The following is a 57,671-nucleotide window of genomic DNA, read 5'->3' as shown; positions in this document are numbered from 1 at the left end:
TGGAACGTCTGGGTTACGTCACCCTTGTGGAGTGTATTCTCGAAACGGGACGTACCCATCAGATACGTGTACACATGAAGCACATCGGCCACGTACTCTTTAATGATGAGCGCTATGGCGGACACGAAATTCTGAAAGGTACTCATTTTAGTAAATACAAACAGTTTGTAAACAATTGCTTCGATACTTGTCCACGGCAGGCATTACACGCAATGACGTTGGGCTTTGTACATCCCGCCACCGGTGAGGAAATGTACTTCACTTCTGAAATGCCCGACGACATGACCCAGCTGATAGACAAATGGAGAGGCTATATCAGTAACAGAGATTTAGAATGAAACGCACGATTGCTATCGTTTGCGGAGGTGATACCTCCGAATTCCAGGTTTCCCTGCGCAGTGCGCAAGGAATCTATTCCTTTATCGATAAGGAGAAGTATACATTATATATCGTCGAAATGCACGGACTCGACTGGCACGTGCAACTTCCTGACGGCAACAAAGCTCCCATCGACCGGAACGATTTCAGTTTTCAGGTAGATGGCAAGAAGGTGACATTTGACTTTGCCTATATCACCATTCATGGAACTCCGGGTGAAGACGGACGTTTGCAAGGTTATTTCGACCTTCTTCATATCCCTTATTCCTGTTGTGGTGTATTGGCAGCCGCACTTACTTACGATAAGTTTGCGTGCAACCAATATCTAAAAGTATTCGGTGTGCGCATTGCAGAGTCTTTAGTACTCCGTCAGGGACAGTCTATTTCCGATGAAGATGTAATAGAGAAGATTGGTTTGCCTTGTTTCATCAAGCCCAGCCTGGGTGGTTCCAGCTTTGGCGTAACCAAGGTGAAGACCAAAGAACAAATACAGCCTGCCATTGTTAAGGCATTTGGTGAAGCACAGGAAGTCCTGGTGGAAGCCTTTATGGAAGGTACGGAAGTAACCTGCGGTTGCTATAAGACAAAAAAGAATTCAGTAGTATTCCCTATTACGGAAGTAGTAACAGAGAATGAATTCTTCGACTACGACGCCAAGTATAACGGACAGGTTTCTGAAATTACTCCCGCCCGTATCTCCAACGATCTGACTCACCGGATACAGACTTTGACTTCAGCCATCTATGATATCCTGGGAGCTTCCGGCATCATCCGCGTAGATTATATTATCACTGCCGGAGATAAAATCAACCTGCTGGAAGTGAACACTACACCCGGAATGACGGCCACCAGTTTTATACCCCAACAGGTACGTGCTGCAGGTTTAGACATTAAAGATGTAATGACTGATATAATTGAGAACCAGTTTTAGTGACTAAGGGTTAATGATCAGTGATTGGCACTCAGCAGCTTCACTATTCACAACCAACTAAACGTTAATCATTATGAATATGGAATTTGATGAAATCCGCCCTTATCATGACGAGGAACTCCCTCAGATTTACGAGGAATTGATTGCCGATCCGGCTTTCCAGCAGGTGGCGTCTGCTGTCTTTCCAGAAGTTCCTTTTGAGGCGCTTGCGCAGAAAATGCGTGCTTGCAAGACAAAATTAGAGTTTCAGAAAGCATTCTGTTACGTTATTCTGAGAAAGTTTTCCCGAGATACGACTCAGGGAGTGACTTTAGACCATACAGCACAGCCGGAGCATGAATCTGCTTACACTTACATCTCTAACCATCGCGACATCATTCTTGATTCTGGTTTCCTGTCAGTAGAATTGATAGACAAAGGCATGGACACAGTAGAAATCGCCATCGGTGATAATCTACTGATCTATCCTTGGATTAAGAAGTTCGTACGTGTCAACAAATCCTTCATAGTACAACGCACCCTGACCATGCGCCAGATGTTGGAATCCTCTGGACGTATGTCACGCTATATGCATCACACCATTAAGGATAAGAATCAATCCATCTGGATTGCCCAGCGTGAAGGACGCGCCAAAGACTCCAATGACCGCACCCAGGAAAGTGTGCTCAAAATGCTTGCCATGGGCGGAGAAGGCGATATTATTGATCGTCTGACTGAAATGAATATTGTCCCATTGGCCATTTCATATGAATACGATCCCTGTGATTACCTGAAAGCACAGGAATTTCAGTTGAAACGGGATATACCGGATTACAAAAAGACGCAAGCTGATGACTTAAAGAATATGCAAACCGGACTGTTCGGTGCAAAGGGACATGTACACTTCCAGGTGGCTCCCTGCATCAATGGAGAACTGGCTAAATTAGATCGTTCTCTTCCCAAACCGGAGTTATTCTCAGAAATTGCTGCACTCATAGACCGGAATATTCATACGAATTATCGTTTGTATCCCGGTAATTACATAGCCCATGATTCTTTATCGGGTACTGGCACCTTCGCTGGTCAGTACACAGCCGAAGAGAAGAAGCATTTCATGGACTACATCGACCAACAACTTGCCCGCATCGAACTGCCCAATAAGGATATGCCGTTCTTGCATGAAAAGATATTGCTGATGTATGCCAATCCGTTGACGAATTATTTGGCTACCCAAACTGATAATCCAAAATAGAATAAACAATGAAAGATAAGTTACAATTTCCGGTTTCTTTATCCTGGCTTTTGCCTATGCTGTTATGTGTACTGGTTTCCTGTAGCGATGATGACGACTACTATTATCCATCTGTGAAACTGGACTTCCTGACTGCCCAAGCAGGTGCCGACGGTAGTTTGCAGTCCATATTGACAGATGAAGGTGAGGCGCTTGCAGTAGTGGAAGATGCATCAAACACACGTATAGATGCCAATTCTTCCCTCCGCATTGTCAGCAACTATGGCAAGGCAGCAACTGCCAATGGAGAGTCCGGAGCAAAATTGTATGCGGTACTAAAAGCAATATCTCCTGTTCCACAACCCGAGGATAAATTTGAAGATGGAATAAAACGTGATCCGGTAAATGTATTAAGCATCTGGATGGGCATTGATTACCTGAATTTAATGTTGGAAATCAAATCACAAAATAAAAGCCATGCATTCCACTTTATAGAAGATGAAATCATCACGGACATAGAAGCAGGAACCCGGATCGTACGCCTATCCCTCTATCATGATGATGGCGGAGATGTACAGGCTTATACCAAACGTGCTTATGCATCCGTCCCATTACGGCAGTATGCAGAGGATGGAATTAATAAAATAACGGTTTATCTCAGCATCAACACGTATTCTGGCAAAGAAGCGACTTACGAATTTGAATATAATCCTCAATAAGATGAAAATGAATTCTTTTATTGCAGGCATTTGCCTGTTTTTCTCATCACTTTTCTCCTGTCAGCAGAAAGGAGACTTTAAGTCCGTCTCTGTGGAAGATTTCTCCACACTGATTGCCAATCCTGAAATGCAACGTCTGGATGTACGTACCTTAGCCGAATATTCGGAATCTCACATTCCAAAGAGCATCAACATTAATGTGCTTGATAAGACTTTTGCCGAAATTGCAGATTCAACCCTGCAAAAAGATAGACCTGTTGCCTTATATTGCCGTAGTGGCAAACGCAGTAAGAAAGCTGCTGCCATCCTCAGCGAGAAAGGTTATGTGGTTTATGACCTTGATAAAGGTTTCGAAGAATGGAAGAAGGCAGGAAAAGAAATAGAAGAAAATATAGAGTAAGAAACCAATTGGTTCAAATAGAAAAGCCGCAAAGCACTTTATCAGTCCTTTGCGGCTTTCTTATTCTTTATTACAAAGAGTTCGCTTATGCTTTTACTCCGTTGTATTCGTCAGAAACAGTCAGTTTCTTGCGGCCTTTAGCACGACGTGCAGCTAATACTCTGCGACCGTTAGCGGAAGCCATTCTCTCACGGAAACCGTGTTTGTTTTTTCTCTTTCTGTTAGAGGGTTGAAATGTTCTTTTCATTACTGTATATTGTTTTATGTTATTATTTCACGTAATCGGGCTGCAAAAATAGGGACTTTTTTCAAAATAACCAAGAGTTAAGTCTTTTTCTCTCAAAACTTTTTGCGATTTTTACTGATTTCCATTACTTTTGCACCCGCAAAGCTCACTGAAGACAATTATATAACATCTAAAATAAAAAATATTAGTATGATTAATGCCCAAGACATTAAAATCGGAACTTGCATCCGTATGGACAACAAGTTGTATTTCTGTATTGACTTCCTGCATGTAAAGCCGGGAAAAGGTAACACTTTCATGCGTGTTAAACTGAAAGACGTAGTAAATGGCTATGTGCTGGAACGTCGTTTTAATATCGGTGAAAAACTGGAAGATGTACGCGTAGAGCGTCGTCCTTATCAGTTCTTATATAAAGAAGGTGAAGATTATATCTTCATGAACCAGGAAACTTTTGACCAACATCCTATTGCTCACGACCTGATCAACGGTGTTGACTTCCTGCTGGAAGGAAGTGTACTGGACGTAGTATCGGACGCTTCCACTGAAACTGTTCTTTATGCTGATATGCCCATAAAAGTTCAGATGAAGATTACTTATACAGAACCAGGTGTAAAAGGTGACACTGCAACAAACACATTGAAACCTGCCACTGTAGAGTCTGGTGCGACTGTACGCGTTCCGTTGTTTATCAACGAAGGCGAAATGATTGAAATCGATACTCGCGACGGTTCTTATGTAAGCCGTGTGAAGGCATAAGCCGTTTCCCGAGTACATTGTACGATTATACAAGCTGCCTGTCAGAAGAATTAAACACTTCTGGCAGGCAGCTTTTTTCTATAGGGGAGCAAAAGAATATACGATTGGGAAGATTATCGGAAAAGAATGGTTTATCTTTGTAAGCAATAAGCAATAGAATTGCACCATGAGTAAACTGATAAAGACAGACAACGAATATAAAGAGTGGATAGGCGAACTGAAACAGCGTATTCGCCAGAGCCAGATTAAGGCAGCGGTAAAAGTAAATACGGAGTTATTACGATTATACTGGAGTATAGGAAGGGATATAGTCCGGTTGAAAGCGGAAGCAAAATGGGGAACTAACATAATGTCCCAAATTAGTTTAGACCTCAAAGAGGAATTCTCTAACTTAGGAGGATTTTCTGAAACGAACCTACGCTACATAAAAAGGTTCTATTTATTTTATGGACAGAATCAGCCCCAAGTTGGGGCTAAAATAAAGTCAAAAAAGCAAGAAGTAATTCAGCCCCAAGTTGAGGCAGAAATTCTTGAAGCTATATTTAGTATTCCTTGGGGACATCAAAAGCATATTATTACCAAGGCTAAATCTACTAATGAAGCCCTGTTTTATGTCCAAAAAACCATCAAACAGGGTTGGAGTCGTAATATCCTAATCAACTATATGAGTGCTAATCTTTTTGAAACTGAAGGAAAGGCAATCAGTAATTTCAAGAACACATTACCTGCCCTCCAAAGCGATTTAGCACAACAAACATTGAAAGACCCTTATAATTTCGACTTCCTCACCCTGCGTGATGGCTATCTTGAACGGGAGTTGGAAGATGCCCTAACTGACAATATCACCAAATTTCTCATTGAATTAGGAAATGTTTTTGCCTATGTAGGACGGCAAGTCCGCCTTGAAATCGGTGGTGATGAATTCTTTATTGATCTGCTATTTTATCATCTCAAACTACGCAGTTATGTAGTGATAGAATTAAAAACGGGAGACTTCCAGCCCGAATATATCGGTAAGTTAGGTTTCTATGTCTCTGCCATCAATAATGAGATGAAACTGCCACAAGACAATCCAACAATAGGATTGCTAATTTGCAAAAGCAAGAACAACATAGTGGCACGATATACGCTGGATACAGCCAACCTGCCCATCGGTATATCAGAATATGACTTAAATCACCTCTTTCCCAAAGATTTCAAGAGTACCCTACCCAGTATTGAAGAAATAGAAAACGAACTAAAAGATTAACACCTATGAGATACTCCGTCATCGTTCCTGTATATAATCGTCCCGATGAAGTGGACGAACTCTTGCAAAGTCTGACTGAACAAAGTTTCAAAGACTTTGAAGTCGTGATTGTGGAAGACGGTTCCTCCATCCCCTGCAAGGAAGTAGTGGACAGGTACCAGAAGCAACTGGACATACACTATTATAACAAACCCAATTCCGGTCCCGGACAAACCCGCAACTACGGTGCCGAACGGAGTACCGGAGAGTATCTGATCATTTTAGATTCTGACTGTATCCTGCCCAAAGGCTATCTTGCCGCCATCGAGAAAGAACTGCAGATTAACCCTGCCGATGCCTTCGGCGGACCGGACCGGGCACATGAGTCTTTTACGGATATACAAAAAGCTATCAACTACTCCATGACTTCCTTCTTCACTACCGGAGGCATCCGGGGAGGAAAAAAGAAAATGGATAAATTCTATCCACGCAGCTTCAATATGGGTGTCAAGCGAGATGTATATGCCGCATTGGGGGGATTCTCTAAAATGCGTTTCGGAGAAGATATAGACTTCAGTATCCGCATATTCAAAGGCGGTTATCGCTGCCGGCTGTTTCCTGACGCATGGGTGTATCATAAACGCCGCACAGACTTAAAGAAGTTCTTCAAACAAGTGCACAATTCAGGGATTGCACGGATCAATCTGTATAAGAAATATCCGGAGTCTTTGAAAGTTGTTCATCTCTTGCCCGCCGCATTCACATTGGGAGTAGCTATACTATTACTTGGTAGTCCTTTCTGCCTTTACAGCCTGACGCCCATCGTTTTATATGCGCTACTGGTATGTGCGGATTCTTCTATCCAGAACCGAAGCCTGCGCATCGGCATCTATTCCATTGCCGCCTCCTTTATCCAACTTATCGGATATGGCACAGGATTCTGGAGAGCCTGGTGGAACCGCTGTATACTCGGCAAAGATGAATTCGAAGCTTTCAAAAAGAACTTTTATAAGTGATTAGCAATTCACAATTAACATGAAAAAACTAACTATCAACCAATGGGCCGAAGAAGACCGCCCGCGGGAAAAGATGATGCTGAAAGGTGCAGAAGCCTTAAGCGATGCCGAATTGCTTGCCATCCTTATCGGTTCGGGAAACACAGAAGAAAGCGCAGTATCACTTATGCAACGAGTACTTTCCACCTGCAGTAACGACCTGAACCAATTGGGTAAATGGGAAGTACAGGACTTCTCCCGCTTCAAAGGCTTCGGTCCTGCCAAAAGTATCACCATCATGGCAGCACTGGAACTGGGCAAACGTCGCAAACTACAAGAGCGTCCGGAACGCACCACCATCCGCTCTTCCAAAGACATCTACGAAATCTTCCATCCGCTTCTCTGCGACCTGGCACACGAAGAGTTCTGGGTTCTGCTCCTCAACCAAGCCTCCCGCGTCATCGACAAATCCCGCATCAGCCGAGGTGGTATTGACCAGACCACTGCTGATGTACGCAGTATCTTGCGTGAAGCTTTAATGCAGCGTGCCACACAAATAGCCCTGATACACAACCATCCTTCGGGCAGCTCCCGCCCAAGCACAGACGACCAACGTCTGACGCAACTTGTCCAGAAAGGAGCTCAAACCATGAACATCCGCCTCATCGACCATGTTATTGTAACAGACGGAGTATATTATAGTTTTAACGATGAAGGAATGATTTGAGAGAAAGGATTAAAAGAAGTCGCCCGCATCTCCCTTAGCACCATTGCAAAAGATAGCATCTTTTGCTACAAAAGGTGGCATCTTTCACATCAAAAGATGGCATGTTTTGCTGCTAAAGATGGCATCTTTTACATCAGAACAATAAAGGATGCAAATGAAAGGGAGTAATGTTTGATGGGAGAGGCTTTAATAATCTGTTTGCTGAGTATCTATAACAGGCTTTTTCAAAACCCGTTCCTTTGTAGTTTCAATTTATTTCTTTAGCTTTGCTTTAAGAAGATAGTCTGTGCTCAGCATAATGCAAATAAATTTGCTTCTGTTTTCGGTTTCAACTATCTTTGCCTAACTAAAATAATACGAATATGACCAAGTTTGAAATAGAAGAAAAAATAGTGGAGATGCTTAAGACCGTATTCGATCCGGAAATTCCGGTAAACGTGTACGACCTGGGACTTATCTACAAAATAGATGTCTCCGACAACGGAGAAGTTAACATTGACATGACCCTGACAGCTCCCAACTGCCCGGCAGCCGACTTTATTATGGAAGACGTGCGCCAGAAAGTGGAATCAGTGGACGGTGTCACTGCTGCCACCATCAATCTGGTATTCGAACCGGAATGGGACAAGGATATGATGAGTGAAGAAGCCAAGTTGGAATTGGGTTTCTTATAAGTAACGCAAGTAGTAAGCAGTTAGTAACAAGCTGAATAGCACGGTTATGAAGAACGTATATTTCCTTTCGGATGCACACCTCGGCTCACGTGCCATCGAACACGGGCGCACACAAGAACGACGCCTCGTCAACTTCCTCGACAGTATCAAGTACAAAGCATCTGCTGTGTATTTGCTGGGCGATATGTTCGACTTTTGGTATGAATTCAAGACCGTTGTGCCGAAAGGCTATACCCGTTTCCTGGGCAAACTGTCCGAACTGACGGATATAGGAGTGGAAGTGCACTTCTTCACAGGAAACCATGACATTTGGTGCGGAGACTATCTGACTAAAGAGTGCGGTGTCATCATGCATCGCGAACCGCTTACAACGGAAATATACGGTAAGGAGTTCTACCTTGCCCACGGTGATGGTTTGGGTGATCCTGACAAGAAATTCAAGTTCCTGCGTTCCATGTTTCACAACGAGTTTCTACAAGTTCTTTTTTCTGCCATACATCCCCGTTGGAGTATGGAATTGGGACTGAACTGGGCCAAGCAGAGCCGCTTGAAACGTATTGACGGCAAAGAGCCTGACTATATGGGTGAAGACAAAGAATTCCTGATACTCTACACCAAAGAGTATCTGAAAAGCCATCCGAATATTAATTACTTTATCTACGGACACCGCCACATCGAACTGGATTTGATGCTGAGCGCTACCGCCCGTATCACCATACTGGGAGACTGGATCAATTATTTCTCTTATGCCGTTTTCGATGGTGAGAACCTTTTCCTTGAGAACTTTATCGAAGGAGAAACCAAACTATGAATTTAATCTGCTACCGGCACTGTAAACAGATGCTTCGTCTATTTAATCTTCTGTAAATATCCCCGAGAAAAAGGAAATAAACGAAACCTTTTCATTTTAATCTTGTAATATATCCATAAACCATTAAAAATATATAGTTATGGATGATTTGATTTATAGGAATAATGCGATTGCCGAAGAGAATATCGACCCGCATGGTCGTCCGGCAAAGGATGAATTTGAGGAATTCAGTGAAGAGGTTTCTGAGCGTACAGATCTTGGGTACAAGGATCAGAAAGTAAAGTCTGCAAAAGAGCGAAAGAAACGTCTCGAAGAAATAGACGAAATAGTCAAGGAAGAAATACAGTAGTTACAAATTACGAGCTACAAGCTACAAGTGGGCTACGCAATCATGCCGCATGGTACTTGTAGCTTGTAGCTCATAACTCGTAGCTCGTAACTTACTTATATCCCGCAACCTTTGCTATACGCTTCGGGATTTCCGTATTATCATATTTGCCAGCAAATTCCTTAGAACCTGCACCCACCGCATATACAGGTACATATCCTGCTGTATGGCTGCCGCTTGTCCAACCTACCATAGCAATCTGGCTCATTACTTTTCTTGCAGAAGCAGCCAACGGTTCAGTCTTTGAGTAAAGAGTTTCTTCGAACACGACCTTGTTCTTTACAAACGACTGTTCAAACTCATCACGCAATATCTTTTCCTGTTCCCAAGTCAAAGGCAACTCTTTCCAAAAGCCCATCTTTTCTGTTAACAGTGCTTTGGCATCTTCCCAAGTTACATCATGTCCTTTTGCCTTACGCAAATCAGTGATAGCAACAGAAAGTAAATCCTGAGATTGTTTTTGATTCTTCAAGGCTTTCAGATGCAATTCATACTTGCCTGTACCCAATCCTAAACCACCAGTTTCATGATCCGCCGTTACTACAATCAAAGTTTCTTTGGGATGCTTCTTATAAAACTCATACGCAACTTTGATAGCATTGTCCATATCTATCACTTCTTCAAAAGTAGTAGCAGGGTCATTTGAATGGCAAGACCAGTCTATCTTTCCACCTTCTACCATCAGGAAGAAACCTTTATTCTTACCCTTAGTCAAAAAAGAAATAGCGCTTTCAGTTATCTCTGCAAGAGTCAAGTCTCCATCTTTGCGGTCAATAGAATAAGGCAGGCAAGAAGGGTTGGCATCATCTTTCTGAATCAGCACCATCTTATCAGCCTGAGCAGCTTTAGCTTTAAAATCGTCTACACCTTTTGCAATCGTATAACCGGCTTCCTCAATGATGGGGAAAATGCTTGGAGCTTCTTTCTTGTCAGCCGTAGTAGTTGGCTTCAAGAAACCACCACCTGCATAGAAATCAAAGTTAGCCTTCGGCAAGTCAAGAGCAATCTCGTAATACATATTACGATTAGGCTGATGCGCATAGAAAGCAGCAGGGGTAGCATGATCCACACTGACACTGGTAGTTACACCAACTTTCTTCCCGGCTTTCTTAGCTTTCTCGGCAACAGTCTGAATCACATTCTTCTGGTCATCCATACCGATAGCACCGTTATACGTCTTCACTCCGGTAGCCAGAGCTGTTCCGGCAGCAGAAGAGTCCGTTACAGAGTTGGTTGCAGAGAAAGTAGTAGCAACACCCACAGCCGGGAACTGAGTAAACAACAACGGTTTCACACCAATGCGTCCTTCCTGTTCGGCCAGATACATTTCCGTACCGTTCACCTGGTTCACTCCCATTCCATCACCGATGAAATAAAATACATACTTTGCCTGTTGGGCATACGTCACACCTGCCAACAGGACAAAGAACAATAAATACATGAATCTTTTCATAAATTGGTATATTTAAAGTAGTTTGAATAAATGTCGCTTTCTCTTAAGAGACAAGCAAAGATAAGGATTTTAAGCCAGTGCTTGGAGCAGATACTGTTAAAAAATAAAGCCGGAAGGCAATCTGCATTGCTTCCGGCTTCATTGTTACATCGCGATTGCGAGATTATTAACTTTTCAAGGATTATTTCTTATTTAAGATAGCCATAGTATCCGAGGCAATCATCAGTTCTTCGTCAGTCGGGATAACTACAACTTTCACTTTAGAGTCGTCAGCAGAAATCACCGCTTCTTCTCCACGAACCTTATTCTTTTCCAGATCCAGTTTCACACCCATGTATTCCAGACCTTCGCATGCACCTGAACGACAAGAAGCCTGATTTTCGCCTACACCACCTGTAAACACTATAATGTCCACGCCACCCAAAGCAGCAGCATAAGCACCGATATACTTCTTAATACGGTAAAAATACATATTTTCAGTCAGGTCGGCCATTTTATTGTTACCGGCAGCAACAGCAGCTTCCAACTCGCGCATATCACTGGATACTCCAAAGATACCTTTTACACCACTCTTCTTGTTCAACAGGTCAGATACACCGGCAGCAGTCAGGTTCTCCTTTTCCATAATGAAAGTTACGGCACCAGCATCAATGTCACCGCTACGTGTACCCATCATCAAGCCTTCCAACGGAGTCAAGCCCATACTGGTATCAATACTCTTACCATCTTTTACAGCAGTGATAGAACCACCATTGCCAATATGACAAGTAATAATCTTCTTTCCTTCAGGGTTTACACCCAGAAATTCACACACACGTTGTGAAACGTAACGGTGAGAAGTTCCGTGGAAACCATAACGACGTACGCCATACTTCTTATACAATTCGTAAGGAATAGCATACAAATAAGCATAGTCAGGCATAGTCTGGTGGAATGCTGTATCGAATACACCAATTTGCGGTACGTTGGGCAATATAGCAGAGATAGCGTTTACACCTTTCAGGTTAGCAGGATTGTGAAGCGGAGCCAAATCGTTGCAAGCGGTAAAAGCATCCAGTACTTCCTGCGTCAGTAATACAGATTCACTGAATTTCTCCCCCCCATGCACCATACGGTGACCTACTGCGTTAATTTCATTCAAAGACTTGATAGCACCATATTCAGGACTGGTCAATGTATCCAGAATAAATTCTACCCCTACGGTATGTTCGGGAATATCTTTTTCCAGAACTTTCTTTTCACCGTTAGGCAAAGTAAATTTCAGGAAAGAACCTTGCAGGCCAATTTTTTCGATACCACCCTGTGCGATCACTTCTTTATGATCCATATCAAACAATTTATATTTGATGGACGAACTACCGCAGTTTAATACTAAGACTTTCATTTTATATATTCAGATTTAATAATTATTTTATTCTTTGGCTCCAATAGCCTGGTTGGCAGTGATGGCAATCATGCGATAAATATCTTCGATGGAGCAACCGCGTGACAAGTCGTTCACCGGACGGGCAATACCTTGCAAAATCGGCCCTACTGCATCTGCATGACCTAAACGTTGTACCAATTTATAAGAAATATTACCTACTTCGAGGCTCGGCACAATCAGCACATTTGCGTTTCCTGCAATCGGAGAGCCCGGAGCTTTGCTGGCACCTACTTCAGGAACCAATGCAGCATCAGCCTGCAACTCACCGTCTAGAGCCAAGTCAGGAGCCATTTCATGAGCAATTTTCACAGCTTCAATTACTTTATCCACAACCTCATGTTTAGCAGAACCTTTAGTTGAAAAGCTCAACATCGCTACTTTAGGTTCCATACCTACCACTGACTTAGCAGTGCGAGCGGTACAAACCGCAATCTGCGCCAGTTGTTCCGCATCCGGAACCGGTGTAACAGCTACATCACCCATCACCAAAATACCGTTCTTTCCATATTCGGGAGCGTGCGTCAGCAACAACATTGCACCAGATACACAAGTGATGCCCGGAGTTGTCTTAATGATTTGCAATGCCGGACGCAATACATCGCCCGTCGTATTGCGTGCACCTGCCAATTGACCGTCAGCATCACCATTCTTAATAATCAGACAGCCCAAATAAAGTGGGTTAAGTACCAACTTACGAGCCTCTTCGATAGTCATACCTTTTTTCTTGCGAAGTTCACACAACAATTGTGCATACTCTTCTTTCTTCGGATGATTCTCCGGATCAATAATAGTAGCCTTACTGATGTTTCCAAGTCCCCATTCTGTTGCACAAGCGTTAATTTCGTCCGGATTACCCAGAAGAATCAAGTCAGCAACTCCATCTGTCAAAATTTGATTGGCAGCTTTCAAAGTACGTTCTTCCGTTCCTTCAGGAAGAACAATACGTTGGCGGTCGGCTTTCGCGCGCTCAACGATTTCATTAATTAATCTCTGCATATATATAAATTGTGTATAAAAATTCGGTAGATGTGTTATTCACGCCGCAAAAATACACAATTTTGCAATATCAACATTGCAATTCGGGGCATTTTTGTGGCCCAAAGCGTAATTATTATAATATTTAACACTAATCTGGCACAAAATGTACAAATAGAAAGAAATATCGCAGGAAACTGTGACAGCCAATTTGCAAAACACCTAACTTTGCAGCGTTTTCAGTAAACAATTCAACTTTTGGTCAGTTATTAAGAAGGTTATTGCCCAAAGAGAGTTGAATTTAATAATAATAAATAGGTAATAGTAGTATGATTCGTCAATGCGCCATCCTTTTCGGATGCCTGGCTTTGGGTGAATTGGTTGTTTTTCTTACGGATATCAAGCTTCCGTCCAGCATCATAGGTATGCTGTTGCTCACCCTTTTCCTGAAATTGGGTTGGATTAAACTGCAATGGGTGCAGGGTTTGTCCGACTTTCTGGTTGCTAATTTGGGATTCTTCTTTGTTCCTCCCGGTGTAGCTCTCATGCTATATTTTGATATTATCGCTGCCCAATTCTGGCCGATAGTGATTGCTTCTTTAGTTAGTACCCTGTTGGTTTTAATCGTTACAGGGTGGGTTCATCAATTAGCACGCAAAATCAAATGAGTTACTTAGACAACGAATTCTTCTTGTTAGCCGTTACTTTCGGCGTGTTTTTCTTTTCAAAACTGTTGCAAAAGAAAACTGGTATTTTATTGCTTAACCCCATTTTGTTGACTATCGCCATCCTGATTATCTTTCTGAAAATGGCGCATATCAACTACGAAACCTACAACAAAGGCGGATACCTCATTGAGTTCTGGCTGAAACCGGCAGTAGTAGCTCTTGGCGTACCCCTATATCTACAATTGGAGGCCATAAAGAAACAATTGGTCCCGATCCTGCTTTCACAATTGGCGGGTTGTATCATCGGGGTAGTTTCCGTAGTGGTGATTGCCAAACTGATGGGAGCACCGCAGGAGATTATTTATTCATTGGCACCTAAATCTGTTACTACCCCTATTGCCATGGAAGTAGCAGATACATTAGGAGGTATTCCGGCACTGACGGCTGCCGTAGTGGTTTGCGTCGGTTTACTGGGTAGTATTGTCGGAATAAAAACCCTAAAACTAACGCGTATCAAGAGCCCTATTGCCCAAGGATTATCCTTGGGAGCTGCCGCCCATGCCGTGGGAACTTCCACCGCCATGGATATCAGCAGCAAATACGGAGCTTACGCCAGTCTTGGACTTACACTGAATGGAATTTTCACCGCTCTACTTACGCCGACTATTTTGCGATTATTAGGGTTGCTATAACAATTTCTCCTTATCTTTGTTATTCTTTATATTCAAACTAACGAAAACGACGATATGATATCATTTAAAGACATCGAACTTAAAGATAAAGAGCTCATTACATCTTATACACAGCATAGTCCTCGACGCAACTGTGACCTTTCATTCTCCAATCTCTGTAGTTGGCGTTTCCTTTACGACACCAAGTTTGCAGTACAGGACGGTTTCCTGATACTGAAATTCTGGGCAGGAGAAAAATTGGTATATATGATGCCAGTCGGGAACGGAGACTTAAAGAAAGTGCTGGAGGATATGATAGAAGATGCCAACCGTGAAGGTGAACGCTTCTGTATGCTCGGAGTATGCGCAGGCATGCGCGCTGACTTGGAAGCCATAATGCCTGATAAGTTTCATTTCGAAGCGGACAGAGATTATGCCGATTACCTGTATCTTCGGACCGATCTTGCCACATTGGCGGGTAAGAAATTCCAAGCCAAACGGAACCACCTCAATAAATTCCGCCGGACCTATACTAATTATGAATATGTTCCTCTCACTTCCAACCGTATACAGGAATGTCTCGATCTGGAAGCCGAATGGTGCAAAGTGAACAACTGCGACCAGCACGAAGGTACGGGTAACGAACGTCGCGCCCTTATCTATGCACTGCATAACTTCGATGCCCTTGGCCTGACAGGAGGTATTCTTCATGTAGATGGTAAAATTGTAGCTTTCACTTTCGGTATGCCCATCAACCAGGATACTTTCGGCGTACATGTAGAAAAAGCAGACACTACGATTGATGGTGCCTACACCATGATAAATTATGAATTCGCCAACCATATCCCCGAGCAATATACTTATATCAACCGGGAAGAAGATTTGGGCATCGAAGGTCTGCGCAAAGCCAAACTATCCTACCAGCCAGTGATTGTCCTGGAGAAATATATGGCTTGCCTGAAAGATACCCCTGTAGATCCGGTGAAATGGTAAGATTCTTTTAAGTAGTTAATAGCAAGTAATAAATAATCAATAAAGATAGTAAGCATCTGAATAGGAGATAGAAATAATGCGTGAAAAGGTAAAGAAGCTGTGGAAGCTTTGTTTTAACGACAATGACGAGTTTGTGAATATGTACTTTAACCTTCGCTACAACAGCGAAGTGAATGTTGCCATCGAAAGTGGTGATGAAGTCATTGCCACCTTACAGATGCTTCCCTATCCGATCACTTTTCATGGTAATAGTATACCGACTGCATATATTTCGGGAGCTTGCACTCACCCCGACTACCGTAGCCGGGGCGTTATGCGAGAATTGCTATCGCAAGCATTCGGGCGCATGTATCGTAATGATATCGCATTTACTACCCTTATTCCTGCCGAACCCTGGTTATTCGGTTACTATGCACGCGTAGGTTATGCAACGGCTTTCCGTTACGGTAAACGTATTTTTCATCTACCAACCGATGAAACAGATACTCCTGCTCGCACTTCATCTGCCGTGACAGGCTGGTGTTTCCAGACTTACACAAACTATGACGAAGATGTCTATCAGTATCTGAATAGCAAAATGCAGGAACGCCCTTGCTGCCTGCAACATACAAAGACAGACTTCTACGTCATACTGGCAGACCTCAATCTGAGCAGTGGATGTATTTTCACCCTTTCGGATGAATCTGGAATTGCCGCTCTTGCCATTGTCTATCCCGATGAAGAAGCTTCCAAGCTCTATATAAAGGAATTACTTGCAGATACTCCCGAAGCAGAACATTCGTTACTTACTCGCATTTGCCAGAACATGCATACCGAAACCCTCGATATCATCATGCCTCCCATAAAAGATCAATCCTCTTTTGATCTGGGTATGATACGCATCATTCAGGCCAAACCTGTACTGCAACTTTATGCAGCCGCACATCCCGAGGAAGAAATGAACATTGATCTCATTGACAACGAACTTTCAGCCAACAATGGTTATTATTACCTGAATAAAGGGAAATGTATGTATAGTCACAGACGGCTTCCGGGCGCACATGAGCAATTAACAATCGGGCAATTAACAGAAAAAGTATTTGCTTCGGAACAAGCATACATGAGTTTAATGCTAAACTGACATTACCCCAAATGGTAACTTTGTTAACCCCACACAGTAACTCCATTTACATGCTGAGGTAAAGGTCGTTACATGCCGAGGTAAAGAGCGTTACAATAAGCGGTAAAGGTCGTTACATACGGCGGTAAATGCTTTTACATCGCAAGGGAAATAGCTTGTAAATACTATCTATTGATAATCAAACAATTATCTAAAGCCATTGGTAGTACTAATTCATTTCCGAAAAGAAAGGAAGAAAATGATAAATCCCCATTTAACTCATAACCGCACGGTTATAAACTAATCCCGCCAACCGGTAAAAACAGTAATTTAGTTACTTTTATCTGTAATCTGTATACAACGTTTACGGAATATCCTCGGTAATTTTGCATTGTAAATGAAGCGAATGCAGAATCCCATAAATATTGATTTAATAAACAATAGAATCTATCATCATAAAAACAAAATATTATGAATCTGAAAAGAATAATCATTGCCATGGCGGTTGTTTTAACTGGTACAGGCAATATAAACGCACAAGAAATGAAAACAGAAGTTCCCAAAATCAGTGATTTCCCGGTAGGGGAAGAGAATACTGGCTACGCACAGTATTTCACAGGTAAATCCTGGCTGGCACCTTTGACTACCAGCAAAGAACTAAATGTACCGATGTCCAACGTTACGTTTGAGCCCGGTTGCCGCAACAACTGGCATAGTCACACAGGCGGGCAACTACTAATTGCCGTAGGTGGTATAGGCTATTATCAGGAACGCGGAAAGGCTGCACGCCGTCTGTTGCCCGGTGATGTAGTAGAAATCGCTTCCAACGTAGAACATTGGCACGGTGCCGCACCCGATAGTTGGTTCTCACACCTTGCCATAGCATGCAATCCGCAAACGAATCAGAATACCTGGCTTGAGGTAGTGAATGATGAAGAATATGCGAAAGCTGTAAAAGACAGAAGCAGTAAGAATGAAAAGGATGAGAATAGAATTGAATTATGTAAAGAGAACTACACCCAACTATTCGGTGGAGAAGCTTTAACCGGAGAAGGTACAGATCCGGAAATGATGGATATACTTCAGAAATATATCTTTGGAGAAGTGTTCCGGACGGGGGATCTGGATATGAAAACGCGTGAGATGATTACTTGCGTATCATTAGCCGCCATGCAGCAACTGCCACAGCTAAAGAGTCATGCCGGAGCTGCACTAAACGTAGGGGTAACTCCTATAGAACTGCGCGAGGCTATCTATCAATGCGCTCCCATTATCGGTTTCCCAAAAGTATTGAATGCATTAAGTGCAATAAACTCCACATTTACGGAAAGAGGCATCAAGTTACCTTTGGAAAAACAGGAGACTGTGACGGAAAAAAATCGTTTGGAAAAAGGCCTTGCTATTCAAAAGCCACTTTACGGAGAGTCCATGAAGGAATTTCTAAAAGATGTTCCGGGCGGCATGGGAGCCGACGTAGCACGTTTCCTGACTGAAGTTCACTTCGGAGATTTCCAAACCCGAAGCGGACTAAATACCCAAACGCGTGAATTGTTAACTTTCTGCGTGCTGACTGTAATTGGTGCAGAGCCCCAACTCCAATCACACCTCCAGGCCAATCTGAAAGTAGGTAACAGTAAGGAAATGCTGACTGCCGCTGTCATACAATGTATGCCTTATATCGGTTTTCCGGCAGCAATAAAGGTACTGGATATTATCAAAGAAGCATGATACTTTCTTCCATAAATTCTTTATTGACACAACCGTTTTAGCAAATCTTCATGATCCGGATAAAGTTTCGATAAACGATCGAACGTACCCAACTCAAAATCATCGAAGGTAAAACCGGGAGCAACGGCACAACTAACCAGTGCATATCCGAAATGCGAAGGCAATTCGGCAGCAAACCAACATCCGGGTTCGATGGCAACCTGCTGTTCGCCCGAAAAGTCTGCAGTCATCACGTGAGTAACCAATCTACCATCGGGATGGATCACATGTAACATCAGGGGATATCCCGCGTGGTAGTACCACACTTCGGGGGAAGTCAGTCTGTGGAAAGCTGATTTGTCTTCATTTTCCAACAGGTAATAAATGGAGGTCATGGCTGATTTATCGTTATCAATCAGTTTTTCGGAACGAAATATTTCTTTGTAGTATCCACCTTCAGGATGGCGACTCATATTCAGATGATTTATCCAGTCAATTGCTTTCATACCTATATTATTATTAATCAATCCCGCTCTTCCGTGACAAACATCATAGAAAAGCGGGATTTCTTTTATTTAGATTCTCTTAAAGTCCACTGAAGTCAACTCCTTCAAACACTAATGAAGGAACCAGCCAGCTACGATCTGTACGGGCATCATTACCGATAGCCGCCAACGAATTCCACAACGTCAGGAAGTTTCCGGTAACATTCATTTCATTGACAGGTTGCGTCAATTTACCGTTCTCTATGAGGAATCCTTCGATACCGTAAGAGAAGTCACCTGTGTTGCTATTGCTGTTACCACCATTCAAACCGGTAACAAGGATACCATTCGCTACATCAGCAATCAAACCATTAAGATCTTTATCACCCGGAGTAAGTACCAGACGTGACGGACCGCTAATAGTAGGAGCTACCCCCATCTTCTTAGCATTATAAGTATCAAAGAAGTAAGTCTTCAACACACCATTCTCAAAGATCGGACGTTTTTCCGTTGCCACACCTTCATTATCGAAATAACGTGAACCATTGGCACCTATCACGTGCGGATCATCCATTACAGTCAACTTATCCGAGAATACTTTCTGATCCAGTTTATCAATCAGGAAAGAGTTCTTTTGCTGCAAAGAGGAACCATAAAGAGCACTCAATACTGGACTCAACATACGTCCCGAATTTATCGGATCAACCACCATTGTGTATTTACCAGACTTAGCTTTCTTCTGTCCCAATTTACGCAATACACGTTCCAGTGCTACTGAACCGATATCTGTTTTAGGCAATTTATCATAGAACAAGGAGCTTCCATACCAATAATCAGACGGACGGGCTTCACCCTCACCTTTGATGGCTACACTGGCAGAAACTGAATACCAGGTTGATTTGGACTCACCCTCAAAGCCATTACTCATCAGACGGTAAGAAGCATTCTCACCATCACTGTATGAGGTCTCTACTGAGATGATACGATCATTCTTACCCATAACTTCTCCAGCGGCAGCACGGGCCAAAGCAACTTTATCATCCGGATTGATACCGAAGATTTTATCATCGAACATCTGCAGATCGGGTTTCCCACCTGTATAATAGCGGGCGGGATCTGCCAATACACGGAATTCATCCGGAGCCAGATAACGGGTGGACTCGATGCCATTCTTGATAAATGTTTCCAGTTCTTTCTTATCCAGACGGTTTGTAGAATAGTTACCGTAACGTCCATCTACATATACATTGATTCCCATACCACTTTCAGAAGCCTGTTGCAGACGATCCATCTTAGCATCACGCAATTCGAAAGAAGTGTTTGAATTGGCATACAATACAACTTTGGCTGCCTGGCAACCATTCTTCAGAGCGAAATCCATCGCCCATTGAGCCAGTTTTTTATTATTATCTGTTATCATCAGTTTTCTCCTCCTACAGTTAATTTACTTACTAAAGCCGAAGGCATACCACAAGTCACCGGACAAGACTGTCCGTCCTTACCGCATGTCCACGTACCGTTATCGATCTGGTCATTGCTTGCCACCATCGTGATATCTGCCAATGCTTTGGGTCCATTACCGATAATGTTGATATCTTTGATAGGCTGCGTCAGCTTACCGTCTTCAATCATATAACCGAATTTTACGAAGAACGTAAAGTCACCTGCACCAATCTGCACCTGTCCATTGGTGAATTGTTGTGCATAAATACCATTCTTTACAGTAGAGATGATATCTTCTTCCTTCATATCTCCGGCTTCCATATACGTAGCACGCATACGAGGAATAGGTACATTACGGAAAGTATCGCGGCGTCCGTTTCCGGTAGGAGCCACACCGTAGTGTTTAGAACTGATACGGTCGTGCAGGTAACTAGTCAATACACCATCCTTCACGATATAAGTCTTCTGTCCTTCTATACCTTCATCATCGAAGTTTACAGAACCACGATTGAAAGGAATCGTACCGTCATCTACCACACTGATATGTTCATTACATACTTTCTTGTTCAACTGATCGGCAAAGATAGAAACATTCTTACGGTTGAAATCAGCTTCAAACGCATGTCCGATAGCTTCGTGCAACAAAATACCCGAACCGCCGGATGCCATCACCACAGGGAGTTCACCACCTTTAGGCTTAATGGCTTTAAACATAATTGCTGTATTGTCTACAACTTCGCGAGCTATCACTTCGATGATATCATCTGTCATAAATTCAAAACCTTTACGATAGGAACGAGTGGCATAGTTATTTTCCATACGTCCGTTCTCTTCCATAATACAGAAAGCCATATAGGATACCATCGGACGATAATCATAGTAAGTCACACCTTCTGAATTACAGAACAGCACATGTGTTGTGTTGTCGCTCAAAGAAGCCTGCACCTTACGTACACGATTGTCCAACGCAAAGACTTTATCATTCAGTTTTTGCAGATAAGGCATTTTCTCTTTCAGGCTCACTTCTTCCCAAGGAGTAACTACAGAATAACGGTCTCTTTCAATCGTCTTCTCCTTAAATGCAACAGGTTTTCCTGCCTTACCGGAAGAAGCAATGCGGGCAGCCGTACGTGCGGCACGCAACATTTCTTCCAACGTCACACCTTCCACATAAGCATAACCGCTTTGGTCACCGGCTAATACACGGACACCCATACCGAAGTCAATATTTGAACTACAATTGTTCACTTTACCGTCCATCAGGGCTACAGCATTATTAAAAGAGTGTTCAAAATAAAGGTCCGCATAATCCCCACCTTTTTCAAGTGCAGCAGTCAGCACCTTCTTTAGGTCTGCCTCCGTTACACCGAAATGGTTCATAGCCGCAGCTACAGCAGATTTGTTATCCGTGCCTCCCAAAGCTCCCCGTACCGTATCAGGCAAGGCAAGCGACGGAGCAGCCAGCGAACCTAATACTGCCAGACTCCCCATCCGTAAGAAATTCCGTCTATCCATCTTTCTTTTTTTTAAGATTGCTAATAATATGTTCTTTATATAAGTTCTGTTTTTCAGTATATAAGACGCTATTTAGTATCATTTTGTCACACCCGAAACTAATTTTCTTTTGTCAACAGGCTTTCCAGTTCTTCCGCATTCAAACGTAAGTGGAATTGCCCTTTATAGGCTACAGAAATGGATCCGGTTTCTTCGGACACAATAATAGCAAGTGCATCAGATTCCTGGGAAATCCCCATCGCTGCACGATGGCGCAGTCCCAGTTCCTTCGGTATGTCCAGATTGTGCGATACCGGAAGAATACATCCTGCCGCCTTTATCCGCCCTTTACTGATCACCATTGCACCGTCATGTAAAGGGCTGTTCTTGAAAAAGATATTCTCTATCAGGCGCTGGTTAATATCAGCATTGATAATTTCACCCGTACGCACCACATCATCCAAAGGAAAGTTATGTTCAATCACAATCAAAGCCCCTACTTTCTGTTTGCCCATACTGATACATGCCATAACTACCGGCATGATTTCATCGTGCTGCATGCTCTCCTTCTTATTCCCAGTAAAGAAGCGTACCAAAGCACTGGCATGCTGGTGTGAACCAAGCGTCAGCAAAAAGCGCCGTATCTCATCCTGGAAGAGGATAATAAGTGCTACTACTCCTACACTCACCAACTTGTCAAAGATGGAACCCAGCAATTTCATCTCCAATACCTGTGACACCACCAACCAGATCAATATGAATATCAGGATACCCGTAAACACATTGATGGAACCGGAAGCTTTCATCAGCTTATACGTATAGTAAAGCAGAAATGCAACCAGAAGAACATCAATAATATCTTTTACTCCAATATCAAAAAACATAAGAATTATGATTTATGAATTATGAATTATGAATTATGAGCTAAGTGACTTTCCTTTATCACTTATCACTCTATCACCTTATCACTATTTTTTCGCATTGCCTCCACAATTTTCACCGTTTCTACGGCTTCGCGTACATCATGTACCCGAAGAATATCAGCTCCTTTCAACAGGCAAATAGTATCAAGTACCGTTGTTCCGTTCAATGCATCCTGCGGAGTGTTACCCAATAAGCGATAAATCATGGACTTACGGGAAACACCTACCAACAAAGGCAATTCAAAAACACGAAACTCTTCAAGATGTGCAAGGAGTTCATAGTTATGCTCCACTGTTTTGCCAAATCCAAACCCCGGGTCAAGAATGATATCCTTCATACCCAAGTCACGTAACTGCTGCACCTTCTGCGCAAAATACAAGAAGACCTCTTTCAAAAGATTATCATAGTGTGGATGTTGCTGCATATTCTGCGGGGTTCCCTGCATGTGCATCATGATATAAGGTACATTCAGCTCGACCACTGTACGAAACATATCCGCATCCATCTCTCCGGCAGCAATATCATTGATTATAGCCACTCCATATTCCTCCACACACATCCGTGCTACATCCGCCCTGAAAGTATCGACAGAAATAACTGCTCCGGGGTGTGTCTTGCGCAAGATTTCCAATCCCATGCGTAAACGTTCCATTTCTTCACGGGGAGAAACGTTTTCTGCATTCGGCCGGGAAGAATATGCACCGATATCTATAATTCCGGCACCTTCATCCAATATCTGTTGCGCCCGTGCAGCTATTTCAGCTTCAGTTTGCATACGTGAACCGGCATAGAAAGAATCAGGAGTAATATTCAATATTCCCATGACGCAGGGAACAGACAGGTCGAGCAAAGAACCGTTGACGTTGATATATTTAGAGGATAATGTTTCCATGGATAATCCTTTTTCGTTTATACTTTGCAAATGTAGCCAAAAAAGATTATCGTAAATACATTAAATACAAAAAAACAAATTAACTTTGCTCAGGATTAACAACCGATCGATAGAAGTAGTAAACTATGGAAGCATGCAGAACAACCGGACTGGTCTCTATTTTCCTACTATTTTTCTGGTTACTTATTCCCGGACATATCCACGGGCAACAGACAAGCGAACAAGAAAAGTATCATGTTGACAGTACATTATTTGTATATTATCAACATTGTAAGGCAGCAATAAAGTCCCCCTCTGTCATATTGATGCTTGATACGCTATTCCTTATGGCGAAAGACAAAGGAGACTTACGCATGCAAGCAGTCGCCATCTCCAGCAAAACAGATCATTTCTATTTTGGCCCATCCTTTGAAGGCCAAGAGGATAGCCTGATATTATATACCAACACCATCAAAGACTTTGCCCGGAAAACCAATCAACCTCAATATTATTATTTTGCTTGGGCCAACCGTCTCATAACTTACTATACTAAACAGAAGAAATTAAACCTAGCCCTCTATGAAGCCAACAAAATGCAACAAGAGTCAGAAAGTCGGGAAGAAATCGATGGCATGCAGAATTGCTATCAAGCACTGTTGCGCATCTATCAGAGTAAAGAACTCTACAAACAAGCCACTGTATATGCACAAAAATTGATAAACCTCACATTAAAATATAATCTGAATAAATATAATCTGACAAACAGATATCTTGAATTGAGTAACTGCTACCTCCGTACCAACGAACCGACAAAGGCCTGGGAAGCTCTTGAAGAAAGTAAATTGTATATTGGCAATGAACTAAACCAGGGAGCTTATCTATGCGGACTACTTCGTTATTATATTCACACCAAAGATATGGTCAAAGCCCGGGAAACACTAAAAGAAACCAAACAACTTTTCAGCAAGAATACAGAACTACGTATTAAACGTACAACAAATCTACTGGAAATTGAAACCAATTATTATATGGAAACCGGTGAATACGAAAAAGCTCTGGATGCATTTCAGCAAGCCTTTGAAAAGCTTAGCCAAAATGGATTTATCACCCCGACTTTATATCGTACACGTGGTTCAATCTATACTGCTAAAAAAGACTATCAGAAAGCAATTGAAAGTTATGAAAAAGCTTTTCAACTCAGCGATTCGCTGAGTAGTGCCCAAGAAGACATATCAGTTGGAGAGTTCGCAACCATTCTGGGTATGGAACATCTTAATTTAGAAAACAAGGAGTTAATACAAAAAAATCAGGAAATACAATTAGAGAAACGCCGGTATCTCATTATTTTATTATGCATCATAGTAGTGATCGTGGGGGTCATGTTCTTCCGCGAAACCCGACTGAATAAAGTTCTGCGGCGTGCCAAAGATGCAGAACAAAGTGCCAGCCGCATGAAAACGGAATTCATACAGAATATGAGCCATGAGATACGCACGCCGCTTAATTCCATAGTAGGTTTTTCGCAAATACTCAGCAGCAAGATTTCTGAAGAGGACGAAGAATCGAAAGAATACACCACTATCATCGAGCAAGGCAGTAATCATTTGCTTCAATTGGTAGACAACGTATTGGAATTATCCAGTCTTGATAGCGGCACACCCATCCTCACCGACATTAAAGTAGAGATAAACGCACTGTGCCGTCAATGGATGGAAAAGGCTAAAAACTCACTCAAATCTGGAGTAGAGCTGGTTTACCAACCGGGACAGGACGAGCTCCACCTGTACACTAATCCCGAGCGCCTTACCCAAGTGGTATCGCACTTGCTTCACAATTCAGCCCGATTCACCGAAAAAGGCAGCATCACACTCAGTTGGCATATCAATCCTAAACAACGGGCATTGGTGATTTCCGTAACAGACACCGGAATCGGTATCCCCCAAGACAAGCAGGACTTTGTATTCGAACGTTTTGCCAAAATAGATACATTCTCCACAGGAACCGGACTGGGATTAGCACTTGGACGCCTCATCATGGAAAAAATGAACGGTAGTCTGATGCTTGATGATAAATATACCGAAGGATGCCGCTTTGTATTGACTTTGCCCATAAAATGACATAAATAAAATGTCACAAAGTCTTTTAGTTTCAAAAAGATAAATTAACTTTGTGGCAAGCGTATTAAGAATCAATTAATGAACACAAGAAAGACATTCCGGCACATCCTTGCCGTTTTGCTCTGCCTCACCACATTATGCAACCTCCCCATGCGAGGGCAGCAAAGAGACACGCAGAAAGAATACAATGTAGATAGCACATTATATGTTTACTATCTGCATTGCAAAGCAGAAGTGAGTTCTCCTACCGTAATACAAATGTCCGATACTCTTTTCCGCATGGCAGGCGAAAAAGGCGACCAGCGCATGCAGGCAGTAGCCTTGTGCAACAAACTGGACTTCTATTATTATCAAAACAAGCAATTGGACAGCATCACCCATTATGTAAATATAGTAAAAGACTTTGCCAGAAAGACCAATCAGCCTAAATACTACTACTTCGCATGGAGTAAACGCCTCATCAACTATTACATCAAGCAACATCAAAACAACATAGCGCTATACGAAGCAAACAAAATGATGCAGGAAGCGGAGCAGGAAAAGTACATGGATGGAATTGCCAATGCCTACAACGTACTAAGCAGCATTTACCAACTCAAGAGACTGTACAGCCTAGCTATCAATAATAAAAAGAAAGAAATAGAAATTACACTGGAATACGACTTGGATAAATATAACTTATCCACCTCTTATTCGATATTGGGAAGTCTTTATGGCATGATAGGCAAAACTGATGAAGCTCTTGAATACCTCAACAAAAGCGCAACCTGCATTTATAGCAGTACACAAGAATTTTATTATTATGCCCGCCTCGCCCAATATTATCTGTCAATCAACGATAATGCCCAGGCATGGGAATACCTGAAAAAAGCCAAAGCCTTATCCAACTCTAAAAAAGAAGTGAAGAAGAATCTGCAAGAATATGACGGAGTCCTGAAACAATACTATGTAGCAACAAAGCAATATGAGAAAGCACTGGAAGTTCAGGACCGCATCATCAGCGCATACCACCCAAATGACAAAAGTTTTATTGAAGACCTTCTCAACCGGGCTTCAATATACTATGAAATGGGCGATTTATCTCAAGCAGCCCGATATTACAACAAATACTACATGCTGAACGACTCAGCCCAAATAAGCAACGAAAATATCACGGCAGGAGAGTTTGCTGCCATGCTGGGTGTAGAGCGGCTGAATCTGGAAAAGAGCGAACTGCAACAACAAATGCAGCAACGCGATTTGGCGAACAAGCAACGCATCATCATTTTCCTGATTGCATTACTAACTCTCGGTTTTATCATCTTTTACCGCGAACACCTCCTCAATGGGCGGCTACGCATATCACAGAAGCAACTCAGCGAAAAAAACGATGAATTGCTCTGCTCTCAGAAAGAACTGAAATACGCCAAAGAGCAGGCAGAAGACGGCAGCCGCATGAAGTCGGAATTCATTCAGAATATGAGCCACGAGATACGTACACCGCTCAATTCCATCGTAGGCTTCTCACAGATTCTCAGCAGTTATTTCAGCGATAGCGACGATACGAAAGAGTATGCCCATATCATTGAGCAGAACAGCACCAACCTTCTGCAACTCGTCAATGACGTGCTCGACCTTTCCTATTTGGACGGTGAACGGGATATACCTGCACAGACCATTGCAGATATCACAGGGGTCTGCCAAACCTGCATAGACCAGGTGCGCTTCAAGCTAAAACCGGATGTACAACTGATATTCACCCCCGAACGGGAGAACTTTACCATGCAAACAAATCCCGACCGTATTTCGCAGATATTAATGAATCTTCTGCAAAATGCGGCAAAATTCACACGGGAAGGCAGTATCACCCTCACCTACCATATCCGCGAAGAGGAGAAGATAATCCTGTTCAGTATAACCGATACGGGTATCGGCATCCCGGCAGATAAGCAAGAAACTGTGTTTGAACGTTTCACCAAACTGGATTCATTTGTTCCCGGCACAGGATTAGGTTTGTCCATCAGTCGCATGATTGCCGAAAAGATGGGAGGCACCCTCATTGTAGACTCAACCTACACAACAGGCTGCCGCTTTATCCTGACTTTACCGTTGAAGGAATAAAAAACATTTTCACTGCAAGCGTACCACCGTAACGGAGAATATCTATCTTTGCAACGTTTTAGACAACAGAATATAACAACGTTTCAAAAAGGAGATAGTTATGGATATCACCACCCTTTACAAGATATATCTGGAATGCACCAGCGTGACAACCGACAGCCGCAACTGTCCTGAAGGTTCTTTATTCATTGCCCTGAAAGGCGATAGTTTCAACGGAAATGCCTTTGCCGCCAAAGCATTGGAATCAGGAAGTGCATACGCAGTAGTAGACGAACCCGAATACGCCCCGGCAGGCGATTCACATTATATACTAGTAGACAATTGCCTGCATACGCTGCAACAACTTGCCAATTACCATCGCCGTCAACTGGGCACACGCCTCATCGGCATCACGGGCACCAATGGGAAAACCACCACCAAAGAATTAATGGCTGCCGTCCTATTGCAGAAATATAATATACTTTATACACTGGGGAATTTGAATAACCATATCGGCGTCCCCCTCACCTTGCTGCGCCTGAAACCGGAACATGAACTCGGCATCATAGAAATGGGCGCCAGCCATCCGGGAGACATCAAAGAATTAGTAGATATAGCCGAACCGAATTATGGTATCATCACCAATGTAGGCAAGGCGCATCTGGAAGGTTTCGGTTCTTTCGAAGGAGTCATCAAAACCAAAGGTGAATTGTATGATTACCTCCGCGAGCGGAAAAACTCTACAGTCTTCATTCATCACGACAACGCATATCTGAAAGAGATTGCCGTAGGATTAAACCTGATTTCTTACGGAAGCGAAGACGGGCTATACATCAGCGGGCACGTGACCGGCAATTCTCCTTATCTCACTTTTGAATGGAAAGCGGGCAAAGACGATGAACACCATGAAGTGAAGACACAACTAATTGGTGAATATAACTTCCCGAATGCGTTGGCTGCTATTACCATCGGTCGTTTCTTTGATGTGGAACCGGGAAAAATAGATATTGCTTTAGCTGAATATGCTCCACAGAATAATCGTTCGCAGTTGAAACAAACCGCAGATAATACGCTGATTATTGATGCATACAACGCCAACCCCACCAGCATGCAGGCTTCCATCAGCAACTTCCGTAATATGGAAGTTGAAAATAAAATGTTGATATTAGGAGATATGAGGGAATTGGGAAAGGATAGTCCGGAAGAACATCAGAAGATTGCAGACTTCCTGACGGAATGTGGTTTCAAGGATGTAATGCTGGTAGGAGACCAGTTCGCTGCCGCAAAGCATAACTTTCCGACCTATCCGGATGCCCCGGCGGTCATCGAAGTTTTACAGAAAAGTAAGCCTCATGGAAAAACAATCCTTATCAAAGGATCGAACGGAATTAAACTAAGTACGGTGATTGATTATTTATAGTCAATCACCATTATTATTTCTTCGCCATTCGCGGACGTAACACAAAGTATCCTATCAGCGAAGCAATCAGTGCTCCAGTTGTATTCGCGGCAAAGTCCAGCCAATCGCCTCCGCGATAAGTTGTGCAATATTCCTGCAATAACTCCACCATTCCACTGAATAATACGGGGCATACAAATGCCCCTACCCATGCATGCCACAAAGGAGAATCATTTCTACGGTGTGCCCGCAGAAATTCCAGCCACAACATACCTGACATACCTAAATACATACAGATATGTACAATTTTATCAACATTCGGTATTCGGTTTAATTCCGTTGTTGGCGGTTTAAAGAACGACAGATAAATCACTGTCAGTATAATTAGCAATGATACCGGATATTTTTTAATATAGTATAGCATATCTCAATTTATGAACGATTTGTGTGCAAAAGTACAGAACATTTTCTATATTTGCATGTTCTAGTAGAGAATAATAACGAAATGAAAGAAAAATCCACTTTTTATGACTAAAAATGACAGAGCCAATTTTGGGAGCAAATTAGGCGTCATACTTGCTTCGGCAGGTTCCGCAGTCGGTCTGGGTAACATCTGGCGGTTTCCCTACGAAACTGGCAATCATGGCGGTGCTGCGTTTATTCTCATTTACTTAGCATGCGTACTTATTTTAGGAATCCCTATCATGGTATCCGAATTCCTTATCGGGCGACACTCACGTGCCAATACAGCAGGAGCTTACCAAAAGCTGGCACCTGGAACACAATGGCGCTGGGTAGGCCGCATGGGTGTATTAGCAGGGTTCCTGATTTTGAGTTATTACTCTGTAGTAGCCGGTTGGACACTGGAATTCATAGGTGAAGCTGTTACCGATAACTTTGCCGGAAAAACGTCAGCCGATTACATCAATACCTTCAATTCATTTTCTTCTAATCCTTGGCGTCCGGTTATCTGGCTGGTACTCTTTCTTCTTGCCACTCATTTTATCATCGTAAAAGGGGTGGAAAAAGGCATCGAGAAGTCTGCCAAAATAATGATGCCAATGCTATTTATCCTGTTGATTATATTGGCAGGCTGTTCTATTGCATTGCCGGGTTCAGGTGCCGGTCTCGAGTTTCTCTTGAAACCGGAATGGGATAAGGTGAATACCAATGTGTTCTTAAGCGCTATGGGGCAGGCTTTCTTCTCACTAAGTTTGGGAATGGGGTGCCTTTGTACCTATGCATCTTATTTCAAAAAAGATACGAATCTGACAAAAACAGCTTTTAGTGTTAGTATCATTGATACATTTGTCGCTATATTGGCAGGACTTATCATCTTCCCCGCTGCATTTTCGGTAGGTATCCAGCCGGATGCAGGTCCGAGCCTTATCTTCATTACACTGCCCAATGTATTTCAACAAGCATTTAGCGGAGTACCTCTATTAGCTTATATATTCTCAGTCATGTTTTATGTTCTTTTGGCAGTTGCGGCGCTGACTTCCACCATCTCTATGCACGAAGTGGTAACAGCCTACCTGCACGAGGAATTCCATCTGAGCCGGAAACGTGCAGCAAGTTTTGTTACAGGCGGTTGCATCTTCTTAGGTATTTTATGTTCACTGTCACTCGGTGTAGGCAAGGGTTATACTATATTTGGCTTGAATTTATTCGACCTGTTCGACTTTGTCACAGCCAAGATCATGTTGCCATTGGGTGGTTTGTGCATTTCCATCTTCACCGGCTGGTACCTGAACAAGAAGATTGTCTGGAAAGAAATAAGCAATAACGGAACACTGAAAGTGACATTTTACAAATTGCTGATATTCATATTGAAGTTTATAGCTCCGATAGCAATTACACTCATTTTCATCAAAGAATTGGGTTTCTTGAAATTGTAGGAGATGCAGAATCTATTTAAAGATTACTTTTACTTTTCTCGGGGAGAAAAACGAGGTATCCTAATGCTCATAGCAGCTATTTGTATCGTTTTTCTCGCCGGGTATCTTATATCTGCCTGGCAACGAAGGGAGTATATCTCTCCGGATGATATGGTCATACAAGCCGATGCCGAACAAGAATATGAAGAATTCATAGCCTCGTTGAAAGAGAAAGAACAGCACCGTGAAAAGCAATACACGACTTATAAGAAACAAGAAGAGAACCCTCCTGTAATCCTGGCTTCTTTCAATCCAAACACTGCGGATTCCATCACATTCCGACGCTTAGGATTGCCAGCCTGGATGGCTAAGAATATCCTGCACTATCGGGCAAAAGGTGGAAAATTCCGTAAACCGGAAGATTTTAAAAAGGTATATGGGATGACAGAAGAACAATATTCTGCTCTTTTACCTTACATACATATTCCACCGGAAGATACAGTACATCACATCCCACAATTGTACATTGCCCAAAACGTACCGATGGAGAATATCAAGTATGAACCCGGAACCATTCTTGATCTGAATCGCGCCGACACCACTGAATTAAAAAAGATTCCAGGTATCGGAAGCGGCATTGCTCGTCTGATAGTTGGTTATCGACAACAATTAGGTGGATTCTACCAAATAGAACAACTAAAAGATATCAACCTGAATATTCAGCAATTGCGAGCCTGGTTCAGCATCGACCCGGCAAATGTTCACCGCATCAACCTGAACCGTATCAGTGTAGACAGATTGCGCTCCCATCCCTATATTAACTTCTACCAAGCTAAAGCCATCGTAGAATATCGCAAGAAAAAAGGCTCGCTAACGAGCCTTAAACCTTTCTCCCTCTATGAGGAATTTACAGAAACTGACCTGGAAAGAATCGGTCATTATGTTTGCTTTGAATAATTCAGGAGTAATGGGTACGGGAAAATAAGGTTAAACTATTTCCCCATCCACCATGTGCACCGTACGGTCCGTGATCTGTGCCAGTCCTTCATCGTGAGTGACAATAACAAATGTTTGTCCGAAACGATTGCGAAGGTCGAAGAAAAGCTGATGCAATTCTTCCTTATTATGTGTATCCAGGCTACCCGAAGGTTCGTCAGCCAGTATCACAGCCGGATGATTAATAAGAGCACGGGCTACGGCCACACGTTGTTTTTCTCCGCCGGAAAGTTCATTGGGTTTATGCCCGGCACGATCCGCCAATCCCATAAACTCCAACAGTTCCAATGCAGATGCAGTAGCTTCTTTCTGCCCCACACCGGCAATAAATGCAGGTATCATCACATTTTCCAATGCCGTGAATTCCGGTAAAAGCTGGTGAAACTGAAAAACAAACCCAATATGTTTGTTACGGAAAGCCGACAGTTCCTTCTCCTTCATCCGGCTGACCAAAGTACCGTCGATAGTTACTGTTCCGCTATCAGGAGCATCCAATGTTCCCATAATTTGAAGTAAAGTAGTCTTTCCCGCTCCACTCGGCCCAACAATACTAACAATCTCGCCCTTATCTATATTCAAATCGATCCCCCGCAAAACTTGCAGGCTACCGAAACTCTTGGTTATTCCTTGTAATTGTATCATATATGCTTCATTTTTGTCTAATGAATGATTACTTAAGTACTAATTCTTTGCCAATAAGGTGGCAAACTTTTGCCACACTGCTGGCAAAGTTGTGCCAATACGGTGGCAACATCTTGCCAATAAGGTGGCAAAAGATTGCGCTTGCTGATCATAATCTCTTCAACACATACTCCGCCAGATAGCATCCAAATACCACCGGCATATAGCTGATTGTTCCGCATGTTGATTTCTTATTCATTTCATCTTCTGTCAGCAGTACAGCTTTCGAATCCGCTTGTTCCGTACTGAACACTACCGGTAATTTACGCTTGATTCCCATTTTCTGAAGTCGTTTTCTGACTGCCTTACTCAACCCGCAATGATAAGTATCCCATATGTCGGCAAAGCGGACCTGGGTGATATCACTCTTTGCTCCGGCTCCCATACTGGAAACAATCTTAATATGTCGCTTTAAAGTTTCTGCAATCAAATGACATTTCGGAGCCAGCGTATCAATGGCATCCACTACAAAATCATAGGATGCTGCATCCAGCAGTTCGGGAATATTCTCATCTTTCAGGAATACCGGCAACACCGTCAATTCTATTTCCGGATTAATATCCCGGAAACGTTTCTCCAAGATTTCCGCCTTGCTCATTTCCAATGTAGAATGCAAGGCCGGAAGCTGACGATTGATATTCGTAGGCTGCACTGTATCCGCATCCACAATCGTCATGCGTCCTACTCCGGCACGACAAATCATCTCCGCTGCATACGCTCCTACTCCACCAAGACCCACTACAAGCACGTGTGCCTGCTGCAAACGTCCCATCTTCTCCTCACCCAATAAGAGCCGTGTCCTCTGTCTCCAATCTTCCATCCTCACTAATCACTTATCACTTTGTTGCTAATCACTAATTACTCTTCTTGAACCATTTATAGAACCATTTGCCTACCTTTTCATAATGCTGATCTTCATTATTACCACGTGGATTAGAGAAAGACAACATATCTTGCGGTTCACCCAACTGATCCGGATAGAGCACTATCAAACTATTGTTGGCAAAATACTTTCCTAACTGGGCAGGAAGTCTTTCGAATGCAGGATCATAAGAAATAGAACCACGGCGGGCGCTGATAATCACCAGTAAATGATCATAATTCACTTGTCCGGTCAACAACAGTAAATCCCCCCAATCATCCAAACGGGAGAAATCAGTCATTGTCGAGCTAAACCTCTTCTTTACCAGTATTTGTAAGAGCGTAGTAGTTTCTTCATTAGCGAAGAAGTGTACCCGGCATCCCAATGTACTTCCCATACGGCAGAAATGTTCTACCCACTTCTGGAAACCCGCTTCATATTCTGCTTTCGGCGGAACAGCAATATTAATTCTCCGTATAGTATTAATCGGCATCAGGAACTTTGCAATCATCACTTCCCGGTGCAAACCTTTCAACAGGTTCTCCGCCAACATACCAAAGAAGGAATCCACAATATTAACTTTACGGTGCAAACCAATAATCACATCCGTCACCCCATGCTCTTTTGCCGTATGAATGATACCTGAAGCAATATTCAAGTCATAACGGCTGATTTGTTTCAGCGGTACATCCACCGATGCCGTTATCATGGCCGCCTTCTCCAGATAACGTTTTCCGCGAAGTTCCAGAGCTTCCGATGCATTATTATCATTAATCACGTTCAATGCCACCAGATTATCTTTCTGTTTAGGATCACGTATCAACAAGGACAGACTCACCAAATCTTCAATCGTATCGGGATTGGCAACCGGTATTAAAATCTTTTCCAGCTCTACCGGACGTTTTTCATCCTCCAGATGGGCCTCATCGATAGCGATCTTACGGGCAGCACGTTCAGTAATAAATGAACTGACCACACAGGTCACGAGGATTAGCAATACAGTACCATTCAGAACATCGTCGTTCAGCAGTCTTTCACCATTAGGCAGAATTATATTATATCCGACCAGTACAGCAGCCAATGTAGCCGCCGCCTGGGCATTGCTCAAGCCGTACATCAGTTCCCGCTCAATAGCTGCCATTTTATATATCTTCTGCGTCAGCCAACAAGCAATCCATTTACCAGTCAAAGCAACAGCGATCATTACTCCAGCCACTTTCAATGCATCACCATGACCAAAAATCACATGTATATCAATCAGCATTCCCACACCAATCAGAAAGTAAGGAATGAAAAGTGCATTACCCACAAATTCCAGATGATTCATCAATGGAGAAACATGCGGAATAAGCCGGTTCAATACCAAGCCGGCAAGGAAAGCTCCGAGAATGCCTTCCATCCCTACAAATTCCATTAAGCCTGCCCCCAAGAATACCATGGCAAGCACGAAAATGAATTGCATCACATTATCATCGTATCTGCGGAAGAACCAACGCCCAATGCGAGGGAAGAAGTACATAATCAATCCACCCAGAAAAACCACTTTGACAACCAGCCATACCCAGAACAGTCCACCGGATTCCCCCTTAAACATACCACCTACCACAGCCAAAACCAACAGCGTAAGGGTATCAGTCACCGCCGTACCTCCCACTGCAATACTTACACTACGATGTCGGGAAACACCATATCGAATCACGATAGGATATGCCACCAGCGTGTGCGAAGCATACATACTTGCCAACAGAACAGAAGTGATCAAACTATATTTCAGGAAGGTCATGTTCACCACGAGACCGATCATAATTGGAATGATAAAAGCCAGTAACCCTAACATTACGGCCTTTCCCCTATTTTGCTTGAAGTCTGACATATTCATTTCCAGACCAGCCAGAAACATGATATAGTATAAACCCACCTTGCCAAACAACTCGAAACTACTATCCCGTGCTAAAATATTAAACCCATGCTCGCCAATTACCAATCCTGCCAATATCATACCGATAATATGTGGGATACGAAGCCTATTCAACAAAATAGGAGCAAACAATATAATAAGAAGTACAAGGAGAAATATCCATGTAGGGTCGGTAATGGGAAGTTTTAGACTGAAGTCAAATAAGTCCATGGGCTTCAAGTTTTAGGTTTACGTTGCAAAATAACAAAAAACTTTTCATTTTATACGTTGTCATACAGCAAATTGTTATAAATTTGCAGCCAATTCTATCGTTTTTAAGCATAGAAGAACATTTTTATAAACTTAATTAAAAAACAAAAGAAAATGAAAGTAGCTATTGTTGGAGCAAGCGGAGCCGTGGGACAGGAGTTCCTGCGTGTGCTCGATGAAAGGAATTTCCCGTTGGATGAGTTAGTGTTGTTCGGTTCTAAACGCAGTGCCGGAACAAAATACACATTCCGCGGTAAACAGATCGAGGTAAAACTCTTGCAACACAACGATGACTTTAAAGGGGTTGATATCGCTTTCACTTCCGCAGGCGCTGGTACCTCTAAAGAGTATGCCGAGACCATCACCAAACATGGTGCTGTGATGATCGATAACTCCAGTGCTTTCCGTATGGATAATGACATACCTTTGGTAGTTCCCGAGGTAAATGCTGCCGATGCAAAAGATCGTCCACGCGGCATCATCGCCAACCCTAACTGTACCACTATACAAATGGTAGTGGCACTGAAAGCCATCGAACAGCTTTCTCACATAAAGACTGTACACGTTTCTACGTATCAGGCTGCCAGCGGTGCAGGTGCTGCCGCTATGGATGAATTGTACACACAATACCGCCAGGTGTTAGCAGGTGAATCTGTTACTGTTGAAAAGTTTGCATACCAGTTGGCATTCAACCTCATTCCTCAGATTGACGTATTCACCGATAACGGATACACTAAAGAAGAAATGAAAATGTTCCACGAGACCCGTAAGATCATGCACTCCGACATTAAAGTAAGTGCAACTTGCGTACGCGTTCCTGCTCTTCGCTCTCACTCTGAAAGCATTTGGGTAGAAACAGAACGTCCTATTTCAGTGGAAGAAGCTCGTGAAGCTTTTGCAAAAGGCGACGGCTTGGTATTGCAGGATAATCCTGCCGAAAAGGAATATCCAATGCCTCTGTTCCTTGCAGGCAAAGATCCCGTTTATGTAGGTCGTATCCGTAAGGATCTGGCTAATGAAAATGGTCTGACTTTCTGGATTGTGGGTGACCAGATCAAGAAAGGTGCTGCACTGAACGCAGTACAAATTGCAGAATATTTGGTAAAAGAGAATGCTCTCTAAACATTACCAATAAAAATAGAACCATTGGAGAAATGGTTGCAAACCCCAAAAGAGGTTATCCCGGAAACGAGATAACCTCTTTTTCATATTATCCTAAAAAAGAAATCACCTTTCATGAAACAATAGGCATTCCTTTATAGCTTTTTCGACAAGCTTCTTCGCAGCAGGCCTGCACCCTGGGAAGAAAGATGTATCAAAAACTCCTTTCTTTGAAGCCTTACGCCAATTCCCGGTGATACGGCCTTGATGAAGAATAACAGGTTGGAATATACCAAAATTATTATAGGCATACTGAGCGTGCGATTCCTTTATACAGTCAAAGCGGTTTTTATAACTCACCAGATATTCATCAAACGGCGGAAGAAACTGGAGAATACTTTTTTCATCAACTTCCACCTCCCCGGTTAGTCCGGGTGAAGAGATATGTATCATCATTTCCCTGTCATTATATCGTTCTGTAATAATTTCCTGCCCAAGTGACGCTATAGCGCTACGTGCTTCACGTATGTTCAATGCAGACCACCAAACGAAATCTTCCAGTGTTGCCGGACCGTGGCTTCTGAAATACCTTCGGGCGAGTTCAGCAAGAGCCTCCTCACGAGAGAGTTCTATAGCATCCGGAATCCTTTCACTGGTCAATGCATAGGTATGTTTCCCATTCTTCTCAATGCCACTACATATTGTTCCGTCCGCCTCACCAAAACTTAGATGCATTTTAACGATGGGTTCACTGAGAGTTATACCTTTCAACTGAAGCTGTTCAAGAGCTTCCTGGCACGTCAGATGTTGTCCGGTCAGAATTTCTTCTATTTGGGGCTTGTACAGCAAACAATCCTCTTTTGTTAGGCCATGATGCTTTGCATAAAAGCTGAACTTTGACAACATACTCTTAGCAGACAATTCAGTCATCCATTTTATATCCTTTCCCGGAATATAATGCCACGTAGGACGCATCACATGAGTACGCAAAATCCGCCCTGAATCCAATGCTTCCTGAACAGCCGTCAACGAAGGTTTCGCTATACGCAACCCGACTGCCCACTTAGCCGCCCTGATCTCTTGCGCCTGCATAGCACCCATCCATTCAACAACCTCCTCCGGCCTTTCAAACCGTGGTCCTGCAATTCCCTGTGATAACATTCTTAATTTAAGCATACTTCTAATGACAAAATTATTATTTTACTAACAGACAGCTTTTTACAAAGATAGAAAATATTTTATGATATCCAACCATCCCCCTATATCACAGCAAGAAAAGAGGTTGAACTCTAAGTAAATAGAATTCAACCTCTTTCAGTTACACCATTAACAATCTCACCTTATTTCCAGAACGGATTCTGTTCCATATTCGTATTCAAAGTCAGCTGAGTTGTAGGTATCGGATAGAAATAGTGCTTTGGTTCGTAGGTACGTGGCTGGTTAAGAGTGTTAGAACCAATCATATATCCATCATTATTCACATCGACTTCCGGATTCTCCACATTCTTCATGTTAGCTCCAAGATAGATCGTAGGATTTTTGGAGGAATCAAGTAAATCAAGTTTATGCCAACGAATTAAATCCCAATAACGAGTCCAGTTATCACACATCAACTCACAACGACGACAACGGCGGATCTCCCATATCAAATTGCTAACTCCCATATTGTTAGCTGGATCAGCTTCCGGTTGAGTGGTCATACCGGGTAGCCCGGCACGCTCTTGCAACTTATTAATGGACTTGTCAAGATCAGCTTGCGTCAATGTTCCAAGTTCTGCCTTAGCCTCAGCGAAGTTCAGATAGACAACAGACAGCCAGAAAAGCGGACAGTCAGTATATTGCTTGTTGATACTGTTACGGTCACTTACTGCCAACTCCTCCGGATTATCATATTTAGCGATACCATAACCGGTAGTAGAAGTGAACCCTGCAACTCCGGCACGACTATAAGCACTACCCTTGAAGCATAACACAGGATCGAGAGTAGCCGCCAATCGCTTGTCGCGAACAGCAAGAACAGACTCAAGATTGTATTTACCATCTGCATCTTTCACTGCGGCATCATTGGTATCCATTGTAGTGGTTGCTTTAGGTTTACCGTCAAGGAACAAGTAATTATCGAAAGCATTTTTGGTCATACCGCTAGTACCACTTGTATTAACAGTATAGTCAATGGTAGAATGCATGAAAACATTTTGAGAATAAGGCTTGTAGAAAATCATTTCAGGATTAGAACTAAGCGATATTGAATTATAGTTTCCCTTATAACTCGGATTCAATGAGTATCCCTTAGTCATCAATGCTTCACAAGCAGCCACACATTCACGCAAGTACTTCTCAGCGCGAGTGTTGTCAGCAGCTTTACCGGCATTGTCACTTGCATTACGATACTTACAGTAGGTACCTTCATACAATGTGATATCAGCTTTCATTGCCAACGCCATGTCAGCACTAAAGCGTTGTTTGTTAGTGCCCGTAATTGTACTTGCAGCATAGTTCAGGTCTTCTAGGACATTGTCCATTACAATATCTCGATCCGTACGTGGTCCGTAAACCACATCCTTGTCTGCCGGATCCACAACTGTAGTAATCCACTGTACGTCACCATACATGCGAACCAATTGATAATATTCCCATGCACGGTTCAAACGTGCCAGACCTTCATAATTAGCCTTAACAGCATCATCAAGAGAAGAAGTTTGCAGTCCTTCAATAATATAATTGGCACGACGAATTTCTGTGAAAGGATCGGACCAATTTGTAGAAGTGGCTACTACACTTGTATAAGTCCAGACTGTCGACTGATAGTCTACCTGATCATCACTCAGTGTTTTGAAATAAAACCATCCGCCACCGCTGCCATTTCCATAACCCGAATAGTTGTTATAGAATGTATTGCATTGGTTGTCAAGGTTACTCGTATTACTCCAATATGCAGGAGTATTGGTAAAGGCATCCAAAGGTGCTTTGTCGAGAAAGTCATTACAACTTGTCAAGGCCATCAGTGCCATTGTTCCGTATATGAATAGCTTTTTCATCATTCTTATTGTTTAATAGTTATTATAAGGTTACCTGAATACCGAATGAGAAGGTACGAGTGATAGGAGTTGTACGTCCCCAGCCTCCATAGGTAAGGCCATCACCAGTACTGATTTCCGGATCAACAGGAAGATCACTGCCCTTGTAGAGCAAGAAGAGGTTACTACCACTAAAGTAGATACGTGCCTTTTCGATGAAAGCTTTACGGGTCCACTCCTTCGGTAAAGTATAGCCAACAGTTACGTTCTTTAAACGAAGATAAGACATATCAGTCAAGTAACGAGATTGCGGATAATAGTTATTGGAACCGTTTGCAATACCTGACACAGTACCTTTGGCTTCATTTCCCGGATATAAACGAGGATAAGTATTACTCTGGTCAATATCATAACCGGTAATCGTTTTCCAATCATCAGTATAGAATACTCTATTGAAACTTTTTTGATTATCGTAGATAGCCAAGTCAGCTGCACGCATCATCGGGAAATTCAAAGAAGAAATAGTCCAATCAGAACGTTTTCCCACACCTTGGAAGAATAAATCTAAGTCAATGCCTTTCCAGTTACCACCCAGGTGGAAGCCATATTCATAACGAGGGAGTGAATTACCGATAATCTTCAAGTCACCATGATCATCAGCGGTTCCTTTTCCACCGTCAATCGCGCCACTGCCATCCAAATCTTTGAACTTAATATCACCAGGACCATAATGGAACGGAGCACGCTCAAGTGCAGATTGACCAGCAATACCCGGCTTGTAGTTCCATGAACCATCTGCATTCTGACCAGTAAAGTCAGATTCTTCAAAATAACGATCTGTTTCGAAACCCCAGATATCACCATAATTCTTGCCCGAATAGTAAGAACTGAGCAACTTAGTATCATTATTCCACTTCGTTACTTTTGTCTTTGAATCACTAAGATTGAAGTTAGCATACACATTAAATTCACCGAATTTATGATGCCAATCGAGGTTTAATTCCCATCCACGGGTGCGCAGTGTACCTGCATTATCGTAAGGAGCAGTAGCACCTACACTGTTCGGAAGAACCTGGGCAGGAGCAAGCATATCACGGTTTTCACGTTGATACCAGTCAAATCCTACAGTTAATTCATTATTAAGGAAACCTAAATCCAAACCAATGTCAGTAGTGCGGATGCGTTCCCAAGTAAGAGACTTTGACACCAGTTTAGGCATATTGTACTGAGTCAATCTATTTGCATTAGCTCCATTGCCATCCACCCAATAAATATATCCTGTAGATGATGTATTTTCTCGTTGGCTGATCAATGCTTCAAACATATAATCTCCAATGGCTTCATTTCCGATTTCACCATAGGATGCACGTAACTTAGCATTACTAATCACTTTCTTCAATGGTGCAAAATAAGCCTCTTCCGAGAAGCGATATCCGATAGAAGCAGAAGGGAAGAATGCCCATTTATCATTATGTGGGAATCTGGAAGAACCATCATAACGTCCATTCACTTCTAACAGGTAAATACCCTTATAATCATAATTAATACGTCCGAAGTAACCGGCCGAAGCACGAGAAGTGTGCGACCAATTTATTTGTTGTCCATCTTGGCTTGCTAGGTTCAATTCGGGATATGCTTCATCATACAATCCTTTACGATATCCATATAAATAAGTATAATCCACTTCTTCTGCATTAGCTCCGACCATTACATTCAAATTATGGCTCTTTGCAAAAGTCTTGGCATAGTTAGCATATGCATTCAAAGTCCAAGTATTCTGCTTGGAATTATCACGCCAGATTGCTGAGTTACTTTTGGTAACAATATATTTAGGAGTAGGCATTCCCGACCAGTCAATACCATAGACCGAGAAGTCTTCAGAGCCACTGTTCAAGTTCTGAATTGCATAAGTGAAATCAGCATTCAAAGTAAGTCCTTTTACTATTTCTGCTTTCAAGAATCCATTCAAACGGGTAAGGTCAGTTATTTCCTTACGGTCGGATGCTTGCTTACGCATAGACATAAGACGAGTATCATAACCATCAATGGTACCTGAAGGAATGAAGAAAGAACCCCAACGCCAAAGGGTCTGATAAGTACTACTGTAAATGTCAGGACGCTGATAAGCCTTACGAGAGTAATTGACACGTGCACCTACTTGCAACCAATCATATAAATTGGTCGTTACATTCACTGAAACATTGTACTTCTTCAATTCATCGGGACGTACTTTCATAATACCTTCTTTCTCATCATAACCAAAAGAAAGGTAATAGTTCGTCTTACCAGAACTTCCCTGAACAGATATATTATGGCTTTGTGAAGGGGCTGCTTTACTATAATAAATATCCTGCACATCCCAGTCAGCATAATAATAAGGAGTTCCGTCAATGATATTATAATCCCCCACATTGCTGTCACTCTGATACGGTCTCATTTCACCATATTTTAGTTTTCTTCCTCCATTCTGTTGTGCCCACTTTTCGGCATAAGGCAATAGTTTATCAAAATACATACCAAAGAGTTCCACTTCATATTGGTTAGCATTGGCCTTAGCCTCCAATGCAGCCCGAAGTTGTGTAGGAACATCCGGGAAATTCGGAAGATAAGTTGCTTGATCCCACGCGAAATTATTACTATAATTTATAGTAACCTTTTCCGTCGGCTTAGCACTTTTCGTATTAATCAAAATAACACCAAAAGCTGCACGTGTACCATAAATAGAGGTAGAAGCAGCATCTTTCAGTACAGAGATACTCTCAATATCCTGTGTATTCAAGAAAGAAATGTCATCCATCGGGACTCCATCCACAACAATCAACGGATTACTCTTTTCAGAATTACTTAACGTACCGACACCACGAATACGCATTGCAGCACTCCCGTTGATATCACCATTTTCAGTCGTGATACTCAAACCAGGAACCGCACCTTGCAGTGCTTTGGTTACATCTTGCTGAGGGCGGCCTGACATCGTTTTATTCAAGTCCACAGTAGTAACTGCACCTGTTAAATTGGCTTTCTTTTGTGTACCGTAACCAACTACTACTACTTCATCCAATAATTCCGTATCTTCCTTCAACACGATTTTCATAGTAGGTGTAGCCTTTACTTCTTGGGGCTGATAACCCACGAATGATATTTTTAATATTGCTCCTGGCTTCACACTCAAAGTAAACTTTCCGTCAACGTCAGTAACAATGCCATTAGTTGTCCCTTTTTCTACCACACTGGCACCGATAACCGGCTCGCCTGCCGCATCTACAACCAAACCTGTAACATTGATAGATTGTAACTGCTCTGTTACTTCTGAAACATGATCCGAAGCAACCTGGTTAGCCATCGCATTACCGCTTCCTAAAAACAGTGCACTGATGGCTACTGCTGTGAAGAATTTGCTATTTGCTAATCCTCGTTTTTTGCGATCTTCATTCATAAATGATTGATAATTTTGTTGTTAAATAAAATAGTTCTCTCAAAAATTAGGGTAAGGATAATCAGATAGAAATAGTTAGTCAGATCTATTTCTTCTGTCAGACAAGTTTTTCTTCCATAGGCGTTTTTTCTTATTTATAGGTTTAACTTATATTTTATCTCTCTTATTATTTTTAGAGGTTTACCAAGTTCCAAGAGAACTTAGTAATTCTGCTATCGGTTAAAAATTAAAATACACTAAATACCGTTACGATTTAGTCGGTCGTTTTAAGAGATAAACTCGTTATTAACAAAGGTGATGAAACGCAATTTCTTCGTTTCTTCTTAGCAAAGATATATTATAATTTAATATCAAGAACATTCCTTTGCATTTATTTAACTTTATATTTATAAGTTTGCAAATGAGAGATTGTTATACCCTCGCTAATATGTTTTATATACAAATTTTAAGGTTCTTCAATATTTAAAGAATGGAAGTCAATTAAACCATTCATTGGAGTTTCTTCAATAATATCCAGTTCAATATCAAACTCATTGGCAACTTCTCTTAAAATTTTGGCATAACTATAAGCCAATGATCCAACAAAACGGATTGGATAGTTCTTATAATCATATTGGCAAACATTCCTTATGAAGAAATTGCGTAAGTTAGTAGTTATTAGATCATATACATAATCATCGCTTGTATAATCTGCCAGAAAATACGAAATAGTAGAGAGGAAACGATTAGGAAATGGACGATTATAAACAGATTCCATTACTTCATTTGGGCTAATACGAAACTTCTCAAAGAAATCGGCCATAATATCTTTGGGTGCTAAACCTTTTAATACGTCTGAAAGAAAATGCTTGCCCAGCACTGCCCCACTGCCTTCATCACCCAATATATACCCACCAGCTCTGACGTTTTTTACTATAATTTTCCCATTATAAAAACAAGAATTGGAACCTGTACCTAAAATACACGCAATTCCTGCTTCACATTTAAATAGACCACGGGCAGCCGCAAGTAAATCGCTTTCTACTTGAATCGGAGTTTTGAACTGTGCTACTAATGAGGCCCCCAATACATTCTTTTTTTCATAAGAAGTACAACCAGCACCATAATAATATACTTGCTCAAGCTTTCTTTTGAAAAAAGTCTCGGGTAAACCTAAACGCACACTTCGGCTGATCTCTCTTCGGGTTTGGAAGAAAGGATTAAGTCCCTCAGTAAAAACACGTTGTATCAGGTGATTGTCTTCAACTAAGGCCCACTCAGTTCTTGTTGAACCACTTTCTGCAATCAGTTTCATACGCAGTTAGATTTAGAATTGGATACAAATATATAGTTTTTTTTAATATACCAGTACAAAAACTTCCAAAACTTCATTTTATGGCTTTTTTCCCATACCGGGACTATTTCAGAACCATTCATTGATCAGATGTAGCCGGTTTTCAGAAAAAAGATTTGCTTATCATCCAGTATCTACCCGAAACACACCTGAAGATTACTTGCTCCGTAACTTCTCCAGCCAGAGGTACCTCTGGCTGGAGAAGTTACGGGGAAACTATGGAGCAGGTATGTCTCAGATATGGAACAGATAGAGTATAATAGTGTTGCAGCATACTTCCAAGTACGATTTTACTAAGTTCTCTTGGAACGGTAAATAAAAACAAATAGAGATACTATATAAGTCAAACCTAATAAATAGAAGAAACGCCTATGGAACAGAAGCTTACCTAATAGAAGAAATAATTCCGTTTATTTCTAATTCACTACCCTTACCCTAAATTTAGAGAAAATTATTTTGATTAACAACAAAATCATCAATCTTTTATGAATGAAGATCGCAAAAAACGAGGATTAACGCATAGCAAACTCCTCATGGCAGTAGCTATCGGTACGCTGTTTTTGAACAGTGGAAATGTACTAGCTACTCAGGTTGCCTCCGACAGCCCTTTGGAAGTGACAGAGCAACTACAAACTCAAACGATTAACGGCTTAGTTGTAGATGCCAACGGTGAACCGGTTATTGGAGCCAGTATTATAGAGAAAGGAACCACAAATGGTGGTATTACGGATATTAATGGTAAATTTACGCTGACTGTAAAGCCAGGAGCTACCTTAAAGATTTCATACATAGGCTACCAGACTCAAGAAGTGAAAGCTGCCCGGACTATGAAAATTATCCTGAAAGAAGATAGCGAATTGCTGCAAGAAGTAGTAGTGGTTGGTTACGGTACACAAAAGAAAGCTAACCTGACAGGAGCAGTGGCAACAGTCGATGTAAATAAGACATTAGACAGTCGTCCTATCGCTGATATTGGTCGTGGATTACAAGGTGCGGTAGCAGGAGTTAATATCACAATACCAACCGGTGAAGTAGGATCAGATCCTTTGATTAAAATTCGTGGTCAGGTTGGCTCTATTTCAGGAAACAATACACCACTCATCTTATTGGACAACGTGGAAATCCCAAGTATCCAGATGGTAAATCCTAATGATGTTCAATCTATTTCTGTTTTGAAAGATGCAGCTTCATCTTCTATCTATGGTTCTAAAGCTGCGTTTGGTGTAATCCTAATAACCACAAAATCAGGGGCACAAAGTGATAAATTTGAAATAAGTTATTCGAATAACTTTTCTTGGCAAGACCCTGCTAAGAAAATTGAGATTGGCGGTATAGAAGCATTACAATATACATTGGATGCACAAACAAACAGAAGAGAGCCAATGCCAGCCGGCGGTTTCTGGCGTATTAGTCCTGAAAGCCTGGAAAAGGCCATTGAATGGCAAAACCTGTACGGTGGAAAAGTTAAATGGAATGATCCGGTAGTGTATGGCCGTGACTGGTTCTATGACGGAAAAGACAAATATGGATACAGACTTTATGACGGTGCTAAAGCCATGATTAAAAATTGGACACCGACAATGACTCATAACTTGTCTGTTAATGGTAAGAGTGGTAAGACCAGTTATAATATCGGATTAGGCTATCTGGATCAGAGCGGTATGTCAAAAACGGCTAAGAAAGATGACTTCAAACGATACAATGCTTCGGTTAGTGTTACTTCAGAAATCAATAAGTATATTACTGTAAGGGCAAGCTCAATCTATTCAGATCGTAACAAACGCTATCCGGGAATTGGAAATACAACTGCCGACCCATGGTTATATCTTTATCGTTGGAGTCCGCTAATGCCTATGGGAGTGACTGAAAATGGCAATCCGTTGAAGGAACCTACCTACGAAATGGCAGCTGCCAATACGGATAATCTGCAAAATAAATACTACAATATTAATTTAGGTTTCACACTGAATTTGACCAAAAATTGGGATGTCAAGTTTGACTATACATATGACAGACAAACTACTGAAACGAATTCATCCGTAATGCAATATGAGGCGGGTGAAATGTGGTATGCTCCCACTGCCTGGATGGAAAACGGCAGTCAAGTATTTGTTAACGAACAAGGAGAGAGAGTAGATACCGGTGGTATGCCTGCATATCGCTTCCCGGTGAACAAATACTATAACAGTTCCGGGCCAAGTGCCAGTCAGGTAGGCAATAACAGTAAATCTATTGATAACAATACTTTCAACATTTATACCACTTATAACTTGTTGCTGGGTCCAGAAAAGCAACATGCATTCAAGTTTATGGCAGGTATGAACAGAGTTACCAATAAATGGAGTTCATATAAAGGTTGGAAAACAAATCTGATTGATTTGACAAATCCGCAATTCCCATTGGCATCCGGAGATCAATTTATTGAAGGAAACCGGAACTGGGAAGCACAATTAGGTTTTTTTGGCCGTCTCAACTATTCTTTTGAAGATAGATATTTCGTTGAAGCAAATATACGTAGGGATGGTTCATCCAAGTTCCCAAAGCATCTGCGTTGGAAGTGGTTCCCTTCTTTCTCTGCCGGCTGGGTATTTACCAATGAAAAGTTTATGGCACCTATTAACAATATCTTAAGCTTCGGTAAATTCAGAGCTTCATGGGGTAGTATTGGTGACCAATCTGTTTCAAACACTCTGTATAAATCCATATTGTCAGATGGTCAATCATCATGGCTGGATGGAAGTGGAAATAAAACACCTATGTTCGGTACCCCATCATTGGTGGACAGCGATATTAGCTGGCAGCAAATCGAAACACTGGACTTTGGTATCGATCTCAGATTCTTTAATAATAAGTTCGGAGTCACTTTCGACTGGTTCCAACGGGATACAAAGAACATGATTATCCCTGGTGAAAGCCTGCCAGTAACTCTTGGCGCAGCTGCTCCCAGTGGCAATTATGGTAGCCTGAGAACTAAGGGTTGGGAATTGTCAGCCGACTTCAACCATCGTTTTGCTAACGGATTGGGTATTAATGCAACAGCATCTATTTCAGACGCTTCTACTTTTATCACAAGAGGTGCTGACTACTTGACTCCGTGGGAAGATCGAAGTTTAGGAACTACCTACTCAACAGGTAGACGTTATGGTGATATTTATGGTTTTGTTACCGACAGATTATTCCAAAAAGAAGATTTTGTATATGGAGCAGACGGTCAGATTGAAAAGATTATCGTTATTTATAATGGAACAGCTCGCACCACCTATAAGCAATCTTCAGAGTATCCGGTTTATCAGGTGCATTATGAAGATGGAAATAAGCTAATATTCTCTCCTGGTGATACCAAATTTGTAGATATTGACGGTGATGGTTACATCACTCCGGGAACCAGTACAAATGGTAATCCAGGCGACCAAACCGTTATCGGTAATACTACTCCTCGTTATGAATACAGTTTCAGATTGGGCGCTGACTATAAAGGCTTTGATTTTTCTATTTACTTCCAAGGTATTGGAAAACGCAAGATTTGGGGTAGCGGTCAATTAGCAATTCCCGGGTATAATGCTAAGGAAGGTGCATTGCCTAAAACTTTTACAACAGACTATTGGACAGAAGAACGCACCAACGCTTTCTATCCCAGAGCATGGGACTTAGGTGGCAGCAATACTGGATTTGCTATGCAGAAACAATCCCGCTATCTACTGGATATGTCTTATTTAAGAATTAAGAATATTACATTAGGATATACCGTCCCGACAAATATTTTATCTAAGATATACATCAGCAAAGCGAGAGTCTATATGTCATTGGAGAACTTCTTTACATTTGATAACCTAAGAGGATTGCCTATTGATCCGGAAGCTATATCAGGATATTCTATGTTCTCCACCAACTATAACCTTGGACGTACAGGTACCGGTACACCGGTATTCAAAAGTTTGTCATGTGGTGTTCAATTAACCTTCTAAAATAGAATCATTATGAAATTAAAAATATTTATAATTTTAGCCAGTGTCGTTTTATTGTTTACGAACTGCAATGATGTGCTCGACCGCCCGTCATTGACTACGGCTGAGGATGATGCATATTGGACCAATGAAGATAGAGTACGTCTATATGCTAATGCTTTTTACACAAACTTCTTTGTGGGGTATGGATTAAAGTATACAACGACTTATGCTCCTAACGCCAATTATACGTTTAATGACGATGCAGTGAGGATGTCCACTCAAACACAATTTGGGCGTACGGTTCCTACATCTAAAGGAAGTACAAGTCTGGACATGATGTGGCAAAGTGAATTTACCGGTCCTACATGGAATTTTGCCTGGGTTAGAAAAGCAAATGTTATGATTGACCGCATCACTAACCTGATGCCTGAAATACTGACAGACGAACAATACAACCATTGGACAGGTGTTGGACGCTTCTTCAGAGCACTGGAATATGCTCGTCTGGTAAATGTTTTTGGCGATGTTCCTTATTACGACACAGAAGTACAGAATACAGATAAGGATGGTTTATACAAAGACCGCACTCCGAGAAACGAGGTTATGGATGCAGTTTACAACGATTTTGAGTATGCATTACATAACGTTCGTTTGAATGATGGAGGTCAATATGTGAATCGTTACGTAGTAGCTGCCATGGTTTCAAGATGGGCTCTGTTTGAGGCAAGCTGGCAGAAATATTATTATAAAAATAACGAACGGGCTAAAAAGTTCTTCGATCAAGCTGTTGCTGCAGCAGAAATGGTTATGAATAGTGGCAAATATGGTATTGTTGAAGATTTCCGTAAATTATTCGGTTCTACTGACTTAACCAACAGTAAGGATTGCATTTTATACAGAAAATATGATGCTGCTCAAAACGTTACGCATTCCATCGCATCGACTTGTAATATGAATGACCCTACTGATGTTGGTCCAAACCTGGATTTGATTAAGGCGTTCATCTGTACAGATGGTAAAGATTGGCAGACTTCTTCTTTGGAAAATGCAGATGATTTTACTCTTAGCAATTTGATTAAAACAAGAGATTCTCGTTTTGAAGCCAGCTTCTATACTAAACCTACTCCAAGAGCCAAGAGTAGCTATTTATATGTAACAAAGTTTATCCCACGAAGTGGACTGAGTTATATTGAAAGTGGTGGCTCTCCGGCTGCCGAATTCCAGAGCGAGAAAAACGTAACCGGTTATCCGGTATTGCGTTATGCTGAAGTCTTGCTAAACTGGATTGAAGCGAAAGCTGAACTTGCAACATTGGGTGGTGCAGAGGTCTCTCAGTCTGATATAGATATATCTATCAATCTGATTCGCAAAAGACCGGTGGCAGATGAAGCCAAAGCTTTAGGAGTAACAATGACAGCTGAAATGAAATTGGACGCACTTCCACAAGATCCTCATAGAGATCCTACTGTACCGGCGCTACTTTGGGAGATCAGACGGGAAAGAAGAATGGAATTTGCTTTTGAATTCTCACGTATCATTGACTTAAGGCGTTGGAAAAAGCTGGAATACATGGATACCGACAAGAATGAAGATTTGCTGATTGGTACCTGGGTTAATTTCAACAATGAAGTAAAAAGCGAGTTGAAGGATGAGAATAAAGGGAAACTCAGGGTAATGGGCAAAGACGGAAGCTTTACGGTATATGACGGAACCAATGCAGCTAAGATGAATGGTTTCTTCTATCCTACACAGAATCAGGGTAGACTGCCGTTCTTGAATGTTCCTAATGTTAATCCGTATCTTTCTCCTATTGGTACGAATCAAATTTCGGACTATAAGAATAAAGGATATACTTTGACTCAGACTGAAGGTTGGCCAACAGGCATCAATTGACAATATGAATCAGTGAAATCATGGAAATTATTTTAAACTAAAACATGAGATTATGTATAAATTAATAAGAAATATAGGATTTTTGGCTGTATTGCTGGGACTTGGTCTGGTATCCTGCGATGAGGATTATCCGAAAAGCCATATAGCACCTTATGATACCGAACTTCTTTCTATCAAAATAACCAATGCAGGTGCAGATGGCAATACAGTGGTAGAAGGAACTATTGATGAAGACAATAAAATCATCAATTTCCCTCGCTTGGATATGACAACGAACTTCTCTGCTCTTAATCTGGACGCGAAGCTTTCTGATGGAGCTACTCTTCAAAATTCGGTATTGGATTTTTCTATGGATGAAGAAACTGCTTCTAAGACTTTGGTTCTTCGGATAGTAAATCAAAAGAGATACAAAGAATATTTTATAAGAGTCAGAAAAAGAATTCCGGTATACGGAGCTGATTTTGAGAAGCCTACAGTATATGATTTCTCCGGAGACAATATCTATCCTGATTATGGAAGCCTATTAACAAGATGTGCTTCTTATGATGGTGAACATGTATTGATTGTCAGCAGAAAAACTGCTCCACATCTTCTTAAGGTGTCTGAACTGAAGAAAGGTGAAATTAAACCGATAATGTTGGATCTTACGGGCGTAACGGGTGGAACCTATTCTTACAATATGGGAGCATTGACAAACGGACATGTATATATTGCATCTCTATCAGGTTCTCAAGCATCACCATTGAAGATTTATTATTGGGATACACCAACTTCTAAACCTGAAGTTATTGCCGATATCAAAGTATCGGATATTCCTGGAGCTGGAAACAGACATGGAGATAATATATCAGTCAATATTGATAAAAACGGTAATGGATTTATCTTCTTCGGAGATAATGCATCTACTAAATTTTTGAGACTGACCGTAAGTAATCATAAGACAATAGGTGAACCGAAAGTACTGACTTCAAGCGCTGATGCGACTATGGTTACCAATGTGTATAGGATAGAAGATACAGACCAATATGTATGGTCAGGAGTAAGATTGCCTGTTACGTTGGTTGATGAATCTCTTGGAAGTAAATATGCAATGAACAAATCGAACCTGGAAACAGAAGCGGTTGCCCCCAGGATATTTACCTTTAATGAGGAACGTTATCTGATAGTTTGTAGTGCCGGACAAGGAAGTGCATCTAAAGCAACTCCTTCCTTGGTTGTTTACAATCTGACCAAGGGGAGTACAGTGGCTGAAGCAATGCAGAAGTTTGATGAAGGAGATAATCATAATCCTGATTATAAATTCATCTTGGGTGGAAGCGGTAATGGAGCAGCTCTTGCACAAACAGATTATCTTATAGAGAAAGATGAAAATGGAAAGGATGCTAAACTCTGCATTTTCGGCTCGCGTACAGATTCTGGTTTTGTAATCTGTGAATTCCCTATCAAACAAGAGGAAGAAGATTAATAACTATCTTCGTTTTTTAATCAAATAAATTATAGTATTAACATAGGAGCCGTCTAATGAGTGAGAATTAGGCGGCTTCATTATTCTGAATTTAGGAATGAAATATTTGAAATATCTAACCTTGATTATTTTCATTGCATTTGTCGCATCTTGTAGTAAGGACAATGACGATGATATTATACCGCCACCGGAAGAAAATACACCTTCGACTTTGCCTCAAAAAGAGTTACGTGGAGTATGGGTAACTACAGCCTGGGGTATCGACTGGCCCATGGAGGAATACAATGCTACAGCTCAGAAACAAAAGTATATTGACTATCTGGACTTATTAGTCGAAAACAAAATGAATGCAATATTCTTCCAGATTCGGGGAATGGCAGATGCATTTTATGATTCGCAATATGAGTCTTGGAGTAAGTATATCACAGGAACTTCCGGAGTTAAGCCAAGTTATGACGTTCTGGGATTTCTTATTGAAGAAGCTCATAAACGAAATATCCAATTCCATGCCTGGTTGAATCCTTATCGTATTTCAACCCGGGCAAATAAGAACTCCTCATTTCCTCAGTTGGACCCAAAGATTCCTTCTGAACTGACTAAGGATTACGAAAAGATTCGGATTTACAATCCGGCTTTACCCGAGGTGCAAACCCGTATCACACAAATCGTCAAGGAAATTATTACTAAATATGATGTTGACGGTATCCACATGGATGATTATTTCTATCCTGCATTAGAAGCATCTGAGAGCATGAATGATAATGTGGAATATGAAAAATATGGTAAGGCACAATTTGATAATATTGCTGATTTCAGACGAAATAACGTAAATGCAGTAATCCAGAATATTCAAAAGACTATTATTGAGACTCGCCCTGATGTTATTTTCTCCATCAGTCCTGCTGCCAATATGGATAGTAACTATAATACTTTGTTTGCAGATGTGAAAAAGTGGTCGAAAGAAGGCTGGGTGGATGTTGTAATTCCACAATTGTATTTTGCTACGGGTACGGAAGAAAGTAGTTTTAACCAGAGACTAAATTTATGGTCACAATATATTTATGAGAATCATCTTTTAGTAGGATATGGAGTTTATAAATTTGGTGACCCGGCATATGGTAGTAAATTCCAGTCGTCCGAAGATCTGCAGAAACAGTTCGACTTTGCAAAAACAAAACCAAAAGTAAAAGGAAGTGTTTTGTATAGCGTTAAATATTTGGTAGAAAATAAAGTTAGGATTATGGATGTAATCAGGAATGTATATAAAACCCCTGTCTTACTCCCCTACTTAGGCAGAACCATAGCTGAAAAGCCAAACACTCCTACTAATGTCCGCGTAAGTGGAAGTAATTTATCATGGAGTGGAGTACAAGCTGCTTATTATGCAGTGTATAAAGATAATGGTATCAACCAAATAGCCAGTTTAATAGGGACCACTAAAGATACCACATTCAAACTGAATGAAAAAGGAACTTATTTCGTAACAGCACTCGATAAGAAAAATGCAGAAAGTGATTTATCGAAATCTGTAAACTATTAAAATAGGTTCATCCTGCAAAATACTCCTTGACAATCAGAACATAAGCAGATACTTTTAGACCTTGCACTAATTAAATAGCCATTAAATTAATGATTATTTAATTAGTGCAAGGTCAAAAAATTAACAATCTTCTTTGTCCAATCTGCCAGATATAAAGGTATATTAATCAGCGTGCCATCTTGTTTTAGATTATTCAATGAATAGCGTAACTTACATGCCGGATGATAATTTGCATCATAAACAGACAAACTTTTACCTCCTAACCGAGTTTGAGCTTTTACTTCAACAGGGATAATTTCACTACCAGACTGAATGACAAAATCAACTTCAGCTTTCCCTATAGAAGTCCAATATCGTGGAAGAATATCATATTGAGGAACTAAACTCTGCAAAACATAATTTTCAGCAATAGCTCCTTTAAATTCCGTATATGCACCGTTACCCAAAAATATAATTTCAAATGGAAGCCCGGATAATTCACGCAACAGTCCGACATCGGATAGATAGACTTTGAATGCTGACAAATCATCATAGGCTTTCAAAGGAAGAAACGGTTTTGTTGTACAAAATACCCGGTAAATCAAACCGGCACTTTCCAACCAAAGCAAAGCGTCTTCATAATCACGGGCACGTGCACCGGGCTTAACCAATTTATATAGGAACTTTCTATTCTCTTTAGCCAACTGGCTGGGAATGGAATTCCAAATATGAGTAATACGGGGAATATCTTTATTTTCTGCATGTTTTGAAAAATCCAGAGTATAGGCATTCAGTATTGTTTGCTGTTCCTTTTTCACTTTTTCCATACCTTTATTTTCGAGGAAATAGTTTATTACGGCGGGCATTCCACCAATGACCAAGTATTGTTGATACAGTTCACTAAGCCTGTCAGTAACGAATTGTGGTAAAGGAGCGATTTCAGTAAGTTCTTCAATATAGCTATATAGTTTTTCATTGATCGTCTTCAAGAATTCCTTAAATGTAAGAGGATATAAATTCAAGAACTCAACTTTGCCTACCGGGAATGAATCTCCCTTCGACAAAGCTACACCTAACAAAGAGCCTGCCGCTACAACAGCATACTCAGACGCATCTTCGTAGAAATACTTCAATGCGTTCAGGGCAGGATTGCATTCTTGAATTTCATCGAAAATAAGTAAGGTTTCGCCCGGCAGAATAGGACTGTCAGTGAGCAATGACAATTGTGAGATAATTCGGGAGGGTTCTTTAGTTGTTTCAAATATCTCATGGATAGAATGATCCTTGTCAAAATTAAATTTGACCGTGTACTTAAACTCTGTTCTCCCAAAATATTCAAGAATCCAAGTTTTTCCGGTTTGACGTGCTCCTTTTAATATAAGGGGCTTTCTTTCAGAATTGCGTTTCCACGCTTTCAAATCTTCTATTATACTCCGATACAATTCCATAGCTACAGTCTTATGTTCCGATTATTGGCATTATCACACAAAACAGGTTCCTGTTTTTGGCAAAACTACCAATAATCGGAACATAAACAAATAATAATCGGATAATTATTCTCTCAACATATTCTATATGGCATTTTTTAACCTTATCAGCTATTACTATAGGTGATATTCAGGACCAACACGTTTTTTGCTCATCTTTATTACTACACATTTTCAGCAATGTTCTCTTGGAACTTATATGCTACGAAAAAGAATATAAGAGAGATGAAATATAAGTTAAACCTATAAATAGAAACAAGCCTATGGAGAAGAAATCTATCTAACCGAGAAAATAGCCCTAATTACTATTTTAAACGGACTATCCTTACCCTATTTTTTGAGAGAACTATTTTAATTAACAACAAAATCATCAATCATTTATGAATGAAGAACGCAAAAAAAGAGGATTAGCATATAGCAAGTTCCTCACAGCAGTAGCAATCAGTGCACTGTTTTTAGGTAGCGGTAATGCGATGGCTACCCAACCTGCAAGCGGCAGATCCTTGGGCACGACAGAACAATTACAAGCAATAACTGTTACCGGTTTGGTTATAGACACCAATGGAGAACCAGTCATTGGCGCCAGTGTAGTGGAAAAAGGAACGACAAATGGTATTATGACAGACATTGACGGTAAATTTACCTTGAATGTACAGACTAATGCAATATTGAAAATATCATTTGTAGGTTATCAACCTCAAGAAATAAAGGCTACCAAAATAATGAAAATTATATTGAAAGAGGATACAGAATTATTGGATGAAGTGGTGGTCGTAGGTTATGGCACGCAAAAAAAAGCTAATTTAACAGGTGCCGTATCAACAGTAGATGTTAGCAAATCTCTTGAAGCTCGTCCGCAATCAGACGTATCAAAAGCCTTACAGGGAGTTGTACCTGGTCTTTCCATCATCAATTCTTCGGGTGCAATAAATAAAGAGCCTACTATCACGATCCGTGGTACCGGTACTTTGAGCAATGAAGCCAAAAGTAATCCGTTGATTATAGTAGATGGTGTTCCGATGGATGATATTACTTATCTAAACACACAGGACATCGAGAACATTTCTGTACTGAAAGATGCTGCTTCCACGTCTATTTATGGTACGCGGGCTGCATTTGGTGTGTTACTTATCACCACCAAAGCTGCTAAAAAAACAGATAAGATTACGATTAACTACACCAACAACTTTGCATGGGAAACGCCGACTGTGATGCCTAACTATCCGGATGTTCCTACACAAATCAGAGCATTGGGAGCGGCGAACAAACGCACCAATTCCGAAAATGAATTGTTCGGTATGATGTTGGATGATATGTTGCCTAAAGCAGAAGCTTGGAGAGATAAGCATGGAGGTAAAAAAGCCGGATATCGTGAAATGGTATTAGGCGAGGATTTTGATATGGATCCTAATACGGGAATTGGGCAATATTATGCCGATTGGGATGTTGTGGGTATTATGTATCGGAATTGGAAACCTTCTCAAAGCCATAATATTTCAGTTCAAGGTACCAGCGGCAAGACTTCTTATTACTTATCTTTAGGTTATAATGAAAACGAAGGAATCATGAAATTCAATCCTGACAAGATGAATAAATGGACTGTAAACATGAACGTCACTTCTGACATAACCAAATGGTTACAGATAGGAGGTCGTTTCAGCTACAGCGACAAAACATATAATACTCCGGCAACACAACGTTCTACGTATCAATACATGTGGCGTTGGGGCAGTTTCTTTGGCCCCTATGGAACCTACAATGGAATGGATATGAAAAATGATATTGCTTATCGTAAACAAGCCGGAGAAGATAAATATAACAATACATACACCCGCTTAGGAGGTTTCTTGAAATTGAAAGTTATGAAAGGGCTAACAGTGAATGCCGATTATACATTTAATGTTATGAATGGCTTCAACCGCACTTCCGCACTTCCTGTTACAGGTTATAACTCATGGGGTGGAGATATCCGTACTCCAATTGAGTTAGTTCCGGCTTCCAAATCGTATGTTTACCGTGATTCAGAACGTGACCAGTCTTATGCTTTAAATATTTATGCTAATTACGAATTTAACCTTGCCCAGAAACATAACTTTAATGTAATGGTTGGTGGTAACGCCGAAGAGGGAGAGAATGAAAAATCCACGTCAAAACGTCTGGGATTGTTAGATCCCAATCTACCGGAATTTAACTTGGCAACCGGCGACCAAACAGTAGGTGGTTTCCACAACGAATGGGGAGCTTGCGGCTATTTTGCCCGTATCAATTATGACTATAAAGGGATTTGGCTTTTAGAATTGAACGGACGCTATGACGGTTCTTCTAAATTCCCTGAAGCAGACCGTTGGGCATTCTTTCCTTCCGGATCGGCTGGCTATCGCATCAGTGAGGAATCTTTCTTTGCCCCCATCAAAAAAGTTGTTAGCAATGCAAAAATCCGTGGTTCATACGGTGAAATCGGCAATCAAGCCGTAGGTAGTAATATGTATATTTCCACATTGTCAAAGTATACAGCTACCAATACACACTGGCTGGATAATAGTGGAGTAAAAGTTGTGACTTATGGCATGCCGTCTTTAGTTTCTTCTACACTAAAATGGGAACGAATCCAAACACTGGACT

General features: G+C 41.4%; 46 protein-coding genes (2 of these 46 only partly in view). 28 read left to right on the top strand and 18 right to left on the bottom strand.

Annotated features, from left to right (window positions below; all coding sequences use genetic code 11):
• From DW182_RS09685 to DW182_RS09665, 5 genes are all read left to right on the top strand, one after another.
• Positions 1-338 carry the final stretch of an RluA family pseudouridine synthase gene (locus DW182_RS09685; protein ID WP_007660536.1) on the top strand. The gene continues 736 nt to the left of window position 1, outside the view, so the window shows 338 of its 1,074 coding nt (coding positions 737-1,074); its start codon lies beyond the left edge, outside the window; the stop codon is at positions 336-338.
• Positions 335-1,309 (top strand): D-alanine--D-alanine ligase, encoded by a 975-nt coding sequence (locus DW182_RS09680; RefSeq protein ID WP_118295358.1) that lies wholly within the window; start codon positions 335-337, stop codon positions 1,307-1,309. The genes DW182_RS09685 and DW182_RS09680 overlap by 4 nt, the downstream gene beginning before the upstream one ends.
• Before the next feature lie 73 nt (positions 1,310-1,382).
• Positions 1,383-2,540: an acyltransferase gene (locus tag DW182_RS09675; protein ID WP_118295357.1), complete on the top strand. Its 1,158-nt coding sequence runs from the start codon at positions 1,383-1,385 to the stop codon at positions 2,538-2,540.
• Positions 2,541-2,548: 8 nt separating this feature from the next.
• The gene (locus DW182_RS09670) at positions 2,549-3,238 is read left to right on the top strand and encodes a NigD-like C-terminal domain-containing protein (protein ID WP_044532888.1); all 690 of its coding nucleotides are present in this window, start codon (positions 2,549-2,551) and stop codon (positions 3,236-3,238) included.
• Position 3,239: 1 nt separating this feature from the next.
• The gene (locus DW182_RS09665; protein WP_370449801.1) at positions 3,240-3,638 is read left to right on the top strand and encodes a rhodanese-like domain-containing protein; all 399 of its coding nucleotides are present in this window, start codon (positions 3,240-3,242) and stop codon (positions 3,636-3,638) included.
• Positions 3,639-3,723: 85 nt separating this feature from the next.
• Here DW182_RS09665 and rpmH read toward each other — a convergent pair whose 3' ends face one another.
• Positions 3,724-3,885: a 50S ribosomal protein L34 gene (gene rpmH, locus DW182_RS09660; RefSeq protein ID WP_002558970.1), complete on the bottom strand. Its 162-nt coding sequence runs from the start codon at positions 3,883-3,885 to the stop codon at positions 3,724-3,726.
• Between the two features lie 189 nt (positions 3,886-4,074).
• Here rpmH and efp point away from each other — a divergent pair, with 189 nt between their 5' ends.
• The 7 genes from efp to DW182_RS09625 all read left to right on the top strand — a co-directional run bounded on the left by efp (position 4,075) and on the right by DW182_RS09625 (position 9,425).
• Positions 4,075-4,641 (top strand): elongation factor P, encoded by a 567-nt coding sequence (gene efp, locus DW182_RS09655; RefSeq protein ID WP_044532889.1) that lies wholly within the window; start codon positions 4,075-4,077, stop codon positions 4,639-4,641.
• Between the two features lie 166 nt (positions 4,642-4,807).
• On the top strand, positions 4,808-5,890 hold the full coding sequence (locus DW182_RS09650) for a YhcG family protein (RefSeq protein ID WP_118295356.1): 1,083 nt from the start codon (positions 4,808-4,810) through the stop codon (positions 5,888-5,890).
• A 5-nt stretch (positions 5,891-5,895) separates the two neighbouring features.
• Positions 5,896-6,885, top strand: a complete 990-nt coding sequence (locus DW182_RS09645) for a glycosyltransferase family 2 protein (protein WP_044532891.1) — start codon at positions 5,896-5,898, stop codon at positions 6,883-6,885.
• Between the two features lie 19 nt (positions 6,886-6,904).
• Entirely contained in the window at positions 6,905-7,591 is a 687-nt protein-coding gene (radC, locus tag DW182_RS09640) for a DNA repair protein RadC (RefSeq protein WP_118295355.1), read from the top strand.
• A gap of 362 nt (positions 7,592-7,953) precedes the next feature.
• Positions 7,954-8,265 carry a metal-sulfur cluster assembly factor gene (locus DW182_RS09635; RefSeq protein WP_044533816.1) on the top strand — a complete coding sequence of 104 codons (312 nt, stop codon included), beginning with the start codon at positions 7,954-7,956 and terminating at the stop codon, positions 8,263-8,265.
• A gap of 46 nt (positions 8,266-8,311) precedes the next feature.
• The gene (locus tag DW182_RS09630; protein ID WP_044533817.1) at positions 8,312-9,076 is read left to right on the top strand and encodes a UDP-2,3-diacylglucosamine diphosphatase; all 765 of its coding nucleotides are present in this window, start codon (positions 8,312-8,314) and stop codon (positions 9,074-9,076) included.
• A gap of 139 nt (positions 9,077-9,215) precedes the next feature.
• On the top strand, positions 9,216-9,425 hold the full coding sequence (locus DW182_RS09625) for a hypothetical protein (RefSeq protein WP_118295354.1): 210 nt from the start codon (positions 9,216-9,218) through the stop codon (positions 9,423-9,425).
• Between the two features lie 91 nt (positions 9,426-9,516).
• Here the strand turns inward: DW182_RS09625 and DW182_RS09620 are convergent, their stop codons facing one another.
• The 3 genes from DW182_RS09620 to pta form a co-directional block, all read right to left on the bottom strand.
• Positions 9,517-10,917: an alkaline phosphatase gene (locus DW182_RS09620; RefSeq protein WP_007660552.1), complete on the bottom strand. Its 1,401-nt coding sequence runs from the start codon at positions 10,915-10,917 to the stop codon at positions 9,517-9,519.
• A 181-nt stretch (positions 10,918-11,098) separates the two neighbouring features.
• Positions 11,099-12,301 (bottom strand): acetate kinase, encoded by a 1,203-nt coding sequence (locus DW182_RS09615; protein WP_044533819.1) that lies wholly within the window; start codon positions 12,299-12,301, stop codon positions 11,099-11,101.
• Between the two features lie 27 nt (positions 12,302-12,328).
• Positions 12,329-13,339, bottom strand: a complete 1,011-nt coding sequence (gene pta / locus DW182_RS09610) for a phosphate acetyltransferase (protein WP_115503054.1) — start codon at positions 13,337-13,339, stop codon at positions 12,329-12,331.
• Between the two features lie 308 nt (positions 13,340-13,647).
• On the opposite strand from pta, the gene DW182_RS09605 reads away from it, so the two are divergent.
• The 5 genes from DW182_RS09605 (at position 13,648) to DW182_RS09585 (ending at position 18,477) form a co-directional block, all read left to right on the top strand.
• Entirely contained in the window at positions 13,648-13,986 is a 339-nt protein-coding gene (locus DW182_RS09605; RefSeq protein WP_007660560.1) for a CidA/LrgA family protein, read from the top strand.
• Positions 13,983-14,678, top strand: a complete 696-nt coding sequence (locus DW182_RS09600) for an LrgB family protein (RefSeq protein WP_007660562.1) — start codon at positions 13,983-13,985, stop codon at positions 14,676-14,678. The genes DW182_RS09605 and DW182_RS09600 overlap by 4 nt, the downstream gene beginning before the upstream one ends.
• Positions 14,679-14,732: 54 nt before the next feature.
• Positions 14,733-15,650, top strand: a complete 918-nt coding sequence (locus DW182_RS09595; RefSeq protein ID WP_007660564.1) for a DUF2156 domain-containing protein — start codon at positions 14,733-14,735, stop codon at positions 15,648-15,650.
• A 76-nt stretch (positions 15,651-15,726) separates the two neighbouring features.
• Positions 15,727-16,770 (top strand): enhanced intracellular survival protein Eis, encoded by a 1,044-nt coding sequence (gene eis, locus DW182_RS09590; protein ID WP_118295353.1) that lies wholly within the window; start codon positions 15,727-15,729, stop codon positions 16,768-16,770.
• A 450-nt stretch (positions 16,771-17,220) separates the two neighbouring features.
• Complete coding sequence (locus DW182_RS09585; protein ID WP_118295352.1) at positions 17,221-18,477, top strand: carboxymuconolactone decarboxylase family protein; 1,257 nt, start codon at positions 17,221-17,223, stop codon at positions 18,475-18,477.
• A gap of 20 nt (positions 18,478-18,497) precedes the next feature.
• On the opposite strand, the gene DW182_RS09580 is transcribed toward DW182_RS09585, so the two are convergent.
• The 5 genes from DW182_RS09580 to folP form a co-directional block, all read right to left on the bottom strand.
• Positions 18,498-18,962: a cupin domain-containing protein gene (locus tag DW182_RS09580; RefSeq protein WP_115503052.1), complete on the bottom strand. Its 465-nt coding sequence runs from the start codon at positions 18,960-18,962 to the stop codon at positions 18,498-18,500.
• A gap of 79 nt (positions 18,963-19,041) precedes the next feature.
• A complete protein-coding gene (locus DW182_RS09575) occupies positions 19,042-20,361 on the bottom strand; it encodes a TldD/PmbA family protein (protein ID WP_044533235.1) in 1,320 nt (439 codons plus the stop codon).
• Positions 20,361-21,899: a TldD/PmbA family protein gene (locus DW182_RS09570; RefSeq protein WP_022394250.1), complete on the bottom strand. Its 1,539-nt coding sequence runs from the start codon at positions 21,897-21,899 to the stop codon at positions 20,361-20,363. The genes DW182_RS09575 and DW182_RS09570 overlap by 1 nt, the downstream gene beginning before the upstream one ends.
• A 98-nt stretch (positions 21,900-21,997) precedes the next feature.
• Positions 21,998-22,762 carry a diadenylate cyclase CdaA gene (gene cdaA, locus DW182_RS09565; protein WP_007660570.1) on the bottom strand — a complete coding sequence of 255 codons (765 nt, stop codon included), beginning with the start codon at positions 22,760-22,762 and terminating at the stop codon, positions 21,998-22,000.
• Between the two features lie 65 nt (positions 22,763-22,827).
• A complete protein-coding gene (gene folP, locus DW182_RS09560) occupies positions 22,828-23,694 on the bottom strand; it encodes a dihydropteroate synthase (protein ID WP_115503051.1) in 867 nt (288 codons plus the stop codon).
• 125 nt (positions 23,695-23,819) lie between these two features.
• Here folP and DW182_RS09555 point away from each other — a divergent pair, with 125 nt between their 5' ends.
• From DW182_RS09555 to murF, 3 genes are all read left to right on the top strand, one after another.
• A complete protein-coding gene (locus DW182_RS09555) occupies positions 23,820-25,790 on the top strand; it encodes a HAMP domain-containing sensor histidine kinase (RefSeq protein ID WP_115503050.1) in 1,971 nt (656 codons plus the stop codon).
• A 78-nt stretch (positions 25,791-25,868) separates the two neighbouring features.
• Positions 25,869-27,890, top strand: coding sequence for a HAMP domain-containing sensor histidine kinase (locus DW182_RS09550; protein WP_118295351.1), 2,022 nt, complete (start codon positions 25,869-25,871; stop codon positions 27,888-27,890).
• A 100-nt stretch (positions 27,891-27,990) separates the two neighbouring features.
• Positions 27,991-29,289, top strand: coding sequence for a UDP-N-acetylmuramoyl-tripeptide--D-alanyl-D-alanine ligase (murF, locus tag DW182_RS09545; protein WP_115503048.1), 1,299 nt, complete (start codon positions 27,991-27,993; stop codon positions 29,287-29,289).
• Between the two features lie 13 nt (positions 29,290-29,302).
• Here the strand turns inward: murF and DW182_RS09540 are convergent, their stop codons facing one another.
• Positions 29,303-29,692, bottom strand: a complete 390-nt coding sequence (locus tag DW182_RS09540) for a VanZ family protein (RefSeq protein ID WP_118295350.1) — start codon at positions 29,690-29,692, stop codon at positions 29,303-29,305.
• Between the two features lie 103 nt (positions 29,693-29,795).
• Between DW182_RS09540 and DW182_RS09535 the strand changes: the two genes are divergently transcribed.
• Both DW182_RS09535 and DW182_RS09530 read left to right on the top strand, forming a co-directional pair.
• Positions 29,796-31,166, top strand: coding sequence for a sodium-dependent transporter (locus DW182_RS09535; RefSeq protein ID WP_118295349.1), 1,371 nt, complete (start codon positions 29,796-29,798; stop codon positions 31,164-31,166).
• Between the two features lie 3 nt (positions 31,167-31,169).
• Positions 31,170-32,102, top strand: coding sequence for a helix-hairpin-helix domain-containing protein (locus tag DW182_RS09530; RefSeq protein ID WP_118295348.1), 933 nt, complete (start codon positions 31,170-31,172; stop codon positions 32,100-32,102).
• 30 nt (positions 32,103-32,132) lie between these two features.
• On the opposite strand, the gene DW182_RS09525 is transcribed toward DW182_RS09530, so the two are convergent.
• The 3 genes from DW182_RS09525 to DW182_RS09515 form a co-directional block, all read right to left on the bottom strand.
• Positions 32,133-32,783, bottom strand: coding sequence for an ABC transporter ATP-binding protein (locus tag DW182_RS09525; protein WP_118295347.1), 651 nt, complete (start codon positions 32,781-32,783; stop codon positions 32,133-32,135).
• 148 nt (positions 32,784-32,931) lie between these two features.
• The gene (locus DW182_RS09520) at positions 32,932-33,642 is read right to left on the bottom strand and encodes a ThiF family adenylyltransferase (RefSeq protein ID WP_118295346.1); all 711 of its coding nucleotides are present in this window, start codon (positions 33,640-33,642) and stop codon (positions 32,932-32,934) included.
• A gap of 34 nt (positions 33,643-33,676) precedes the next feature.
• Positions 33,677-35,812, bottom strand: a complete 2,136-nt coding sequence (locus DW182_RS09515) for a cation:proton antiporter (protein WP_117691933.1) — start codon at positions 35,810-35,812, stop codon at positions 33,677-33,679.
• 153 nt (positions 35,813-35,965) lie between these two features.
• Between DW182_RS09515 and DW182_RS09510 the strand changes: the two genes are divergently transcribed.
• Complete coding sequence (locus tag DW182_RS09510) at positions 35,966-36,973, top strand: aspartate-semialdehyde dehydrogenase (RefSeq protein WP_007217016.1); 1,008 nt, start codon at positions 35,966-35,968, stop codon at positions 36,971-36,973.
• Positions 36,974-37,078: 105 nt separating this feature from the next.
• Here DW182_RS09510 and DW182_RS09505 read toward each other — a convergent pair whose 3' ends face one another.
• The 4 genes from DW182_RS09505 to DW182_RS09490 form a co-directional block, all read right to left on the bottom strand.
• The gene (locus DW182_RS09505; protein ID WP_118295345.1) at positions 37,079-38,128 is read right to left on the bottom strand and encodes a winged helix DNA-binding domain-containing protein; all 1,050 of its coding nucleotides are present in this window, start codon (positions 38,126-38,128) and stop codon (positions 37,079-37,081) included.
• 164 nt (positions 38,129-38,292) lie between these two features.
• Positions 38,293-39,990 (bottom strand): RagB/SusD family nutrient uptake outer membrane protein, encoded by a 1,698-nt coding sequence (locus DW182_RS09500; RefSeq protein WP_044154717.1) that lies wholly within the window; start codon positions 39,988-39,990, stop codon positions 38,293-38,295.
• 22 nt (positions 39,991-40,012) lie between these two features.
• A complete protein-coding gene (locus DW182_RS09495) occupies positions 40,013-43,405 on the bottom strand; it encodes a TonB-dependent receptor (RefSeq protein ID WP_007660594.1) in 3,393 nt (1,130 codons plus the stop codon).
• A 445-nt stretch (positions 43,406-43,850) separates the two neighbouring features.
• Positions 43,851-44,699 (bottom strand): hypothetical protein, encoded by an 849-nt coding sequence (locus DW182_RS09490; RefSeq protein ID WP_007660601.1) that lies wholly within the window; start codon positions 44,697-44,699, stop codon positions 43,851-43,853.
• Between the two features lie 524 nt (positions 44,700-45,223).
• Between DW182_RS09490 and DW182_RS09485 the strand changes: the two genes are divergently transcribed.
• The 4 genes from DW182_RS09485 to DW182_RS09470 all read left to right on the top strand — a co-directional run bounded on the left by DW182_RS09485 (position 45,224) and on the right by DW182_RS09470 (position 53,583).
• A complete protein-coding gene (locus tag DW182_RS09485; RefSeq protein WP_115503040.1) occupies positions 45,224-48,703 on the top strand; it encodes a TonB-dependent receptor in 3,480 nt (1,159 codons plus the stop codon).
• A gap of 12 nt (positions 48,704-48,715) precedes the next feature.
• A complete protein-coding gene (locus DW182_RS09480; protein WP_118295344.1) occupies positions 48,716-50,578 on the top strand; it encodes a RagB/SusD family nutrient uptake outer membrane protein in 1,863 nt (620 codons plus the stop codon).
• 52 nt (positions 50,579-50,630) lie between these two features.
• Positions 50,631-52,043 carry a DUF4623 domain-containing protein gene (locus tag DW182_RS09475; protein ID WP_118295343.1) on the top strand — a complete coding sequence of 471 codons (1,413 nt, stop codon included), beginning with the start codon at positions 50,631-50,633 and terminating at the stop codon, positions 52,041-52,043.
• A gap of 97 nt (positions 52,044-52,140) precedes the next feature.
• Positions 52,141-53,583: a glycoside hydrolase family 10 protein gene (locus tag DW182_RS09470; protein ID WP_117707982.1), complete on the top strand. Its 1,443-nt coding sequence runs from the start codon at positions 52,141-52,143 to the stop codon at positions 53,581-53,583.
• Positions 53,584-53,684: 101 nt separating this feature from the next.
• On the opposite strand, the gene DW182_RS09465 is transcribed toward DW182_RS09470, so the two are convergent.
• Positions 53,685-55,010: an ATP-binding protein gene (locus tag DW182_RS09465; protein WP_117707981.1), complete on the bottom strand. Its 1,326-nt coding sequence runs from the start codon at positions 55,008-55,010 to the stop codon at positions 53,685-53,687.
• Positions 55,011-55,429: 419 nt separating this feature from the next.
• Here DW182_RS09465 and DW182_RS09460 point away from each other — a divergent pair, with 419 nt between their 5' ends.
• Positions 55,430-57,671 carry the 5' portion of a TonB-dependent receptor gene (locus tag DW182_RS09460; protein WP_118295342.1) on the top strand. The gene runs 1,154 nt beyond the window's last position, so only the first 2,242 of its 3,396 coding nucleotides appear in the window; its start codon is at positions 55,430-55,432; its stop codon lies off the right edge, out of view.

The organism is Bacteroides sp. AM16-24, from assembly GCF_003471885.1.
GTDB lineage: Bacteria > Bacteroidota > Bacteroidia > Bacteroidales > Bacteroidaceae > Bacteroides.
Note: the sequence above shows the minus strand (reverse complement) of the source record. Positions and strands in the feature narration are given on the sequence as shown.

Coding starts and splice junctions, on each gene's coding strand:
- DW182_RS09680 (WP_118295358.1), top strand. CDS start 335: ATGAAACGCACGATTGCTATCGTTTGCGGAGGTGATACCTCCGAATTC.
- DW182_RS09675 (WP_118295357.1), top strand. CDS start 1,383: ATGAATATGGAATTTGATGAAATCCGCCCTTATCATGACGAGGAACTC.
- DW182_RS09670 (WP_044532888.1), top strand. CDS start 2,549: ATGAAAGATAAGTTACAATTTCCGGTTTCTTTATCCTGGCTTTTGCCT.
- DW182_RS09665 (WP_370449801.1), top strand. CDS start 3,240: ATGAAAATGAATTCTTTTATTGCAGGCATTTGCCTGTTTTTCTCATCA.
- rpmH (WP_002558970.1), bottom strand. CDS start 3,885: ATGAAAAGAACATTTCAACCCTCTAACAGAAAGAGAAAAAACAAACAC.
- efp (WP_044532889.1), top strand. CDS start 4,075: ATGATTAATGCCCAAGACATTAAAATCGGAACTTGCATCCGTATGGAC.
- DW182_RS09650 (WP_118295356.1), top strand. CDS start 4,808: ATGAGTAAACTGATAAAGACAGACAACGAATATAAAGAGTGGATAGGC.
- DW182_RS09645 (WP_044532891.1), top strand. CDS start 5,896: ATGAGATACTCCGTCATCGTTCCTGTATATAATCGTCCCGATGAAGTG.
- radC (WP_118295355.1), top strand. CDS start 6,905: ATGAAAAAACTAACTATCAACCAATGGGCCGAAGAAGACCGCCCGCGG.
- DW182_RS09635 (WP_044533816.1), top strand. CDS start 7,954: ATGACCAAGTTTGAAATAGAAGAAAAAATAGTGGAGATGCTTAAGACC.
- DW182_RS09630 (WP_044533817.1), top strand. CDS start 8,312: ATGAAGAACGTATATTTCCTTTCGGATGCACACCTCGGCTCACGTGCC.
- DW182_RS09625 (WP_118295354.1), top strand. CDS start 9,216: ATGGATGATTTGATTTATAGGAATAATGCGATTGCCGAAGAGAATATC.
- DW182_RS09620 (WP_007660552.1), bottom strand. CDS start 10,917: ATGAAAAGATTCATGTATTTATTGTTCTTTGTCCTGTTGGCAGGTGTG.
- DW182_RS09615 (WP_044533819.1), bottom strand. CDS start 12,301: ATGAAAGTCTTAGTATTAAACTGCGGTAGTTCGTCCATCAAATATAAA.
- pta (WP_115503054.1), bottom strand. CDS start 13,339: ATGCAGAGATTAATTAATGAAATCGTTGAGCGCGCGAAAGCCGACCGC.
- DW182_RS09605 (WP_007660560.1), top strand. CDS start 13,648: ATGATTCGTCAATGCGCCATCCTTTTCGGATGCCTGGCTTTGGGTGAA.
- DW182_RS09600 (WP_007660562.1), top strand. CDS start 13,983: ATGAGTTACTTAGACAACGAATTCTTCTTGTTAGCCGTTACTTTCGGC.
- DW182_RS09595 (WP_007660564.1), top strand. CDS start 14,733: ATGATATCATTTAAAGACATCGAACTTAAAGATAAAGAGCTCATTACA.
- eis (WP_118295353.1), top strand. CDS start 15,727: ATGCGTGAAAAGGTAAAGAAGCTGTGGAAGCTTTGTTTTAACGACAAT.
- DW182_RS09585 (WP_118295352.1), top strand. CDS start 17,221: ATGAATCTGAAAAGAATAATCATTGCCATGGCGGTTGTTTTAACTGGT.
- DW182_RS09580 (WP_115503052.1), bottom strand. CDS start 18,962: ATGAAAGCAATTGACTGGATAAATCATCTGAATATGAGTCGCCATCCT.
- DW182_RS09575 (WP_044533235.1), bottom strand. CDS start 20,361: ATGATAACAGATAATAATAAAAAACTGGCTCAATGGGCGATGGATTTC.
- DW182_RS09570 (WP_022394250.1), bottom strand. CDS start 21,899: ATGGATAGACGGAATTTCTTACGGATGGGGAGTCTGGCAGTATTAGGT.
- cdaA (WP_007660570.1), bottom strand. CDS start 22,762: ATGTTTTTTGATATTGGAGTAAAAGATATTATTGATGTTCTTCTGGTT.
- folP (WP_115503051.1), bottom strand. CDS start 23,694: ATGGAAACATTATCCTCTAAATATATCAACGTCAACGGTTCTTTGCTC.
- DW182_RS09555 (WP_115503050.1), top strand. CDS start 23,820: ATGGAAGCATGCAGAACAACCGGACTGGTCTCTATTTTCCTACTATTT.
- DW182_RS09550 (WP_118295351.1), top strand. CDS start 25,869: ATGAACACAAGAAAGACATTCCGGCACATCCTTGCCGTTTTGCTCTGC.
- murF (WP_115503048.1), top strand. CDS start 27,991: ATGGATATCACCACCCTTTACAAGATATATCTGGAATGCACCAGCGTG.
- DW182_RS09540 (WP_118295350.1), bottom strand. CDS start 29,692: ATGCTATACTATATTAAAAAATATCCGGTATCATTGCTAATTATACTG.
- DW182_RS09535 (WP_118295349.1), top strand. CDS start 29,796: ATGACTAAAAATGACAGAGCCAATTTTGGGAGCAAATTAGGCGTCATA.
- DW182_RS09530 (WP_118295348.1), top strand. CDS start 31,170: ATGCAGAATCTATTTAAAGATTACTTTTACTTTTCTCGGGGAGAAAAA.
- DW182_RS09525 (WP_118295347.1), bottom strand. CDS start 32,783: ATGATACAATTACAAGGAATAACCAAGAGTTTCGGTAGCCTGCAAGTT.
- DW182_RS09520 (WP_118295346.1), bottom strand. CDS start 33,642: ATGGAAGATTGGAGACAGAGGACACGGCTCTTATTGGGTGAGGAGAAG.
- DW182_RS09515 (WP_117691933.1), bottom strand. CDS start 35,812: ATGGACTTATTTGACTTCAGTCTAAAACTTCCCATTACCGACCCTACA.
- DW182_RS09510 (WP_007217016.1), top strand. CDS start 35,966: ATGAAAGTAGCTATTGTTGGAGCAAGCGGAGCCGTGGGACAGGAGTTC.
- DW182_RS09505 (WP_118295345.1), bottom strand. CDS start 38,128: ATGCTTAAATTAAGAATGTTATCACAGGGAATTGCAGGACCACGGTTT.
- DW182_RS09500 (WP_044154717.1), bottom strand. CDS start 39,990: ATGAAAAAGCTATTCATATACGGAACAATGGCACTGATGGCCTTGACA.
- DW182_RS09495 (WP_007660594.1), bottom strand. CDS start 43,405: ATGAATGAAGATCGCAAAAAACGAGGATTAGCAAATAGCAAATTCTTC.
- DW182_RS09490 (WP_007660601.1), bottom strand. CDS start 44,699: ATGAAACTGATTGCAGAAAGTGGTTCAACAAGAACTGAGTGGGCCTTA.
- DW182_RS09485 (WP_115503040.1), top strand. CDS start 45,224: ATGAATGAAGATCGCAAAAAACGAGGATTAACGCATAGCAAACTCCTC.
- DW182_RS09480 (WP_118295344.1), top strand. CDS start 48,716: ATGAAATTAAAAATATTTATAATTTTAGCCAGTGTCGTTTTATTGTTT.
- DW182_RS09475 (WP_118295343.1), top strand. CDS start 50,631: ATGTATAAATTAATAAGAAATATAGGATTTTTGGCTGTATTGCTGGGA.
- DW182_RS09470 (WP_117707982.1), top strand. CDS start 52,141: ATGAAATATTTGAAATATCTAACCTTGATTATTTTCATTGCATTTGTC.
- DW182_RS09465 (WP_117707981.1), bottom strand. CDS start 55,010: ATGGAATTGTATCGGAGTATAATAGAAGATTTGAAAGCGTGGAAACGC.